Consider the following 57199-nt stretch of genomic DNA (forward strand, 5'->3'; position numbering starts at 1 on the left):
TCGGCTATTACCGTGACGACCTCTATCTGGTGCCCCCGTCCGAGTTGGGCGGCCGCGGCGACGATGGGGACGACTACTACTTCGACCCCATGCCATGAAGAAACTCCTCCTTTCCCTTCTCGCCGCCGCTCTTCTGAGTGGCACCGTGCATGCCCAGCAGGTGCAGCCACTGGACGAGATCGCCGCCGTCGTCGACGAGGACGTGATCCTGCGCAGCGAGCTTGACCGCGCGGTTGGCAACATCCAGATCCAGTTCGCCGATCAGGTCGGGCAGATGCCTCCGCTGCCCATCCTGCAGCGCCAGGTACTGGAGCGGCTGATCCTGATGCGGCTGCAGACCGACCGCGCTGCCGACACCGGCATCCGCGTGGACGATGCGGAAATCGACGCCACCATCGAAGCCATCGCCCAGCAGAACGGCGGCACGGTCGATCAGCTGCGCATGCAGCTGGAAGCCGACGGCATGGCGTTCAGCGAGTTCCGCAGCTCGCTGCGCGAGGAGCTGATGACCCAGCGCCTGCGCCAGCGTTTTGCCCAGACCCGGATCGTGGTCAGCGAAGGCGAAGTTGATGCCGCCCTGCGCTCGCAGGACGGAGGCACCCAGTTCCGCCTGGCCCACATCCTGGTGGCGGTGCCTGACGGTGCCACGCCGGAACAGATCAACGTGGCCCGGGAAAAGGTCGAAGGCATCCAGGACCTGATCGAACGCAACGACATGGACTTCGCAGCCGCAGCGGTGCGCTACTCCGACAGCCCCAACGCCCTGGAAGGCGGCGATCTGGGCTGGCGCCGGATTGATGAGATCCCCGCCGCGTTCGGCACCGCCGTACCTACCATGCAGCCGGGCAGCATGCTCGGCCCGTTCCAGGGTCCCAGCGGTTTCCAGCTGCTGCAGCTCGTGGACGTGCGCGACACCGCCGGCAACAGGGTCACCCAGTACCAGGCCCGCCACATCCTGATCCGGGCCGGCCAGGACCCCGCTGAGGACGCCTCGGCCCGGTCGCGTGCCGAAGCGCTGCGTGCCCGCATCGTTGCTGGCGAGGACTTCGCCGAAGTGGCCACACAGGAATCGGAAGACCCTTCCAGCAGCCCCCGCGGTGGTGACCTGGGCTGGTTCACCGACGACCAGTTCGGCCCCGAATTCGGCAGCCAGGTGGCCCCTCTGGAGGACGGAGGAGTGTCGCAGCCGTTCCGCACCCAGGCCGGCTGGCACGTGGTGCAGCGCCTCGCTTCGCGCCAGGCCGAGGTTGACGATGAAGACCGTCGCAACCTGGTCCGCGAAAGCATTGGCCAGCGCAAGCTGGAAGACGAGTGGAACCGCTTCCAGCGCGAGCTGCGCAGCGAAGCCTACGTCGATATCCGGATCGGCGACGGCGCCGACACCGACACCGACGGCTGAGATGGCCCGTCCCCGCCTTGCGCTGGTACCGGGCGAGCCGGCCGGCGTAGGCCCGGAACTGTGCGTGGCTGCGCTGCAGCGCGACTTCGGTGCTGACATCACCATTTATGGCGACCGGGCCAGCCTGGTCCGCGCGGCCGATGTGCTGGACCTGCCCCTGCCACTGGATGGGACCGGCCCCGGTCGTGCGCAGTTGATCGAAGTCACCCATCCCCTGCTGCCCGCTTTTGGCACACCCGACCCGGCCAACGCCGCCAGCGTCATTGCCGCGCTGCGCGCCGCCACCGATGCCTGCCAGCGTGACGAGATGGATGGGATGGTCACCGGCCCGGTGCACAAAGCCGTCATCAACACGGGAGGCATCGCCTACAGCGGCACCACCGGGTTGCTGGCCGGATGGACGGGGCGCGAAGTGGTGATGATGCTTGCCAACCAGGTGCTCAGGGTTGCCCTGGCGACCACCCACCTCCCGCTGCGCGAGGTGGCCGACGCCATCACCGCGCCCGCGCTGGAACGGACCCTGCGGATCCTGCGTGCCTCGATGCAGGAAGACTTCGGCATATCCCGGCCGCGCATCGCCGTACTCGGGCTCAATCCGCATGCCGGCGAAGATGGCCATCTGGGCCGCGAGGAGATCGAAGTGATCCAGCCGGTGCTCGAACGCTTGCGCGGCGACGGCATGCAGCTGCTGGGCCCGCTGCCGGCGGACACCGCATTCCTGCCTGCAAAGCTGCGCGAGGTGGATGCGGTGCTGGCCATGTATCACGACCAGGGCCTGCCGGTGCTCAAGCACAGCGGCTTCGAGCACGCCGTCAACCTCACCCTCGGCCTGCCGTGGCCGCGGGTCGCAGTGGACCATGGAACGGCGCTGGACCTTGCCGGCAGCGGGCGGGCCACGCCCTCCAGTCTGATGGCCGCACTGGACACCTGCACCCGCCTAGCAGCAACGCGCCGGGCGACGCGGGCCGGGATGCTGGCATGAGCGGAGCGCCTGCACCCGGCTTCGGCCGCGCCAAAAAAGCGCTCGGCCAGCACTTCCTGCACGAATCGGCCTATATCGATCGCATCATCGATGCCGTCGCCCCGCACCCGGGCGACCGGGTGGTGGAAATCGGCCCGGGCCAGGGCGCGCTGACCCTGCCGCTGCTGCGCCGCCACGGCGCGCTGACGGTGATCGAGTTCGACCGCGACCTGATCGCTCCGCTCACCCATGCCGCAAGCAGCGCCGGCGACCTGGAAGTGATCCACCGCGACGTGCTGGAGGTGGACTTCACCGCCCTGGCCGCCGATGGTCCGCCGCTGCGGCTGGTGGGCAACCTGCCCTACAACATCTCCTCGCCGATCCTGTTCCACGCCCTGAAGCACGCTGGCGCGATCACCGACATGCATTTCATGCTGCAGAAGGAGGTCGTGGACCGGATGGCGGCCCCGCCGGGATCCAAGGTCTATGGCCGGCTGAGCGTCATGTTGCAGGCCAGCTGCATCGTGGTGCCGCTGTTTACCGTGCCACCGGGCGCATTCCGCCCGCCGCCCAAGGTCGACTCCGCGGTGGTGCGGTTGGCACCCAGACCCACCGGTGAAACCGGCATCGCGGATCCAGCGCGCTTTTCCGCCGTGGTCCGTGCGGCCTTTGGCCAGCGCCGCAAGACCCTGCGCAACGCACTTTCAGGCCTGTGCAGCGAAGCCACCCTCGCCGCGGCAGGCATTGACCCCAAGGCCCGCGCCGAACAGCTGCCGGTACAGGACTTCATCCGCCTGGCCAACACCCCGCCGGTCGACTAGCCAAAGCGTTCACCCGCTCCCATTACACTGTCGTCATGGAAGAGACCCCCGACTACACACTGGAAATCCAGATCGCAGCCCGGTTCCTGGAAGAGGAATCCGAGCCCGAGCGCGAACATTACGTGTTCGCCTACACCATCCGCATCCGCAACCTGGGGCGCCTGCCGGCGCAGCTGGTGCACCGCCACTGGATCATCACCGATGGCAACGGCAAGGTCGATGAGGTGCACGGCGAAGGCGTAGTGGGCCAGCAGCCCCGGCTCGAGCCTGGCGATGAGTTCGAATACACATCCGGCGCAGTGCTGGAAACCGCGGTTGGCAGCATGCAGGGCAAGTACGACATGGTTGGCGACGACGGAACCCACTTCGACGCGCCGATCCCGCCGTTCACCCTGGCTGCGCCCCGCACCCTGCACTGACCTGACAGAGACGGAAGCAAACCTTGGCCATTTGGGCAATCGGAGACCTGCAGGGATGCTATGGCCCCACGCAGCGACTGCTGGAACGCATCGGCTTCGATCCCGCCAGCGACACCCTGTGGTTGTGCGGGGACCTGGTGAACCGCGGCGGGGAGTCACTTGAAACCCTGCGCCTGGTGCACTCGTTGCGCGCGCATTGCCGGGTGGTCCTGGGCAACCATGACCTGTCGCTGCTGGCGATCGGCGAGCGCGACGAGGCGCAGCAGCGGCGGGTGAACCCGGACCTGCGCCGGGTCCTGTTTGCCGAAGACCGTGACGAGCTGCTGGACTGGCTGCGCGGCCAGCCGCTGGTGCACGCCGATCGCGACCTGGGCTGGATGATGGTGCACGCCGGCCTGGCGCCGAAGTGGACCACGGCAATGGCCCTGGAGCATTCCGCCGAAGTCGAGCGCCGGCTGCGCGGAAAAGGCTATCGCAAGCTGCTGCGCAACCTGTACGGCGATCGTCCCGCCTGGTCTCCGGGGCTCAAGGGCGTGGAGCGCGAACGGGCGATCATCAACATGTTCACCCGGATGCGCTATTGCACGCCGCGCGGGCGGATCGCCTTCGATGAGAAAGGTCCTCCCGGCACCCAGGAGCCGGGCCTCTACCCATGGTATTCAGTGCCGGGCCGGGCCGAGCGCGACCTGAAGATCGTCTGCGGCCACTGGTCGTCGCTGGGACTGTTCATCGGCCACGGAGTGCACGCGCTGGATACCGGCGCGGTCTGGGGCGGCAAGCTCACTGCCCTGCAGCTGGACAGCGAGGAACTGCGGGTAGTGCAGGTGCCGGGGCGCGACGCGAGCGCCGGCTGAGCCCGCGCCGCTACTTCCCGGCCACGCGCAGGTAGTCGACGAACGCGTAGCCGAACGCATGCCGCGCATCGGCCGGGTGCTCCTCCCGCCAGGCCTCGCGCCACTGCCGGGGATCAAACGTCGGAAAGAATGTGTCGGCACCCTCTACCCGAGCGTCGACCAGGGTCAGGTGTAGCACATCGGCCCTGGACAGCAGCAACCCATAGATCTGGGCACCACCAATCACGCACAGTTCCTGCGCGCCATCCGCCGCGTCCAGCGCGGCTTCGACCGATGCCACTGCCTCCATGCCCGCAAACGGCGCCCGGCCGCTGCGGGTCAGCACCAGGTTACGCCGGCCCGGCAGGGCCCGGCCCAGCGACTGCGCGGTCTTGCGGCCCATCAGCATAGGTTTACCCATGGTGAGCGCCTTGAACCGCTTCAGGTCCTCCGGCAACCGCCAGGGCAGATCGTTGTCGCGGCCGATGGCCCGGTCGCAATCCATCGCCGCGATCAGCGAGATCCGCATCTTCGGCCTGCTCAGACCGCAACCGGCGCCTTGATCGCCGGGAGCGGGTCGTAATCTTCGATGGCGATATCGTCGAAGCCAAAGGCGAACAGGTCATCCACCTCCGGATTGAGCTTCAACCCGGGCAGCGCGCGCGGCTTCCGGGCCAGCTGCTCGCGAGCCTGTTCGTAGTGGTTCGAATACAGGTGCGCGTCGCCCAAGGTGTGCACGAAATCCCCCACCCCCAGCCCGGTCACCTGCGCCACCATGTGGGTCAGCAGCGCGTAGCTGGCGATATTGAACGGCACGCCCAGGAAGATGTCGCCGCTGCGCTGGTACAGCTGGCAGCTGAGCTTTCCGTCGACCACGTAGAACTGGAACATGGTGTGGCAGGGCTGCAGCGCCATCTGCGGAAGATCCGCCACGTTCCATGCCGACACCACCAACCGGCGGGAATCCGGGTTGCGGCGGATCTCATCGATCACCCAGCGGATCTGGTCGATCTCGCCGCCCTTGCCATCGGCCCAGCGGCGCCACTGCTTGCCGTACACCGGCCCCAGCTCGCCGTCCGCATCCGCCCACTCATCCCAGATCGAAACCCGGTTTTCCTTCAGGTAGGCGACGTTGGTCTCACCCTTCAGGAACCACAGCAGCTCGTGGATGATTGAGCGCAGATGCAGCTTCTTCGTGGTCACCAGGGGGAAGCCTTCACCGAGGTTGAAGCGCATCTGCCATCCGAACACGCTGCGCGTGCCGGTGCCGGTGCGGTCCGCCTTTTCAGTCCCGTGCTCCAGCACATGACCAAGCAGTTGGAGATATTGGCGCATCAGGACGACTCCTTGGCAGCCGCCGGAACCTGCGGCTGCAGGGTCGGCGCACTGCGTGACTTCCACAGCAGGAACAGGCCCAGCGCAATCAGCGGCAGGCTCAACAGCTGGCCCATGGTCAACCAGTCGAAGGCAAGGTAGCCCAGATGCGCGTCCGGCTCACGCACGAACTCCACCAGGAACCGGAACACGCCGTAGCCCAGCGCAAACAGCCCGGAAATGGCATAGCGCGGCCGCGGACGCCTGGAGTACAGCCACAGCACCGCGAACAGCACCAGCCCCTCCAGCAGCGCCTGGTACAGCTGTGACGGATGACGCGCGAAGGCCTCCAGCGCACCTGACTCATGCAGTCCGCGCAGCGCGGCCGCATCCAGGCCGCGGAACTCCGCGGGCAGCGCATTGGGAAACACCACGCCCCAGGCGCCATCGGTGGGCTTGCCCCACAGCTCGCCGCCGATCCAGTTGCCGATGCGGCCGAAGCCCAGCCCTTGGGGAACCAGCACCGCCGCGAAGTCCGCGGTGTCGAAGAAGTGCAGCTGCTGCCGGCGCGACCAGAACCACATCGCCACCAGCACGCCCAGCAGCCCGCCGTGGAAGCTCATCCCGCCTTCCCAGGGCCGCAACAGCATCAGCGGATCGGCCAGGAAATCGCCGAAGGCGTAGAACAGCACGTAGCCGATGCGGCCGCCGAGGATCACCCCCAGCAGGCCGTAGAACATCAGGTCGCCAAAGGCGTCCTCGTTCACCCCAGGCAGCCGTCCGGCGCGGATGCGGCTGCGGCCCAGCCACCAGGCCACGCCGAAGCCGACGACATACATCAGCCCATACCAGTGCACGCGCAGCGGCCCCAGTGCAAACGCCACCGGGTCGATCTGGTGCAGGTAACTCATCGGCACTGCCCCTGTGTCAAAGCGCCCAGCCTATCAGCGTGGCATCGGCTGGCGGGGTTCGTCCACGGGAGGCGGCTGGATACCCTGGCGGCGCATCTCGTTCCGCTTGGCCCACAGATTGAAGATTTCCACCATGGCCGAGAAACCCATCGCCCCATAGATGTAGCCGCGCGGGATATGCAGCTCGAAGCCCTCGGCCACAAGGAAAGCGCCGATCAGCAGGATGAAGGCCAATGCCAGCATCTTCACTGTCGGATTGCTGTCGATGAACCGGCCCATCGGCTGGGCGGCCAGCAGCATCACGCCAACCGCAATCAGGATCGCGCACACCATCACCGGCACGTAGTCGCCGGCCATGCCGACGGCGGCGATCACCGAGTCCAGCGAAAACACGATGTCGATCACTGCGATCTGCGCGATCACCGACCCGAACGACGCCACGGCCTTGCCCCTGCCGCCGCCTTCCTCGTCATGGCCTCCCAGGACCTGCTCCCGGATCTCCATGCCGCCCTTGACCAGCAGGAACAGGCCGCCAAGGACCAGGATCAGGTCCCGCACCGAAATCCCCTGCCCGAACAGCATGAACAGGTCCGTGGTCAGCCGGGCCAGCCAGGCCAGGGTCAGCAGCAGGCCGATACGGGTGATGCATGCCACGGCGATGCCGAACTTGCGCGCGAACTCGCGCTGTTCCACCGGCAGCCGGCCCACGGCGATCGAGATGAATACCAGGTTGTCGATGCCCAGCACGATCTCGATCGTGCTCAGCGTCACCAGCAGGATCCAGACCTGCGGGTCGGTCAACAATTCCATCATTGGCGGAAGTCCTTGAACATGTTCGTTGGGGATTGATTCACGCCGGTCAGAGCCAGCGGGGAATGAGGACCAGCGCCCAGACTGCGCCAGCATTGATCATGGCCACGCATACGGCCGCCGAACCCATGTCCTTGGCCCGGCCCACCAGTTCGTGGGGCTCGTTGCCAAAGCGTTCGATGACCGCTTCCAGCGCCGAATTGAGCAACTCCACCATCGGCACCAGCAGGCAGCTTCCCAGCAACAGCGCGCGCTCCACGCCGCTGTCACCCAGCCACAGAGCAAGCGGCGCGAGCACCGCCAGAAGATAGATCTCCAGACGGAACGACGACTCATGCAACCAGGCCGCACGCAGGCCCTGCATCGACCAGACCGTCGCCTTGATGATCCGCGCCGGCCGGCGCGGCAGATGCCCGATTTCGTCGGCCATGTCTCCGGCTCACGCGAAACCGCTATTTTGCCATACCCCGGGCTTCCGCCCGCACCCCCGGGGATTTGCATTGCCGGTCGGGCACTGTTTCACTGCCGGTGCGACTGACGGCCTCGAAGCTGCGGCGCCCTCCTCTGGCAGACAGCGAGTCCCGTCCATGACGTCCAATCCCGGTCCAGCCCTGCTATCCCTGCAATCCGATGACTCCGACTGGCAGGCGCTGGTCGACCTGACCCTGGAACAGGCGCGGGCCAGGCTGGGCAAACCGGTGGAGCTGGACCTGCAGGCGGTCGACCGCTGCGGCCACTGGGCGTTCGTGAGGGCCCGCCTGCGGGATACCGGCGGCGGCGCGCTGACGCTCGATGACACGCCTTTTGCCGAAGCGGCAGCGGCCGGCGGCGTTTCCGACCTGGCCGCGGTGCTGTTCAGGCGGCACGAGGATGCCAGCGCCGGCGACAGCGCCTGGCAGGTGGTCGATCAGACCATTCTTCCGACCGATGTGGCCTGGCTGGCCTGGCCGCAGAAGCACGGAGCCCCCAGCCAGTTGCTTGGCCTCGGCGGCTGACCGGCGGCGGGCACCCGGTCACCGGTCAGCGTCAACGGTCAATCGGCAGATCGTCAGCCGGGAGGCGTCAACAGGTAATAGTTGCCGGATGCGCCACCCCAGCTGACGCGCTGGGTCCCGTCGGAATTCACGTTGTTGGAACCTATGAATTTCGGGGTGCCGTTCTCGAAGCCTGCAAACAGCACCACGTGGGACTGGCCGTTGCTCTGCATCAGCACCACATCGCCCGGCTTGGCGTTGGCCAGCGGGGTCTGCTGCCAGCCCGCTCCGCGCAGGTTGTTGGCAAGCTGATCCACCGATGCGCTGGCCTGGCCGGAGTTGATCAGACCGGCCTGCTGCAGGCAGGCCGACACGAAGTTGGCACAGTTGACGTTGTCCGGGACCCAGCTTTCCATCGGAAGCTCATTGCTGTGCTTGAGATCCCCGGCGTTGCGACCGATGAACTGCTCGGCAATGGCAGCCGCGTTCGCTCCCTGCAGCCCGGCCACGGGCCCGTTGACCGCCTGGGTGCCAACCGCGGTTGAGGCGGAACCGCCCTGTGCCGCAGACCCCGCACCACCCGATATCTGCAAAGAATCCCCGGCAAAGATCAGGTCCGGGTTGTTGATATGCGGGTTGACGGCTTGCAGGGCCTGCACGCTGGTTCCCAGACGCTGGGCGATCTGCGACAGGGTGTCACCCGAGACAATGTTGTAAGAACCGATTGCGGTCATGCCGACTCCCTCTCCATACCTGGCCACCATCCTTGGGCCGAGTGTGGCTGGCAGCAGGACGGCCCGCAATTGGGGCCAGCCCCTATAGGGAATACCCGAGGGTGGGATCGGACAGGCACCTGTTTGCCAGGCTCCATCAGTCCTCGCCGCCGAAGATCGCGACGCCACGGCTGCCGTCGGCCGCGATCCAGCCGCGATACATGCCGGCCGTGTTGAACGGCAGCGCGATGTTGCCTTCACCGTCCAGGGCGATCACCCCGCCATCGCCGCCGTGTTCCGGGATCACCTGCATGACCACGGCTTCCGCGGCCGTCTGCAGGCTGTCTCCGCGGTAGGCCATGCGCGCGCAGATGTCGTGGGCCACCGCATTGCGAATAAAGAACTCGCCCCAGCCGGTGGCCGACACGCCGCAGTTGGCGTCAGCCCAGGTGCCGGCCCCGATGATCGGCGCATCACCCACCCGGCCCCAGCGCTTGTTGGTCATGCCGCCGGTGGAGGTTGCCGCCGCAATCCGCCCCTGCGCATCCAGCGCAACCGCGCCCACGGTGCCGAAATACTCTCCGGGCGCTGGACCGGCGGCAGCCTGGCGCTCCGCCTCCTCCCGCTGACGCGCGCGCTCAAGCTGTTCACGCCGGGCAGCGGTATCGAACCAGGCGTTGTCCACCCGGTCCAGGTCCGGGTAATCATCGGCAAAGCGCTCCGCGCCTTCTCCCATCAGCATCACGTGCGGGGACTGCTCCATCACCCGGCGCGCCAGGCGGATCGGGTTGCGCACCGTGGTGACCGCGGCCACCGCCCCGGCCTGCCGGTCCTCGCTGTACATGATCGAAGCGTCCAGCTCATGGCGTCCTTCAGCGTTGAACACGGCGCCCTTGCCTGCGTTGAAGCGCGGCTGTTCCTCCAGAGCCACCACCGTTGCCTCCACCGCGTCCAGCGCGCTGCCACCACGGGCCAGCACAGCGTTGCCGGCGTCGAGCGCCGCATCCAGTGCCGCACGGATTTCGAGCTCGTCGGCCTCGCTGAGCGACCCGCGCTCGATCACCCCGGCGCCGCCGTGGATCACCAGCGCAGTGAGCGGCGCAGCTTCATCCTGTGCGGTTGCGGTGAATGCAATGGCTGCCAGCAGCAGGGATGTCAGTACTCGCACGGGCGTCACCTCGACAGTCAAACCCGAGAGGATACCCCGCGACCCGTGGGGGCCGTCGGGGGTGCCCGCACAGGCTTCGCGCGCGTGGCGCGCTCCTACTGGCGGAGGGCTTCGATGGGATCGAGCTGCGACGCCTTGCGCGCCGGGTAGTACCCGAAGAACAGGCCGGTCGCGATCGAGAACCCGGCCGCAAGGCCGATCACCTGGCCGTTCAGCTGCACCGGCAATGCTCCCATCCGCCCCACCAACAGCGCTCCCACCGCTCCCAGCGCGATGCCGATGATCCCGCCGATCAGCGAGATCAGCATCGCCTCGGCCAGGAACTGGCGACGCACGTCCGAAGGCCCTGCGCCGACCGCCATGCGCAGCCCGATCTCCCGGATCCGCTCGGTCACCGACACCAGCATGATGTTCATGATCCCGATGCCGCCGACGATCAGCGAGATCCCGGCCACCGCGCCCAGCAGCAGCGACATCAACCGCGTCGTTGCCGTGCGCGCCGCCACGATCTCGGAAATATTGCGCACGACGAAATCATCCTCCTCGCCCGGCGCGATCCCGTGCCGCTGGCGCAGCAGCGCTTCCACCTCGCCCTGCACATAGCCAAGGTCGTCGGCATTGGCCACCGTCAGCGCCACCTGCATGACCGCCCGCGGCGGCAGGCCCATGGATCCCAGCAGCCTGCGCCGGCCGGTCTCCAGCGGCACCATCATCACGTCATCCTGGTCCTGTCCCCAGCCGCCCTGGCCCTTCGACTCCAGCACGCCAGCCACGGTAAACAGTGCCCGTCCCAGCCGCACCGTCTCACCGATGCCGGGCTGGTCACCAAACAGTTCCCGACGCACCGTTTCTCCCAGGATCACCACGTTGGCGGCGCTGCTGTAATCCTGCGGCTCGAACAGCGCGCCGTCAGCCAGCCGCCAGGCGTTGATCTCGAAATAATCCGGTTCCACCCCCTGCCACGTGGCTGCCCAGTTGCTCTCGGCGAACACCACCTGGGTATTGCCACGCAGCGAGCCGGACACGTACTGGACCTCCGGGATTTCATTGCGGATCGCGTCCACGTCGCCCTGGCTCAGGGTGTAGCGGCTGCCCGCGCTCATCCGCGCCCCGCCCGGCCCGCGCTGCGCCGACGGCGAGATGTCCAGCCGCTGCGAGCCGAGCCCGGATACGAGGTTGTCGATCTCCGCCTGCGTGCCTTGGCCGACCGATACCATCACGATCACCGCCGCGATGCCGATGATCACTCCCAGCGAAGTCAGCGCACTGCGCATCCAGTTGCCCCGCAGGGCAAAGATCGCGGTCCGCAGCACATCGGTGAACGTCATGACCTGGCCTCGATTTCTCTCTGTTCGTGCTGTTCGTGCAGTTCCCCGTCGTGCATGACGAAAATGCGACTGGCGTGGGCGGCCACCTCTGCATCATGGGTGATCAGCACCACGGTATGCCCCTGGTCGCGCAGGCGCTCAAACAGGGCCAGGATCTCGGCCCCGGTTTTCGAGTCCAGCGCGCCGGTGGGCTCGTCGGCCAACAGGATCGGCGGCCGGTTGATCAGCGCGCGGGCAATGGCCACCCGCTGCTGCTGGCCGCCAGACAGTTCATTGGGACGATGCGACGAACGCTCGCCCAGCCCCACCGCTTCCAGAGCTTGCAGCGCCATTTCCCGGCGTTCATCCACTGGCACCCGCGCATAGCCCAGCGGCATCGCCACATTGTCCAGGGCACTCATGCGCGGCAGCAGGTGGAAGCCCTGGAACACGAAACCGATCTTTTCCCGGCGCAGCATCGCCAGTTCCTCGGGATCCAAAGTGGCCACGTCGACCCCGTCGCACAGGTACTCGCCGCTGCTCGGGGTATCCAAAGCGCCGAGCAGGTTCATCAGGGTTGATTTGCCCGACCCGGACGGCCCCATGATGGCCACGAATTCACCGTGCTCGATGCGCAGATCCACGTCGCGCAGCGCCACCACCTCGGCCTGGGAACCCGGTGAATACACCTTGCCCAGGCCTCGGGTCTCGATGACCGGGACCCCGGTCACTGCCGCGCCCGCGCGCCGGTCACCACGATGTCGCCTTCGGCGATATCGCCCGACACCTCGGTGTTGGATCCGTCACTGGCGCCGATGCGCACCGTCACCATCTGCGGCCCGCCATCCACCAGCCGGTAGAGCGGTGCGAACCGGGCGCTGCCCATTGATGCCAGCTCGCGGTCCCACGCGGCGCGCTGGTCATCGTCCAGGGTGGCACGGAAATCGGCGAAGTCCTGCTGGTAGCGCTGGACCATCCGCTGGCGCATCTGGGCCTGCATGCCGGCCCCGCCGCTGCGGCGCATCCCGCCGCCGAACATTGCCCCGTTCCCGCCCTGTGGCGGCGCGGTGGCCCGACGGGCGTCAGCGCGGGCGCGGATGCCCTCCAGCGCAGCATCAAATGCGGTCCGCTGCTCCGCAGTCAGCGAAAGGCCGGAGGCCGCCCGGTCCAGCTCATCGTTCATGCCGCCCCTCGCGCCGGCGGCGCCCTGCGGCGCGCGCGCGTCCGCTTCGGCCGGCTGATAGCGCAGCGCCGCGTTGGACACCAGCAGCACGTCATCGCGGCGGCTGACCTCGATCTCGGCGTTCACGGTCAAACCCGGCAGCAATGTGCTGTCGCTGTTGTCCACCGCCACCATCACCGGATAGGTGATGACGTTGTTGGTATCGGTAGCGGCCAGGCGCACCTGCAGCACCTCACCGCGGAACTGGCGGCCGGGGAAAGCATCCACGGTAAACGACACCTGCTGGCCTTCCTGCACCTGGCCGATGTCGGCTTCGTCCACGGCCAGCTCGATCTGCATCTTCGACAGATCCTCTGCGATGGTGAACAGTTCCGGCGCCTGCAGGCTGGCCGCCACGGTCTGGCCGGGCTCGATGGTGCGGGTAAGCACCACGCCATCCACCGGCGACCGGATCACGGTGCGGTCGAGGTTGACCTGCACCGTGCGGGTTGAAGCGGTCTGCTGTCGGATCTGCGCCTGCGCCGAGGCTACCTGCGCCCGCGCCTGGTCCAACGCCGCACGGGCGAGATCGATGTCGCTGCGCGCCACCAGCTGCCGCTCGCCGAGCCCGGCCTTGCGCTGGTAATCGGCTTCGGCGTTGGCAAGCGTGGCCTGCGCCTGGGCCAGCGAAGCCCGGGCGCTGGCGATCTGGGCATTGCCCTGTTCGATCTGGGCGTCATAGCTGCTGGGATCAATCCGGGCGATCACCTGGCCCCTGCTCACCGTATCGTTGAAGTCGACGAGCACATCCGTCACCTGGCCCGAAACCTGGCTGCCGACCACCACGGTGGAGGTCGCGCTCAGGGTGCCGGTGGCGGAAATCGCCACGCGGATATTGCCCTGCTCGACCGTGGTGGTGCGCCAATTGCCCTCGTCCTGGGCAGAGCCGCGCTGCTGCCACATCCACAGGGCAGCGATCGCCAGCAGCACGCCGGCGACGATGATCACAACGCGAGAGCGGCCACGCGAACGGCGCGGGCGGACGGGTTTACGGCTGGGTTGGCTCATGGGTGCGGCAGGCCGGACAGTGGATGACACTCAAGGGAACGCCCACGCCGGGCCGCGGTTGACATGGCGCCGCCTGCCCGCTGGCACTCCGGTTATTTCCTGAAGCGGATCTCGGCCACCGTGCCCTGCCCCTGGGCGCTGCGCAGGGACACCGGCCAGCCAAACCGTTCACCCAGCCGGCGCACGATCGACAGCCCCATGCCCTTGCCGGGCCCGTGGAACTGGTCGGCCCGGTAAAACGGGTCGTACACCCGCTGCAGGGTGCCCGGCGACATGCCGATCCCGGTATCGCGCACGGCGATCGTGGCGTCCGTCACTTCCACCTCGATCAAACCGCGTTCGGTGAACACACAGGCGTTGCTGAGCAGGTTGGCCAGCATGACCCCCAGGACCCGCGGCGGCGCGGACAGCACCGGGTCGCCGGAGCCGGTCACCCGCAGCTCGACCGGCTTGCCGGCCAGCAGCGGCAATGCGCGCTCGACTTCCTCGGCCACCACCTCGCGCACCCGGAATTCCTCACCTTGCGGTTCCACTTCGATGTCACGGGCCAGGATCAGGAACGCCTCCACCACCGCTTCCATGTCGCGTCCGGCGGCCTGGATCCGCTGCAGCGACCGGCGCGAGCGCTCGGGTGTTTCCGGATCGGCCAACAGCATGTCGCTGGCCACCCGCACCACGGTCAGGGGGGTACGCAGTTCGTGACTGGCATCGCGGGTGAAGTCACGCTCGCGCTGCACCAGCGCCCGGACCCGGGTGGCCAGGTCACGCAGGGCGTTGCTGAGCTGCCTGACCTCGCTGCCTACGTGTCCGGGACTGCGCCTGACATCAAGCGCCTCCATCGCATTGCTTTCCATATCCCAGCTGGACACCCTCGTCGCCAGCCAGGTGACCGGCATCACCAGCCGGCTGGTGGCGCGATAGGTGAGCCAGCTCAACACGAACAGGCCCAATGAACCGAGGAGCGCAAACAGCATTGCTGCAGCCCACATCACCCGCTTCGCATGCGCGAACGACATCTGCACGTACACCGTGCCTTCCGGGCGTGAATCCACCCACAGGTGGCGGTCGTAGCCCGGCAGCGCGTGCGAGCCGGGCGCCCGCCGCAGCGGCGGCGGCACCGTTTCGATCGCGCTGTCGGCGGGCAGGAAATAAACCTGCACGCTGTCAGTCCGGGGCGGTACATAGCCCGGGTTGGCCGCACGCGCGGCCCAGAACTCCTCGCCCTGTACCTGCAGGCGGGCGTCGATCAGGGTGCGCAGGGTCAAGCCGCAGCCAACCGTCACTGCGATAACCAGCACCAGGCTGGCCACCAGGGCCTGCACCAGAAAGCGGCGACGGAGCTTGCGCGGCAACCCCTGTGGCATCGTCAGGCCCGTCCCACCCGGTCAGGCGGGTGACTGTTCTATATCGGCAATCCTGTAGCCGGCACTCTGCACGGTATGCAGCAGCGGACGTTCGAACGGTTTGTCGATGGTCTTGCGCAGGTTGTACAGGTGACTGCGCAGGGTGTCCGAATCGGGCAGGCTGTTGCCCCAGATCTCACGCTCGATCTCCTGCCGGCTCACCACCCGCGGCGACTCGCGCATGAGGATGGTCAGCAGCTTCAAGCCGATGGGCGAGAGCTGCAGCTCCTGGCCGGCACGGGTGGCGCGCAGGCTGGCCGGATCAAGCACCAGATCCGCGACCTTGAGCACTTCCGAGCCCACCTGGCGGCGCTCGCGCCGGATCAGCGCCCGCAGCCGCGCCTCCAGCTCCTGGATCGCGAACGGCTTGGTCAGGTAGTCATCCGCGCCCGAGCCGAGCCCGGTCAGCTTCTCATCCAGGGTGTCGCGCGCAGTCAGCATCAGCACCGGCGTGGATTTGCGTGCTTCCTCGCGCAATCTCCGGCACACCTCGATCCCGTCCAGGCGCGGCAGCATCAGGTCCAGCACGATCACGTCGTAACTGTTTTCCGCGGCCAGCCGATAGCCATCCAGACCGTCAGCCGCGTAGTCCACCTCGAATCCCCGTCCTTCCAGGTATTCGCCCACCATTTCCGAAATATTGCGGTTGTCTTCGACAATCAAGACCAGCCCGCCCGGCTCCTGCGTTGCGCGCATATCGACTCCGATGTGGCAATGAATGGAGAGAAGCCTTACGGCTCCTTCAGCTTTGTGAAAGATGCCGTTCGGCTGGTGCACGCGCCGTGAAGATCCGCAGTCGGGTCAGAAATTCAGATCAGAGAGTTCTGATCAGAGACGGATACGCCCGGTGAGGATGTCCTTGAACATCACCCAGTCGCCGAGGAAGGAGTACAGCGGATGACGGAAGGTGGCCGGGCGGTTCTTCTCGAAGAAGAAGTGCCCAACCCAGGCAAAGCCGTATCCGCACAGCAGGGCCGCCAGCAGGCACCATCCGCTGCGCTGCCAGACGGCCAACAGCACCAGCAGCAGCGACCCGCAGCTGCCGATGAAGTGCAGCCGGCGCGATGTGCGGTTGGCGTGTTCTTCGAGATAGAACGGATAGAACTCGCGGAAGCTGGAAAACCGGCTCATTGCTGCGACTTTTCCGCCTGCTTGGCCCGGTCCCAGTATGCCTCATGCGCCGCCAGTGGAAGCTCCGGCAAGCTGGTGCCGTCAGCCTTCGCCAGCGCCTCCATGGCCCGGAACCGGCGCTCGAATTTGTGGTTGGCCCGGCGCAACGCCGTACCCACGTCCACCTGCGCATGGCGGGCCAGGTTGGCCGCCACGAACAGCACGTCGCCGATCTCCTCTTCCAGCCGCTCCCGCGCTGCGGCTGCATCATCACCGGGGGCTGTCGATACCGCATCGAACTCCACCCGGACTTCCTCGATCTCTTCTTGCAGTTTGGCGATGACCGGCTCCGGTCCCGGCCAGTCGAAGCCTGCCCGCGCGGCGCGGTTCTGCAGCTTCACCGCCCGCATCCATTCCGGCAGTCCGCGTGAGACCCCGGCCAGTGCCGAGTCATCCACCTCGCCGCGTGCTTCCCGCTCGCGCCGCTTGTGCTCCTCCCACTCGCGGGTCTGTTCCAGGGCATCGGCCACCTGCGTCCCGCCGAACACGTGCGGGTGGCGGCTGACCATCTTGTCGCAGATGGCCTGCACCACATCCCCGAATCCGAACGTCCCCTCCTCCTGCGCCATGCGTGAGTGGAACACCACCTGCAGCAGCAGGTCGCCAAGTTCCTCGCGCAGCCCGTCCATGTCGTTGCGGTCGATGGCATCGGCCACCTCGTAAGCTTCCTCGACCGTGTACGGGGCGATACTGGCGAAATCCTGCTCCAGGTCCCACGGGCAACCGCCCTCGGGGTCGCGCAGGCGGGCCATGATCCCGATCAGGCGGCGGATGTCCTGGGCTTCAGGCATGGCCTACAGCCACTCCTGCCACGGCAGGGAAGGATCACCCAGGGCGATGAAATCGCCATTGAGCAGCGTCTCCCGCTGGTTGTAACGGAACGGGCGCCCGCGCGGATCCACCAGCATCCCCCCGGCCCCCTCGAGGATCGCCTGCCCGGCGGCCGTATCCCACTCGCTGGTGGGTCCGAACCGGGGATACACATCCATCCTTCCTTCCGCGAGCCAGCAAAATTTCAGCGATGAACCGAGCGCCACCGGCTCGATCACGCCGATGCGCTCCATCAGCGCCTCGGTCCGGCCATCACGGTGCGACCGGCTGGCGGCAACGCGCAGTCGCGCGCCCGCCTCGCGTTTTCCCGTGCGCAGCGCATGCTCGATGCCGCCATCGCGCCGCCAGGCGCCACGACCCGGCGCCCCGTACCACAGCTGTCCGGTCACCGGCTGCTGGATCACTCCAAAGCTGGCAATGCCGTCTTCGACCAGCGCGATATTGACGCTGAACTCGCCGTTGCGCTTGATGAATTCGCGCGTGCCGTCCACCGGATCCACCACCCACAGTCGATTCCAGCCCAGCCGCTCCGCCGCCGTGACCTCGTGCGCGGACTCCTCCGACAGCACAGGGATTTCCGGCGTCAATGCCCGCAGCCCGTCGACAATCACATGGTGCGCGGCGAAATCGGCCGCGGTGACCGGCGAGGCGTCGTCCTTGCGCTCCACTTCGAACCGGCCCGCGTACACCTCGAGGATGGCTGCCGCCGCCTGCCGGGCGATATCGATCACACCCTCGCGGATGGATTCAGCGACCGGCATGGTGGCGCAGGTACTCACGCACGATGAACAGCGCGGCGATCGAGCGGCCCTCTGAGAAATTCTCCTGCAGGACCAGCTCATGCAACGCGTCCAGCTTCCACGGCACCACTTCAAGCTCTTCCGGCTCGTCACCGGGCAGGCGCTCGGGGTACAGATCGCGGGCCAATACCAGATGGGTCTGGTGGCTCATATAGGTGGGCGCCAGGGTGAGCATGCGCAGCACCTGCACATCGCGCGCACCGTAGCCGGCTTCTTCCTTCAGCTCGCGGTCGGCGGCCTGCTCCGGGGTTTCACCCGCATCGATGCGGCCCTTCACCAGGCCCAGCTCATAGCGGTGCAGCCCGGCGGCGTACTCACGTACCAGCAGCACGGTGTCCGCATCCAGCATCGGCACCACGGCCACCGCCCCGTAGCCCCGCCCGTGCACGCGCTCGTAGCGGCGCCGCTCCCCGTTGCTGAATTCCAGGTCCAGCCGCTCCATGCGATAGGGCCCGGCCTCGTGCTCACTCACCGAATGGATGATCGGCAGCTTGCGGCTCATACGGGGCGGCCGGCGCCGGCTTCAGGCGCCCGGGTGATAATGGGAGGATGGACAAGATGATTCACGATCAAACCATTCTAGCCGACGCCACCGACTGGTGTACCCGCGATCTCCAGGTGCTCTGGCACCCATGCACCCAGATGCGCGAGCACCCCAATACGCTTCCGCTGCTACCGGTTGAGCGCGGCGAAGGCGTGTGGCTCATCGGCCCCGACGGCCGCCGCACCCTCGACGCCGTCTCCAGTTGGTGGGTGAACCTGTTCGGCCATGCCGAACCACGCATTGCCGCAGCCATCGGTCGCCAGGCGCAGACCCTGGAGCACGTGATCCTGGCCGGCTGCTCGCACCAGCCGGCGGTGGAGCTCGCGGAGCGCCTGCTGGCGATCGCCCCGCGCCAGCCTGGCCGCGACCCGCTGGCCAAGGTGTTCTACGCCGACAACGGCTCGGCCGGGGTCGAGGTGGCGCTGAAGATGGCCTTCCAGTGGTTCCGCAACCGCGGCGATGAGCCACGGCGCACAAAGTTCGTCGCCCTGGAGAACGGTTACCACGGCGAGACCATCGGCGCGCTCTCAGTAGGCGACATCCCCCTGTATCGGCGCGTGTATGCACCGCTGCTGATGGAAGCGATGTTCGCGCCGTCGCCCGACGCCTACCTGGCCGGCAGCGAGCGCGATGCCGTGGCCCGGGCGGAAGACGCCGCGGATGCGCTGGCGCGGCTGTTCGATGAGCATCCGGGCGAAATCTGCGCGCTGGTGCTCGAGCCGCTGGTGCAATGTGCCGGCGGCATGCGCATGTATCACCCCGTGTACCTGAAGCGCGCGCGCGAGCTGTGCGACGTGCACGGGGCGTTCCTGATCGCGGACGAGATCGCGGTCGGTTTCGGCCGTACCGGCACCATGTTCGCCTTCGAACAGGCCGGGGTGATGCCCGACCTGATGTGCCTGTCCAAGGGTCTGACCGGCGGGTTCCTGCCGCTGGCCGCAGTGTTGGCCACGCAGGCGATCTACGACGGGTTCCTGGACGAATCGCGCGAGCGCGCCTTCCTGCATTCGCACAGCTATACCGGCAACCCGCTGGCCTGTGCCGCGGCGCTGGCGACCCTGGACATTTTTGAATCCGACAACGTGCTGGCCCGCAACCGCGTGACCGCCGAAAAGATGGCCCGGCTGGCAGCCCCGCTGGCCGAGCTGCCCCACGTGGCCGATGTGCGCCAGACCGGCATGATCCTGGCGATTGAACTGGCCGAAGGCGGCCGGAACGGTACGCCGTTCGATCCCGCCCGGCGCATCGGCCTGCATGCCTACCGTGCCGCCGTCGAGCGCGGCGTGCTGCTGCGCCCGCTCGGCGACATCCTTTACTGGATGCCGCCCTATTGCATCCAGGATGACGAACTGCAGCTGCTGGCCGACGTCACCCGCAGCGTGATCGAGGAGGCCACCTCGTGACCGTGCCGGGCGCAGGGACCGTCCGCGGCCGGGTGATCCGGGCGTTCGTGGACGCACCGCTGGCTGTCGGAGCACGGGTCGGCCTGTCGGAGACGGCAGCCGCACACCTGCTGCGGGTCCTGCGCCTGCGCGAAGGCGACGAATGCGTGTTGTTCAACGGTGACGGCCAGGATTACGCGGCCCGCATCACCGCCGTGGGCAAGCGGGACGGCGAAGCCGAGGTCATCGCCGCGCGCGCGGTGGACAACGAATCCCCGCTGCGGATCAACCTGCTGCAGGGAATTGCCCGCGGGGAAAAAATGGACCTGATCCTGCAGAAGGCAACCGAGCTGGGGGCCAGTGCATTCGCACCGGTCAGCAGTCAGCGCAGCGAGGTGAAGCTGGATGCCAAGCGCGCGGAAAAGCGCCTGGCCCACTGGCGCAGCGTGGTCACTTCCGCCTGTGAGCAGAGCGGCCGCGCCCGGGTGCCCGAGGTCGCGGCGCCCGTGCCCCTGGCGACAGCCCTGGACAGCCTTCCGGCTCACTCCCTGCGCCTGCTGCTGGACCCGTTCGCCAAACACGGCATTGCCGGGATCGCTGCGCCGGCGGACGGCGCGTTGACCATCGCTATCGGCCCCGAAGGCGGTTGGTCACCGCGCGACCGGGAGATGCTCGAGTCCGCCGGCTTCACCGGCGTGCGCCTGGGACCGCGCGTGCTTCGCACGGAAACCGCCGGCCTGGCCGCGATCGCCGCCCTGCAGGCCCGGCTCGGAGATCTGTGACGGATTTTTTCCGCCGCTAACCGGCCTGCTGCAGCGCGCTGTCAATCTGCCCGGCAATGGCGTCAAGGTCCGGAACCATGGCCCGGTCTTCGTTGAGCATCACGCTGGCCAGCGCGGCCTCGGGCAGGGGCTGGCCTTCGCCCGCATCCGTCAGCAGCGAATCGTGGGACACCGTGACCAGCCGCGGGAAGCCCTGGGCCAGCACCGCGAAGTACGGCAGGCGCGGATTGCCATGCAGCGCCTTGATCACCGCCACCTTGCTGCCGAGGTCGCCAGCTTCGTCTGCCGCGGCACCGGTCAGTCGCCCCCATGCGACCAGGGGCAACTGCCACCCGCGCCAGCGGATGCGGCCCAGGATCCAATCGGGCGCTCCATCCAGGGGCTCGGGATCGGCATAGGACAGCACTTCGGAAACGCTGGCGTTGGGCAGCAGCAGGCTGCCGCCCTTGATCTGGATCAGCACCCCGCGGATATCACGGGAGACGCTGCCGGCATCCTGTTGGTTCATGGTTGCTGCTCCTCCATACCGGCGTCTGCCTGGTCAATCTGCGGCGGCCAACGCTCCTGCAGCCGAGCTGCGATCGCTGCCGCGTCAATGGCGGAACCACCATGCTCCATCAGCCGCTGCGCGGCCGCTGCATCAAAACTGGCCTCAGCGGACTGCCCCAGCACCAGCGCACCCGCCTCGCCCAGTTGCAGTGCTTGACCCACCAATGCGGCATCGGCACCACTCATGAACAGCACCGCGCTGTCATCGGCAGCCAGCCCGGACGGCAGGCGCTGCAACGCCGATTCGTCGCGTACAAACTTCAGCCGCGAATCGTCCGCAACCACATCCATCCCTTCAGGAAGGAAGTACACGCGCCCGGTCTCGATCGCAACGCCTTCATCGGCCAGGATCACAGACAGCGGGGTAGCCCGATCCATTTGCCGCACCAGCCGCTCATAGCGCCCGCCCTCCAGTCGCAACCGCACCAGCAGCGGACGCGGGAACCGCTCACCCAGGGCCCCCAGCAGCTGGCGCACTGCGTCAGGCCCGCCCAGACCGGCTTCCACCAGTACCGCGCCAGGGCCGGATTGCCGGCTGTAGTTGTCGCCATCGGCAAGGCTGAGGCCGGCGATGCGCTCCTCCAGAGCCGCAAGGCGCGTATCAGCGTCATCCTCGCCTGGGGAAGCATCGGTGACCGGCACCTCGGGATCGACCAGCTCAAGGTTGGAGAACATTCCCGATGCGGCCACAACCGCGGGCGGGTCCGCCGCGCGGGCGTCTTCGGAGTCCGGCCCCGCCGCGCTGTCCAGGTTGGCGTCCGCGGCGGCGCGCGACATCCGTTCCAGCCAGGCCTCCAGGCCTTCATCGGCAGGCACTTCGGCAGCATGCTGCAAAGCACCCGGCTCAGGCTGCCACTCTCCCTCCGGTTCGGCGCCGGGCGGCAACACATCGTCATGGCGCAGCAGCTTTGCGCGCAGATGACGGATCCAGCGCGCTGCATCCCAGCCGGACCGCGAAGCCGCCAGCTCCGCCTCGTCGAAGATCACTATCAACGAAGGATCCGACAAAAGGGCGTCCCAGGCCTCCAGCGCGTCCTCGATGGCCGGTTCCAGCGCCACCAGCACGCCCTGCGGTTCTTTGGACGCCACTTCCCCGGGATCCGCGGTCAGCGGATCGACCACGGCCACCAGCTGCGCGCCGGCTTCGCGCAGAGCTTCCTGCAGCCGCTCGCGCGCCTGGCCGTCCCGCGCCAGCAATGCCACCCGCACCCCGTGCTCAGCCATCGGGCTGCTCCATGCCCAGCAGGTCGAACACGTTGTGAATCAATTCGTTCTCCTGGTACGGCTTGCCGAGGTAGCGCTCGACGCCGATCTCGAACGCACGCTGGCGATGCTTCTCGCCGGTACGCGAGGTAATCATCACGATCGGCACGTCGCGCAGGCGGGCATCAGCCTTCATGTGCGTGGCCAGCTCGTACCCGTCCATGCGCGGCATTTCGATATCCAGCAGCATCAGGTCGGGTACGCGTTCGTCCATCCTCTCGATCGCGTCGATGCCGTCGCGTGCAGTCACCACCTCCAGGTGGTTGCGTTCCAGCACGCGCCCGGTGACCTTGCGCATGGTGACGGAGTCGTCGACCACCATGACCAGCGGCACCGGCCGCGCTTCCACCGCCGGCGCGGGCCGCACGTCGTGCGGCTGCGTTGCCAGGCGGCGGACCAGCGGCGCCACGTCCAGGATCACGCGCACGCTGCCATCACCCATGATGGTCGCGCCGAAGATGCCCGGGACCGACGCAACCTGCGGGCCCACCGGCTTCACCACGATCTCGCGGTTGCCCTGGATCTGGTCGACCGCCACCGCTGCGCGCAGACCACCGGCGCCGATCAGCAGCAGCGGCATCTGCAGGTGGCCCTCGGCGCGTGCCGGGGCCTGGCCAACCAGCCGACCCAGGTCATGCAGCACGTATTCCTCACCGCCGTACTCGTAGGCGGCATCCGGCTCGGCCATCGCCTCGCGGGAAATCCGGCCAACGCCGCGCACCGAAGCAATCGGCACTGCGAAACTGGTGTCACCGATCTGCACGAACACCGCCTGGGTCACCGCAAGGGTCTGCGGCAGACGCAGGGCAAAGGTGGTGCCCTCACCCTTGCCGGTGTTGATTTCCAGCGTGCCGCCCAGCTGGCGGACCTCGCTGGTGACCACGTCCATGCCCACGCCGCGACCTGCCAGACGGCTGACCTCGTCGGCGGTGGAGAAGCCCGGCTCGAAAATGAGCGTGTCCAGCGCCTCGTTGGTCAGCACCGCGCCCGCGGCCACCAGGCCGCGCTCTTCGGCCCGCCGCCGGATGCTGGCCCGATCCAGGCCACGGCCATCGTCGGACACCAGCAGCACCACTTCGGAACCTTCACGGCGCACCGTGATGCCGATCCGGCCTTCCTCGGACTTGTCGGCCTTGCGCCGCGCCCTGGAATCCTCCAACCCATGGACCACCGCGTTGCGCAGCATGTGCTCCAGCGGTGCGGTCATGCGCTCAAGGACGTTGCGGTCCAGCTCGCCCTGGGCACCTTCCACATGCAGCTGCACCTGCTTGCCGGTCTCGCCGGCGGCCTGGCGCACCACCCGCCGCAGGCGCGGCAGCACGGACTCGAATGGCACCATGCGGGTGCGCATGAGGCCTTCCTGCAGCTCCGAACTGACCCGCGACTGCTGGGTCAGCAGGGTTTCGTACTGGCTGGTCAGGTCATCCAGCGTGCCCTGCAGGCTGTTCATGTCCGCGGCTGACTCGGCCAACGCGCGCGACAGCTGCTGCAGGGTGGAGAAACGGTCGAGCTCCAGCGGATCGAATGTTGCCTCGGTCGTTTCCGTCTCGCGCTGGTAGCGGGCGATGATCTGGGCTTCAGTTTCGATGTCCAGGCGACGGAGTTGGTCGCGCAGACGCATGTTGGTCTGCTCCATCTCCACCATTGCGCCGCGGAACGCTCCCAGCTGCTGCTCCAGGCGTGCGCGGTAGATCGCAACCTCACCGGCGGAGTTGACCAGGCGGTCAAGCAGGTCGGCGCGCACGCGCACCTGTTCCTGCGGCGCCCGCGTCTCGCCATCGTCGCCAGTTGCGGCAGCGGCATCGGCCATCGGTGCAGACAGCGGGTCCAGCACCTTTTTCGGCGCGCGCGGCTCTGTTGGAGCGGGGGTCGGGACACTCGCTTCCGGGCGGTCGGCGCTGGCGGCGTCGCCCGGGGCTTCGAAAGCGGAAACGAGCTCATGCGCGCTGGAGATCGCACGCCGGTCGCGCACGCGGGTCACCATGACGTGCAGCCGGTCATAGCCGCGCTGGAGCAGTTCCATCCCGTCGCGGCCCAGTTCACTGCGACCCTCGACGACGGACTCCAGCACCGTCTCCATCGCGTGGCCCAGCTCGCCGATCGGCAGCAGCCCGGCCATGCCCGCACCGCCCTTCAGGGTATGCAGATCCCGCTGCAACCCGACTATGCTCTCGCGATCGCCCAGCTGGTCGGCGAGCTGCGCCAACAGGCCGTCGGAGTGATCAAGCAGATCGCCGGCCTCTTCGATGAAGATGTCGACCAGCTCGACGTCCAGGGCGGACAGATTCAGAGGTTCGTCCGGATCGTCGGTCTGCCCGGCTGGCACTGGTTGCGTGGTGGCCTCGAGGCGTTCGGCTTCGAGACGCTCGGCTTCGACACGTTCGGCTTCGAGACGTTCGGCTTCAAGGCGCTCGGCTTCGAGACGTTCGGCTTCGAGGCGCTCGGCTTCAAGGCGCTCGGCTTCGAGACGTTCGGCTTCAAGGCGCTCGGCTTCGAGACGTTCGGCCTCGAGACGTTCGGCCTCGAGACGTTCGGCCTCGAGACGTTCGGCCTCGAGACGTTCGGCCTCGATACGTTCGGCCTCGATACGTTCGGCTTCGATGCGATCGGCTTCGAGACGCTCGGCTTCGAGACGTTCGGCTTCGACACGTTCGGCCTCGAGACGTTCGGCTTCGACACGTTCGGCTTCGACACGCTCGGCTTCGGTGCGCTCGGCTTCGGTGCGCTCGGCTTCGGTGCGCTCGGCTTCGAGACGTTCGGCTTCAAGGCGTTCGGCTTCAAGGCGTTCGGCCTCGACACGTTCGGCTTCGACACGTTCGGCTTCGATGCGCTCGGCCTCGAAACGCTCCGCTTCTATGCGTTCGGCCTCAAGCAGCTCCGCCTCCAGTTCAGGATCGGAGGGATCCGGGATATCAAAATCTGCGAACCGCATGGAAGCGGGTTCGGGCAGCGAGTCACGCAGGGCGGTCCAGCGTGCAGCCAGATCCTTGCAGACCGGCACGCCCGGCGTATCCGACTTCAGCCCGGCAATCGAACTGCGAACCAGCGTGGCCAGCTCCTGCATGGCGGCCACGGCCTCCTCGCTGGCAGTATTTCCAGTGCCAAGCAGGCGCCGGACCCAGGATTCCGCCGGCGACAGGGCGGTTGGCACCATGGGCACCTCGGCCATCGCGAACGCGCCATTCATGGTGTGCACTGCGCGCAGCAGTGAATCATCCACCGTCGTCGGACCCGAGGCGGCGGCTTGCAGCCAGCCATCTACCACCGCCAGGTGGCCATCCACCTCGGCGTCGAGGATTTCAAGCAGCAGCTCATCCACCTGGGCCGGCACCAACTCCGGGGCACCGGCGGCTGCGGGCTCTTCCATGGCTGGTGGAGATGCTGACAGCACTTCGACTGCGCCCTCCCCTTCACCGGCCGGGCTGCTGCGCAGCGGTGCTCGCGGCATGGTTTCATCACCGTCGGCAATGCGCTCGGCATCTTCTTTCAGCGCGGCCAGATCCACATCCAGGCTGCGCTCGCCCTTCAACGCTGCCTGCAACACCGGCAGTACGTGAAACGCATGATCGACGACAGCAAACACCGCGGGGCTGGCCGGACGACCGCCTTCCAGAACCCGGTTGAGCAGGCTTTCGATTTTCCAGCTGAACTCGCCCAGGGTGCGTGCGCCCACCAGCCGGCCGCTGCCCTTCAGGGTGTGGAAAACGCGGCGGATCGGCCGCAGCCGCTCCATGTCCTCGGGACTGTCGCGCCACGGCGGCAACAGGCCATCGAGGTTGTCGATTTCTTCGGCGAACTCTTCCAGGAAGACTTCACGGATCTCGTCGTCGATTTCGTCGCCGGTGGCTTCGAAGCCGCCTTCGACCTGCGCCGGGGGCGACATCGGCGCCGGGACCTGTTCCGGTTCCAGACCGGCAGCCGTGACGCCAGCGCCTTCTCCATCACGCGTCCCGGCCTCTTCGCCAGCGCCAGCCTCTGGCCCTTGGCGGTCAATAAACGCGGCAACGGTTGCCGCCGTATCCTCCAGCCCGGCCTCCGCCAACCCGATGGGATCTTGCGGGGCTTGGTGTCCTACCGGCTCGGCGTGCCCGGCCTCAACCGGCAGCGGCCAATAGCCCAGGGTTTCCAGACTGCTGCGGGCAATATCCAGGATGTCCTGGCGGCCGCCCCGGTGTTCACCCAGTGCCTCCAGGTAGTACTCCAGGCTGGCCAGGGTATCGGCCAGGGTGTCCAGCTGACGACCGTTTGGTACCCGGCGGCGAGCGAGCAGTTCGGTTTCGGTAAAGCGACTCACCCCGGCCAGGAAATCCGCAGGCTGTTGCAGCTGGAGCATGCGCATCGCGCCGCCCACCTCGTCCAGCAGCCGCGGCACTTCAACGAGCTCATCGTGGTCCCAGCTGGTTTCCACGAAAGCAACAAACGCCTGCCGCGCATCGGCGAAGTTGGCAATCGCCTCACGGGCGATGACTTCCACCGCCTTGCGCGACTCATTCGCCAGGGGATCCTGCTCCTGATCGCTATCGCTGACCCCGAGGCGCGCCACCTGCTCATCAAGCGAGGCGTCCACGTAGAGCAGCGAACCGGCGATATCGAGCAGCGCGTCTTCGTCGGCAGCGCGGTCCCCACGCACGATCGCGTCCACGGCATCGCGCTGTTGCAGCACCACGGTGCGCGCCACGCCCAATCCAAGCATCCCGAGCGTGTCGCCGACACGGTCCAGGATATCCACCTGCGATTCGAGCCCTGCGATCCCGGCCTCGCCGGTACGCAGGTGCAGGTCCAGCGCGTCCTTGACCCGCAGCAGGTCTTCTTTCACCGCGGCTGCCACGGTGTCGAGCAGCGCGCGATTGCGCCCGCTCAGGCTGCCATGGGCATGATCCAGTTCGGCTTCGCTGGGGGCTGCCTGCTCCAGGTCGAATGTGCTGCGCAATTCCTTCAGCGCCGGATGCCCGACATCGCCGGCAGCAACGTGGAACAGCAGCTGACGGGTGGCTTCGAGCGCGGCGTCAACGCCGGCGAAACCATCCTTTTCCACCAGATGCCGTCGGGCCTCACGGACCACGCTTGAGAACGCCTGGCGCAAACCAGGCGACGACGCCACGGCACCTCCCCCAAGGGCGTGCATTGCACGCTGCGCAACCCAGAGCATCCGCCGTACGGGCTCGTCGGCCGCCTGCGGAAGCAAAGCCTCCAGGGCGACGCTGAATGCAGCGGCATCCGCGGGTAACCCGCCTTCAGGCCAACCGTCCATGGCTGCCGCCAGGGATTGGACCGGAGCGGCGGCGCCCGGACTGTCCTCGCCAGCATCTGCAGCAGGCGCCGACAGGGCCGCCGGCATCGGCCGGTCCAAGTCCGGGGCAAACAGTACGCTTTCGCTCAGACCAGTCGCGCCACGCGCGGCGCGCAGCTCGTTGAGCAGCGGAAGCAATACGATCGGTATGTCCCGGTGCCCACCCTGCAGGCGCTCCAGGTAGTCGGGCAGCAGCACGGTGCCACGCATCAGGGCGGCGCAGGCCGCGTCCCGCTCGAGCGCTTGATCCGCCTGCAGTGCGCCCGCCAGCTGCTCCATTTCCTCGGCCACCATCGCCAGGGCATACAGCTCGACCATGCGCAGGGTGCCCTGCACCTGATGCAGATAGCCTGCACAGAAGCGCATCCGGCTGCTGTCGGTCGGATCTTCGACGAACGCCTCCACCTCGAGCCGCGCCTGGCGCAGGGTTTCATCCAGCTCCGGCTTGACCCAGCCCAGCGCCGTGTAGTCGATTGCGTCACGCAACGCCATCGTCATGGTGCATCCCTCCACGGGAGCGCCCGTTCCGTGCTGCATTCGTTGCCGTTGCCGATCATTTCAGTCCCTGCGCCCGCTCAGACCGGCAGCTTGAAGTCGGCGACCGAACGACGCAGGTCGGCGGCCAGCTGCGCCAGGTTGCCGATCGACTCAGCAGTCTGGTTGGCACCTTGCGAGGTCTGGGCGGTGATGGACTGGATGGTGTCCATCGTCTGGGTGATGCTGGAGGCGGCGTCGGACTGCTGCCGCGCGGCATTGGAGATGCCCTGAATCAGGTCCGCCAGGCTGGTCGAAACGCTTTCGATCTCGCCCAGCGCGGTCCCCGCATCCTCGGCCAGGCGCGCACCGGAAACCACCTCGGAGGTGGTCTGTTCCATCGAGCTGACCGCCTCGTTGGTATCGGTCTGAATCGTTTCCACCAGGGCCTCGATACGCTTGGTGGCGCTGGATGCACGCTCGGCCAGCCGCTGCACTTCGTCCGCCACCACCGCGAACCCGCGGCCTGCCTCGCCCGCAGAGGCGGCCTGGATGGCCGCGTTCAGCGCCAGGATATTGGTCTGCTCGGAGATGTCGTTGATCAGCTCGACGATCGAGCCGATTTCCTGGGAGCTCTCGCCCAGCCGCTTGATGCGCTTGGAGGTCTCCTGGATCTGGTCACGGATCGAGTCCATGCCGGCGATCGTCTCGCGCACCACGCCCGCGCCCTTGGTCGCGATCTGCACCGAGCGCTGGGCCACGTCGGCCGATTCGGCGGAGTTCTTCGACACCTGGCCGATGTTGGCCGCGATCTCGGTGATGCGGTTGGAGGCGGAAGTGATTTCCCGCGCCTGGTGCTCAGCGGCCTCGGCCAGGTGCATGGCGGTGGCCTGGGTCTCCTGGGCGCTGGAGGACACCTGCACCGAAGTGTCGTTGATGGTCTGCACCAGGTTGCGCAGCTGCTCGACGGCGAAGTTGATCGAGTCGGCAATGGCGCCGGTCATGTCTTCGGTGACCGTCGCCTTCACCGTGAGATCGCCTTCGGCCAGCGAGCCCATTTCGTCCAGCAGGCGCATGATCGCCTCCTGGTTGCGGTTGTTGAGCTCCATCGTGGTTTCGTAGCGCTCACGCTGGGCCCGGTTGAGGCTGAACACCAGGCCGACAATCGCAGCCAGGGTCGCCAGACCCGACAGGATGCTGATCCACACGTTGCCGAGGATGCTGGTATCGGACAGCGAGCCGAACGCGGTGAAGGCCTGGAACAGGCTCTCGCTGTCGGCCAGCAGCTGGTCCGAGCCGGCGGTGATCGAAGTGGCTGCGCCCTGGGCGCCGGCGAGGCTGTCAGCCGCGGCCAGGATCGCGTCCAGCGCCGGGCGGATCTCTTCCCACAGCTCATCCACGCTGGTCAGCGCGGCCAGCGCGCTGGCGTTGGTGAGAGGCTGCACGTTGAGGTTCTCATCGCCCTCGCGCAGGCCCACGCGCACCTGTTCAAACAGGCTCGCCCGCCGCTGCAGCGTGTCGGCCGCTCCGACGGCGCCTTCGCCACCCGCCTGGATCTGGGTCACGAAGCGCACCATGTCGCCGGTCAGCACCACTTCGCGCAGCGCCATGTACACCTGCGAGGCCGGCGATCCGGTGTTGGACATGGCCCGCACCAATTCGTCAAGCTGGGCCTGCAGCCCCGGCACGCCCCGGTTGAAGCGCTCGGCGTTGCCGGCCAGTCCCAACACAACTTCCTGGCTGTCGATCACCTGCTGGGCGTTCTGCTGGATCGGCTCCCAGGTGCGACTGACGGTCTGGATCGGGCCGGACACGCCGGTGGTGTCGCCGAAGTTGCTTTGCAGGCTGGCGATATCCCGGTCGATTTCCGCCTTGGTGGCACGGAACGCGCCGTACGCCGCGGTATCGCCGGCCACCGCCTCGTTGCCCTGGATCGCCAACCGCTGCGAGTTCACCTGCAGGCTGGAAGCGGCGCTACTGGCCCCGCCCAGCTGCGCAGCTTTCCAGATGGCGTAGCCGGTGTTGGCGCCAAAGATCAGCAGGGCCACTGCCAGCACGGTCAGCCAGGCGTTCGTGCCCAGGTTGCGGCCCTTGCCGGCGACGTTATCCACTTCAGTGCTCATGAGCTTGTCCCAGTTGCTATGCGATGCGGCTTACGCCGCGGCCTGTCTGAATTCGGGTGTGCGCGAGAGCCGGTCAAGACTGAAGATCCCCCACGCGTGCGCTTCCAAGCGGTAGGCCCGCTCGATGAAATGCGCGTACCGCCCTTGTGCCAGCTCGTCGGCCGGCGTGTCCTGTTCGTCCTGGAAGCTGCGCTGGCCGTACATTTCATCGATGGTCACGGCCACGTTCCCGCCCGGCTGGCGCACGATCAGCACGCGCTGGTCCTCGTGCAGCACCGTGCGCTCGCCTTCCAGGAACTGTTTGAGGTCAACGATCGGCAGCAGGTTGCCGCGGATGTTGCCCACGCCCAGCATCCACGGCTGCGAACCAGGCACCGGCGTGACCTGCGGCATCGGCAGCACTTCCAGCACTTCATGGAAGCCTGATGCGAGGCGACGGCTGCCAATCCGGTAGCCCACGCCACGCCACAGCCCGGGCGCGTCCAGCTGCTCCGGAAGACCGGGCTCATGCGCCAGCGACCGCCGCTCGTAATCGAGCAGGATCGCGAACGGATCAATGGCGCCGGCGCCCGTGTTGGCGCGCTGCTTGTTCACTTGGCGCCGCCAAGCAGCCCGTTGATGGTCTCGACCAGCTCGGCTTCGGCCGGCGGCTTGACGAGGTAGCCGCGGGCGCCCTGGCGCATGCCCCAGGCGCGGTCTGTTTCCATGCCCTTGGTGCTGACGATCACCACCGGGATATGGTCGGTCTCGGTATCGCGCGACAGCGCGCGCGTGGCCTGGAAGCCGTTCATGCCCGGCAGCACGATATCCATGATCACCAGGTCGGGCTGCTCGCGCTTGCACAGGACGATGCCGTCCTCGGCGCTGCTGGAGGCAAGCACCTGGTGGCCGTTGCGCTCAAGCAGCTGGGTCAACACCGCCGTGTCGGTCGGCGAGTCTTCGATCAACAGGATTCGTGCCATGGATGTGCCTGCCCCCCGGTCAGGCGTGGACGTGCTTGCGGATGGCGTCGAGGAGTTCCTCGCGCGTGAATGGTTTGGTGACGTACTGCTCCGAGCCCACGATCCGTCCACGGGCCTTGTCGAACAGGCCGTCCTTGGACGAAAGCATGATCACCGGCGTGGACTTGAACAGCTGGTTGTTCTTGATCAACGCGCAGGTCTGGTAGCCATCCAGGCGCGGCATCATGATGTCCACGAAGATGATCTGCGGCTGCTGGTCGGCAATCTTGGCCAATGCCTCGAAGCCATCCACCGCGGTGGTTACTTCCGCCCCCTCCCTGCGGAGCAGCGTCTCGGCGGTGCGACGGATCGTCTTCGAGTCGTCGATCACCATGACCCGCAAGCCCTGGAGGCTGCCGGGCGGTGTGTCTTCTACGGTCATCTAAGTCTTCCCCTGGCGCGGCGCCCCCGGTTTCCCCGTGTGCCGCTGCAACCCGACCATATATCCCAATCGGCGACCGGACTGTCAAGCACGCGGAGCACTTTACCCCCGATCCGTGAACCCCGTCAGCCTCTGGCCGGACACCTGCTGCTGGTAACATCACGACCTCCCATCGCCACCGGTAGCGCAGCCCATGACGCTTGATGTCATCGTCATCATGGATCCGATCAGCGCGATCAACGCTGCCAAGGATTCCACCTTCGCAATGCTGCTCGCTGCCCAGCGCCGCGGCCACCGCCTGCATTACGTGCTGCCCGGTGGGCTGTCGCTGAATGGAGGGATTGCGCAGGCACGCATGGCTGCGCTGTCCGTGCAGGACGATCCGGAAGACTGGTTTGAACTGGGCCCGGAGTCCAGCCGCGCGTTCGGCCCCGGCGATGTTGTCCTGATGCGTCGCGACCCGCCGGTGGATGCCGAGTATGTCTACGACACCCAGATCCTGGGACTTGCCCAGGCCGCCGGTGCGCGCGTGGTCAACGATCCACAGGGCCTGCGCGACCTCAATGAAAAACTGGCGGCACTGGAATTTCCCCAGTGCTGCCCGCCAACGCTGGTATCGCGCAGTTCCAAGGAACTGAAAGCATTCGTTGCCGAGCATGGCGATGCCATCCTCAAGCCGCTGGACGGCATGGGCGGGCGTTCGATATTCCGCACCAGCCCCTCGGACCCGAACATCAACGTGATCCTGGAGACGCTCACCGACGGCAACCGCCGCACGGCAATGGCGCAGCGCTACCTGCCGGAGATCGTGGACGGGGACAAACGCATCCTGCTGGTCAACGGCGAGCCAGTGCCCTACAGCCTGGCGCGCATTCCCCAGGGCGACGACTTCCGCGGCAACCTCGCAGTGGGCGGACGCGGCGAAGGCCGGCCTTTGACTGACCGCGATCGCTGGATCGCAGCCCAGGTGGGGCCGGAAATGAAGCGTCGCGGCATGATCTTCGTCGGCTTGGACGTGATTGGTGACTGGCTGACCGAGGTCAACGTGACCAGTCCTACCTGCATCCGCGAGCTGGACGCCGAGTTCGGCCTGGATATCGCTGGCGACCTGTTCGCGGCGATCGAGGCCGGAGCGTGACGCTGCAGGCATGAGTCTGGCGATCGCTCCACCCGGCCCTCAGGTGGGCGACCAGCAACGGCTGGGGGCCACCCTGGTGCTGTCGCTGCTGCTGCACGGCCTGCTGGTGCTGGGGATCGGCTTCACCCTGGACGATGCCGCCCCGGTGGCACCAACGCTGGATGTGATCCTGACCGAGACCACCAGTCCGCTGACCCAGGCCCAGGCGGACTTCCTGGCCCAGGCCAGCAACCAGGGCGGCGGCGAGCACGAGGAAAGCCTGCGACCGCGTGAATCACAGCTCGGCCTGGCACCGCAGGACCAGCCGGGCATCGCCCCCGAGCCGCTGCGCGCGCAGTCGCCTGAGGCGCAGCCCCCGCCGCAGGCCAGGGTGATCACCAGCCACCGCGGCGAACACACCGTGGCCACGCCGGACCCCTCCCAACAAGCCGATCCCAGCGCGCTGCCACCTGGCGACGAGCGGATCGAGCGCGACATGGAAATGGCCCGGCTGGCCGCCGAGATCCACCTGCGCTCCGAACGGTACGCCAAGCGCCCGAAGCGCAAGTTCGTCTCCGCCAGCACCCAGGAATATGCCTATGCCGCCTACCTGCGCCAGTGGGTGGACCGGGTGGAGCGGATCGGCAACCTCAATTACCCCGACGAAGCCCGGCGCCGGCAGCTGGCGGGTGAGCTGGTGATCAGCGTGGCAATCCGCCGCGACGGATCGGTGGAAAGCGCGCAGGTGATCCGCTCAAGCGGCATCCACCTGCTGGACGAGGCAGCCTTGCGCATCGCCCAGCTGGCCGAGCCCTACCCGGCCCTGCCGCAGACGGAGGAAAACATCGACGTCCTCCACGTCACCCGCACCTGGCAGTTCCTGCCGGCAGGAACCCTGGTCGACAGCTGATCGGCCACGCGTTTTCGCAATCGCGTCAACGTGCGGCGCGCAAGGCCCGCTGTTCTTCCAGGGTCAGGGCCACGTTGTCGCGCAGGTAAGCGGGTTCGACCAGTTCCGGCGCAACCAGCTCGCCGCGCGAAAATGCCTGGACCGCAAGCCGGGCGACATCACCCGCCCCGGGCAGCGCGGTGGCATCCACGCTGCCCAGCCACGACCCCAGGGTTGCCTGCAGGGCGCCCTCGACCGCAGCAAAGCCGGTACCCACGCCGTGCCACCCACGGTCATCGCTTGCGGGCAGCTGCACTGCATCAGGGGCGCACACGGTTTCCGGCCCCAGCGCGACCAGATCGGTACCGGCACGTTCGAACGTGCCTGCGTAGACCTCACCCATGCGCGCATCGATCGCCGCGAGCACTTTCCCCGGCCCCTCGGCGCGCAGGGCCAAAGCGGCCAGGGTCGAGACGGGCAGCATCGGCAGATCCAGCGCCAGGGCGATGCCCTGGGACAGTGCGATGCCAAGGCGCACACCGGTGAACGCGCCAGGCCCTCGCCCGACGGCCACCGCGTCCAATTGCGAACGGGCCATGCCGGCTTCGGCCAGCAGGTCCTGTGCCCACGGCAGCGCCAGTTCGGCGTGGCGGCGCGGCGCGATTTCAAAGCGCTCCAGGACATCGCCATCGCACCACAGGGCGACCGAGCACGCTTCGGTGGAAGTTTCGAATGCGATCAGCTTCATTGGAGCAGGTTCATTGGGACAGTTTCATTCAAAGAAGGCCTGTACCTGCGCCACATCGCGGGTCACCGCGAACGGTGGCATGGAGTCCATGAACACCCGGCCGTAGCCCTTGCCGGTCAGGCGCGGATCGCACAGCACCAGCACGCCGCGGTCGCGCTCGCTGCGGATCAGCCGGCCGACGCCCTGCTTGAGCGCGATCACCGCCTGGGGCAGCTGCTCATCGGTGAACGGGTTGCCCCCGGCACGGCGGATCGCATCCAGGCGCGCTTCGAACACCGGGTCGTCCGGCGCGGCGAAGGGCAGCTTGTCGATCACCACCACGCTCAGCGCATCGCCGGCCACGTCCACGCCCTCGCGGAAGCTGGCCGCTCCGAGCAGCACGCCATTACCGGAATCGCGAAAGCGCTGCAGCAGCACGTTGCGCGGCGCTTCGCCCTGTACGAACAGCGGCCAGGGCGCGTCGGAAGCGCGCAGCAACGAGGCGGTTTCACGCAGCGCCCGATGCGAGGCGAACAGAAGAAATGCGCGCCCCTTGGAAGCGTGCAGCACCGGCAGCACGGCGTCGAGCATCGCCCGGCTGAACTCGCGCGCTCCGGGCGGCGGCAGGCGCTGGGGCAGGTAACACAGCGCCTGGGTGGGCCAGTCGAACGGGCTGGGTGCCAGCAAAGTGCGCGGCTCGTCCAGCCCGAGCCGGGCGGCAATGTGGTCAAAGCGGCCGTCGACGGCCAGCGTGGCCGAGGTGAACACCCAGGACGCGCGTGAGGCTTCACGATGGGCACGCAGCGGTCCGGCCACGTCCAGCGGGGTGCGCTGCAGGCGGAAGCCGCGCGGCGACAGTTCGTACCAGCGCACGGTATCGGCGTCGGCGGGGAGCTGTGCCGACGCCATTCCGGCGGTTTCGGCCTCGGGCAGGCCCATGTCGCCGCTGTCGATCTCGCCGTCGGAAGTCTTTTCACCGCGCCAACGCCCAAGCCGGCCGATGGCCTCGACGGCGCGTGCGTGGCAGGCATCCATGCCCGGCGATGCCTCACGCAGCGGGCCCAACGCCTGCGCCAGTTCGCGCAGCCGGAGATCCAGGCCATCCAGCCCTTCGCCCACCGCCGCCTCACCGTCCAGGCGCCGCTGGGTACCCCGCGGCGGCAGCGGCTCCATCTGCGCCCGCAGGGCGCGTACGGCCTGCTCCAGCGCCTGCGCCGGTCCCTGCAGGATCGCCAGCGCGGTTGGCACCTCCTTGCACTCCAGCAGCGCCTCGCGGGCCAGCTCCACCAGCGGCCGCGCGCTCAGCGATTCGCCGAAGAACTGGGCGGCGAGCTCCGGCAACTGGTGGGCCTCGTCGACCACGAATGCTTCCGCGCCTGGGAGGATCTCGCCAAACCCCTCCTGCTTGAGCGCCAGATCAGCCAGCAGCAGGTGATGGTTGACCACCACCAGATCGGCGGCCTGGGCCCGCTGCCGGGCCTGGACAACGAAGCATTCGTTGTAGAACGGGCATTCCGTACCCAGGCAATTGTCGACGGTGGAAGTGACCATCGGGATCACCGGCGAGCCTTCGGGCAGCGCCTCCAGTTCGGCCAGGTCCCCCATGCGGGTACGCCCGGCCCACGCCACAACCCGCTGGAACAGCGCCGCCTGTGCACCGGTGGCCATGCGCGGCTCGGTTTTGGCCAGCTCAAGCCGGTGATGGCACAGATAGTTGGAGCGGCCTTTGAGCAAAGCGGTCCGCAGCCCGGTGCCCAGCGCGTCACGCACCGCCGGCAGGTCGCGGTGGTACAGCTGGTCCTGCAGCGCGCGGGTTCCGGTGGAAACGATGGTCTTCAGCCCGGACAGCAGCGCAGGGACCAGATAGGCATAGGTCTTGCCGGTACCGGTGCCCGCCTCGGCCAGCAGGCTGTCGCGGCGGCCGAAGGCTTCGGCCACCGCTACCGACAGTTCCTGCTGGGCCGGCCGCGGTACGAAACCAGGCAGCGCCGTGGCCAGCGCCCCGTCCACGCCCAGCGCGTCGCGGACCGAATCCGGCAGCACAGGCGCCTCGAGTTCGATCACAGTCATGCCCCCATCCCGGCGCGGCCCACTCGTCCCATGGCGTCCGACATCTTCAATAGCGCTCCGGGCCAGTCACGCGGCAGTCCTCGATCTGCGCGCGCGCCGATGTCGCGCCCGCGGCGTCACCCTCGCGCAGGCGCAGCTGCTCGAGCGTCGCCCAGTGGCGCCTGCACAGCGGGCCCACCTGGCTTCCCAGCGCATAGGCGCGCTCTGCCAACGTGCCGGCCAAGGCGAAGTCCTGCTGCAACAGGGCAAGTTCGGCCCGCTCCTGCAGCAGCGCCGGATCCCCTTCCACTTCTTCCAGCGCGAGGTCCAGGGCGCGCACAGCGCTCGCGATGTCGCCGGCCGCTTCCAGTCGTTCGGCATCGGTGCGCAGATCCTCGATGCGCGGGTCGCGCCACGGCTGCACGGCCAGCTCGGCCTCATCCGCGGCGCCTGCGGCCCGCACCGCGGCCACCATTGCAGCGGCCCCGATTGCTGACGGCGTTCCAGCCTGCGTTCGGCGCGAATCGGGCGAACCCGTGCAGCCGGCCACCAACACGAAGGCGATCACGGCTGCGGAAAAACGGAGATTACGAATCATGGTTACAGGGGTACGGGCTCGGGGGAAGGAGTGTCCTGGCGGGCAGGTGCGTCGGCCTCCGGCTCATCCAGGCCGAACCAACTGCGCCAGCCGCGTCGGGCTGGCCGTGGCTCGGCACCTGCGCGCGCCGGGTCTGCGTGGTCCTGTGCGGAATCGGCCGAATCGGACAGCCCATGATCGCAGGGCTGGTAAGCCGGCGCGAATCCGGGCACGAAGGCGTAGCGGCGCACCTGCGGACAATCCGCGTCGGTGCTGTAGCCGTGCGCCACCCAGCGCCAGTCCAGCCCGCCTTCACCCACTTCCAGCGGCGCGCTGGGCAGACGCGCGAACATGTCCGACCACACCCGCATGGCGCCGGTAGCGCCATACAGCCCGGTGGCCTGGTTCTGGTCGTTACCCATCCACGCCACGGCCAGGTGGTCACCCGTCCAGCCGGCAAACCAGCTGTCGCGGCCATCGTTGCTGGTACCGGTCTTGCCGGCCGCCTGCAGGTGGCCGAGGCCATCGTTGACCAGCTGCCTCGCCGTGCCCGAGGTGACGGCGCGCTGCAGAGCCAGGGTGACAAGCCGCACTGCCACTGCGTCGCCGGCCTGGGCCTCGGTCACGCTCTCGTCGTAGCGGCTGACCGTGCGGCCGTCCTCGTCGATCACCCCCCGCACCATTCGCAGCGTCTGGAACTCGCCGCCCGAGGCCAGGAACTGGTACAGCTGCGCCATGGCATAGGGGCTCTGGTCGAGCGACCCAAGGATCAGCGCTGGGTTGGGCTCGGCGCGGACCCCGGCCAGGGTGCTGATCAGCTCGGCCAGTCGCCGCGGGTGGATCTGCATGCCCAGCCGCACCGTGGCCTGGTTATAGGAGTTGGCCAGCGCATCCATCAGCGACACCACGCCATGGCTGCGGTTGTTGGCGTTGGCCGGGGTCCAGCGTTGGCCGTTGGGCAGGACCACGGTCACCGGGGCGTCATCGATCGGACTTGCCAGCGACCAGTCGCCAGGCAGGGCCAGCGCCAGCAGGTAGACGAATGGTTTGAGCAGCGATCCCACGGGTCGATGGGCATCGATCGCGCGGTTGAACCCGTGCTCGGAAGGGTCGCGGCTGCCGATCACGGCCAGCACATCGCCGTTGTGCACATCGGTAAGCACCATGCCTGCCTGCAGTTCCGGGCGGCTTTCGGTGCTGAGTGATTCGATGGTCCGCCGGACGGCCCCCTCTGCGTAGCCCTGCGCGGAAGGCGACATCGCCGTCATGACCCGCAGGCCCGCGCCCTGCAGTCTGTTGGTGGGGTATTCGGACGCCAGTTGCCGCCGCACCAGATCCACGTAGGCGGGGAAGCGGTTGGCGGCCAGGCTGCCGGGCCGATCGCTCACCCCCAGCGGGGCGGCCAGCGCGCGGCGATATTCCTCTTCCACGATCAGTCCGGTGGCGTGCATCTGGGCCAAGGCGAAATCACGCCGTTCGCGGGCGCGCTCCGGATGGCGGCGCGGATCATAGTACGAAGGCCCCCGGATCATCCCGACCAGCAGCGCAACGTGCTCGGTATCGAGTTCCTCCAGCCAGCGCCCGAACCAGAACTCGGCGCCAGCGGCCACGCCGCGGATCTCCTGCGCGCCGCGCTGGCCCAGGTAAACCTGGTTCAGGTAGGCCTCCATGATCTGGCTCTTGTCATAACGCGACTCGAGCAACAGCGCATAGATGATCTCGTTGAACTTGCGCGACCAGGTCTGTTCGCGGCCGATCCCGAGCACGCCCGAACGCGCCAACTGCTGGGTGAGCGTGCTGCCCCCCTGGCGGGTGGAGCGGCTGCGCAGGTTGACCCATGCGGCGCGCATCATCCCGCTCAGGTCGATGCCGTGATGGCGGGCAAAGTCGCGGTCTTCCACCGCTTGGAGCGCGTCGGTCAGCAGCAGCGGCACATCTTCAACCCGCACCAGCCGGCGCTCTTCCTGGTTGGCGCCGTACAGCGTGGCGATCCGGGCCGGATCCAGCCGGGCCTGCTCTAGTGGCGCTCCATCATCTGGACCGCGCAGGCGCGATACGCGACCCCCAGACACCCTGACCTGCAGCTGCGACGCGGCCACCGGGCCGGCCACGTCGAGGAAGCCGCGGCTGGAAATGCGCCAATCCCCGTCGTTTTCGAGCCAGGTCCCGGCACGGACCCCGTCGCCTTCGCGGTAACCGGCCGCCTGCAGCTCATGGCGCAGGGTCTGCGCATCCAGTGCCAAACCGGCCTCAAGCTGCAGCGGGCGTGCGTACACCCTGGTCGGTTCCTGCCAGCTCCAGGCGCCGAACTGCTGCTCCAGCTGCTTGTTCAGGTACAGCGCGTAGGGAACCAGGAAACCCAGCCCCAGGCCAACCGACGCCAGCGCTGCAATCAGCAGCCTGCGCCGCCAACGGCTGAGCGGGCTGCGCGGCGTTTCATCGTCTTCGTCGTACTGGATTCGGGCCATGGAACCTCTTTCCCGCCATGGCAGGAGCCGGCTAATGCAACAATATTGATCGCGCGCAGTCTAGCCTAGCGCTCTGGCAGGCTGTTTCGCACGTACCCTTTCAGTCAGCTGGAGTTCCAGACCCATGCCGTTTTCCCTGGCCGATGCGCGATTCGCGCTCGACCGCGCCGTCGGCCTGCTTCGCCGCGGCGTCGCCAGCCTGCGCACCCGCGGCTGGCGCCCCACCTGGCAGCGGGTCACCGCCCAGCTCGGGCTGCTGGCGCCGCCGCAAAGGCACGCGCTGCTGGAGGCCGATTACAGCCCGTTCCAGGCGCTGCGCGTCCCTCGCGACCAGCAGCCCCGGGCCAGCATCGTGATCCCGGTGTACAACGAGTTCGAACACACCCTGGCGTGCCTGCGCGCGATCGCCGCGGCACCGCCAGCCGCCGGCATCGAGATCCTGGTGGTTGATGACGGATCCACGGACCAGACCGCGGCAGCCCTGCCCCAGGTCGAGGGCCTGCGCTACCACCGCCGGGCTGCAAACGGCGGCTTCATTGCCGCCTGCAACGACGGTGCCGCCCAGGCTTCGGGCGAGTACCTGGTGTTCCTGAACAATGACACCGTGCCCCAGCCGGGCTGGCTGGACGCGCTGCTGCGCAGCTTCACCGAGCATCCCGGTGCCGGCCTGGTGGGCGCCCAGCTGCTGTACCCGGACGGGCGGCTGCAGGAATCCGGCGGCCGGGTGCTGCGCGACGGGCGTGCCGAGAGCCGCGGCCGGTTCGCCGATCCCGATCATCCCCTGCTGCGTTTCGCCCGCCCGGTGGACTACTGCTCGGGCGCCGCTCTGGCGATCCGGCGGTCGCTGTTCGAAACGCTGGGCGGCTTTGATCCACGCTATGCCCCGGCCTACTACGAAGACACCGACCTGGCTTTCCGCGTGCGTGCGGCCGGACACCATGTGCTGTGCCAGCCGGACGCGCGGGTGGTGCACGTGGAAGGCGTCAGCGCCGGCACGGACCTGTCCAGCGGCATGAAATCCTCGCAGCTGCGCAACCAGCCGGTCTTTGCAGAGCGCTGGGCCGCGGAACTGCAAGCGCACCCGCAGACCGCCCCCGATCCGCTGCAAGCCGATGATGACGGCCGACCCGTGATCCTGGTGATCGACGCGCTCACCCCCACGCCGGACCGCGATTCCGGCTCGCTGCGGATGGTGAACCTGATGCGCCTGCTGCGCGACGAAGGCGCGCACATGGTGTTCGTGCCTGCCGACCGGCGTCACGTCGGGGAAGATACCGAGCGCCTGCAGCGGCTGGGGATCGAAACCTGGTATGCGCCACATATGGGCCGCCTGGCGGCCTGGCTGCGGACCCATGGCCCGCGCTTTTCCAGCGTGATCGCCAGCCGCCACTATGTGGCCGGCAGCCTGCTGCCGCTGCTGCGCAGGTATGCGCCGCAGGCCCAGGTGGTGTTTGACAGCGTGGACCTGCACTACCTGCGCGAGCAGCGTGCGGCCGATCTGGCCGGCGATGAAGCGCTGCAGCGAGCCGCAGCCCGCACCCGCACCCTGGAACTGGGGGTGATGGCGCGAAGCGACGTGACCCTGGTGGTCAGCCCGGCCGAGCAGGAGCTGCTGGCCCGCGATGCACCCGAGGTGCGGGTGGAGCTGGTGTCCAACCTGCATCGCATCGCCGGCGCGGGGCTGCCGTTCGAACAGCGCCGTGACCTGGTGTTCGTGGGTGGCTTCCGCCATCCGCCCAACGTGGACGCGGTGTGCTGGTTCGTGGATTCGATCTTCCCCACCATCCGCGCGGCCCTGCCGGAGGTGCGCTTCCACTGCATCGGCGGCGACCTGGTGCCCGAGATCCAGGCCCTGGCCGATCGCGACGGGGTCATCGTGCACGGCTACGTGCCTGATATCAGTCCGTACATGGACGGCTGCCGCATCGCGATCGCGCCGCTGCGCTACGGCGCCGGGGTCAAGGGCAAGGTCAACCTCAGCATGGCCCACGGGCAGCCGGTGGTGGCCACCCGTACGGCGGTGGAAGGCATGCAGCTGCGCGATGGGCACGACGTGCTGGTGGCGGAGAGCGAGCAGGCGTTCGCCGCTGCGGTGCTGCACCTGTACCGGGACGCCACCCTGTGGATGGAGCTGAGCATCCACGGGCATGAAAACATCGAACGGCATTTTTCACCCGAGGCGGCCCGCGACACCGTTCGCGCGGTGTTTTTCAAGCCGACCGCGGATTAGCGCGAGGGCGAGGCGGAAGCCGTACGCAGGCGCTGGGCGAACTCGGCCAGGCCGGATACCGATGGGTCGATGGTCCGGGCCGATTCCAGCGCCGCGCGTGCGCCCGGCAGGTCGCCCGCTCCCAGACGCTCGTCGCCGATGGCCAGCCAGCGCTGTGCCAACCGGCGTCGCGCCGCAATCAGCTCACCGCTGTCATCGGCAAGGGCCACCCTGACATCGAGGCAGGCATTGGCCCGCCCCAGACTGTTGGCGCGCAGCTCCCGCTCGAAGCATCCAGTGGCCGCGGCCAGCAACTGTTCGCTGGCTTCCCGCACCTGCGGATCATCCGGCGCCAGGCTGCGCGCCGCGCGAAGCTTGTCGAAAGCATTCTCGCCGGGCGGGCTGAGCAGGTCGCCGCGGCTCTGGGCGGCGGCCGCCTCCGCCAGCAGCGACGCCACCAGCTCCCGGCGCTCGGCAGGAGAGTGCACCGGATCAAGCTGCGCCTGGCGCGTGCGCGCCGCGTCCACCCGCTCGGCCAGGCTCCGCACCTGGGCATCGATCGGCGCCAGCTCCCGCGCCTGGGTCAGGGCGGCATCGGCATCGGCGAAGCGGAAGTCCGCCGCCAGCCGCACCGCACGGCGCGCATGCGCCACGCCCGTCTGCACCAGACCATCGCTGGCCTGTTCGTCGCTGGGATCCATCTCAAGCAGCGCGCGGTAACGCTGCGCCGCCCGCTCCAGCTGGCCGGCGTCCAGATCCGCAGCGGCTTGGGCCAGGGTGGCATCACGCTCTTCGGTCAGGCGCGCCCGGGTATCGGGCAGGTCGACGTGACCGGGGTCGAATTCCGCGGCCACCGCGATCATGGCTGCGGCCTCGGCGAGTTCGCCGCTGCGCAGCGCGGCCCGGGCCTGTTGCAACAGCTCCGCCACCCCATCATCCCGACCTCGCAGCGCCCCCAGGTGCTCCGAGTCCAGGCGCAGGATCCGGCTGTACAGCGGCAGCGCGGAGTCCTCATCGCCGTACAGCCTGCCGGCCTCATGGGCGCGTTCGGCATTGGCCCACAGCTGCTCCAATCCGGCGCCCGCGGCCTCGCGCTTGCGCAGCGCCTCGGCAGCGGACTGCACTGCCTCGCGCGGTGCAGACAATTCCCGCGCCAGCTTGAGGGCGGCGTGCGCCTCGGGGTAGCGGCCCGCAGCGGTTTCTCGCTGGGCCTGCTCCACCGCGGCATGAGCCACGGCGGCCAGACCCTGGCGCGGCTCCGGGCGGTCCGGATCCATCGCCAACGCGGCCTCATACAGTTCGCGCGCGCCGCTGCCTTCGGGATCGCTCAGGTGCCCCCGCTGCAGCGCGGCGCCCGCCTGACGCAGGGCATCCTGGGCCGAGTTCTGGGGCCACAGTCGCTCAGCCAATGGCTGGCGCAGCACCAGCAGTGCCACCAGCAACAGCGCCGCACCCCCGGCGATCCAGCGCCAATGCTCCTGTAAGCCGCTTTGTCGCGGCGGCTTGCCGGGGTCGACCTGGGATGAATGCTGATCACGCGGGTTGCTCACGCGCAAAGCATAAGAGACTGCGCTCAATCGTGGCGTGATCGGCCGGGGCTGATGGGCGGGACCGATGGAGCGGGACCGTCAGGGCCGATAGGCCCGTTCAACCCCCGGCACCGCTTCCATCTTGCCCAGCAGCCGCGACAGCTGGCCGAAATCCTGCACCCGCACCTGCAGCCGCAGACGCACCTGGCCCGATCCCCCCAGGCGCTCGCTGTTGATTTCCTGCACGTGCGCGTTTTCCTGCGCAATCAGGTTGGACACATCCTTGAGCAGGTATCGGCGGTCCATACCCTCGACCACGATCGCTGCCTCGTGCGCACCGTCCGCATTGCCCCAGTCCACCGGCAGCGCCCGGCGTGGCTCGCGTGCGACCAGGCGCAGGTACGCCGCACAGTCGGACCTGTGCACGCTCACTCCGCGCCCGCGGGTGAGGTAGCCGCCGATCTGCTCGCCCGGCAGTGGCCGGCAGCAACCAGCCACCTGCACCAGCAGGTTGTCCACGCCCACCACGCTGAATTCTGCACTTGAGCGGGGTTTGCGCCGGGGCTGTCTGGCCACGGGGGCCGCCGGCTCGTCGCCCCGCCTGGCTTCGGCCTCGTGTTCAAGCAGCGCGCGCGCCACCTGGTGCGGGCCCACGTCACCCAGCGCCACCTGCACATACAGGTCTTCGATGCTGGCCGCGCGGAACTTGCGCAGGGCGGGCGCCGGGTCGGCCTGCTGCAGGCTCATGCGCTTGAGTTCCCGGTCCAGCAGCTCGCGTCCGTCCTGCTCGTTGCGGGCGCGGTCCAGCTTGTGGAACCAGTGGCGCACCTTTTCCCGCGAACGGCCGCTGGCCAGATATCCATTGGTCACCTGCAGCCAGTCGCGCCGCGGCTCGGCGGTCTTGCCGGTGAGGATTTCAACCCGGTCACCGCTGGCCAGCGCATGGGTGAGCGGCACGATGCGGCCGTTGACCTTGGCCCCGCGACAGCGGTGCCCGACCATGGTGTGCACGTGGTAGGCGAAATCCAGCGGCGTGGCCCCGAGCGGCAGGTCGATCACCTCACCCATCGGGGTCAGCGTGTAGATGCGGTCTTCGACCAGTTCGGTGTCCAGGGCGCTGGCCAGCGACGCATCGCCGCCTTCCTGGTGCGTGTCCAGCAGCCGCCGCATCCACTCGATCTTGCGCTCCAGCGCCGCATCGCCCGAGCCGCCCTCCTTGTAACGCCAGTGCGCGGCCACGCCGAGCTCGGCCTGCTCGTGCATCTCATGGGTGCGAATCTGCACTTCAAGGGTTTTGCCTTCCGGACCGACCACCGCGGTGTGCAGCGAGCGGTAGTCGTTGCGCTTGGGCCGCGCGATGTAGTCGTCAAACTCGCTGGGGATCGGCGCCCACAGCGCATGCACCACGCCCAGCGCGGCGTAGCAGGCTGGAACGTCGTCAACCAGAACCCGCACCGCGCGCAGGTCGTACAGCTCGCCGAACGGGATGTCCTTGGCCCGCATCTTCTTCCAGATGCTGTAGATGTGTTTGGGGCGGCCCGCGATTTCACTGCGCACGCCCTGTGCGGCCAGGGCTTCGGCCAGATCCTGCTGCACCTGCTCGATGAATCGTTCGCGGGCGCTGCGCTTGTCGGCCAGCAGCCTGGCGATGCGGCGGTAGGTCTCTGGTTCCAGATGGCGGAAGGCGAGGTCCTCCAGCTCCCACTTGAGCTGCCAGATTCCCAGCCGGTTGGCCAGCGGCGCATGGATATCCCGGGTCAGCTTCGCCAGCGCAATGCGCTCCGCATCGGGTGCCTCCGCGGCAACGCGCATCCGTGCAAGCTGCTGGGCAAGCAGGATCGGCACCACCCGCAGATCACGCACAATGGCCAGCAACAGCCGGCGCAATCCTTCCTGGTTGCCACTGCCGCCGCGTTCGGCATGCAGGTCCCAGACCTGACCGCTGGCCTGCAGGCCATCCACCAGCGCATGAACGCGCGGATGGTCCTTTTCCAGCCGGGGCATCAGCGGCGCGGCCCACTCCCTGATGGCAAAAACCACCGCGGCGCCGACCATGTCCGCATCCGCGTCCAGGCGCGCGAGCGATCCCAGCGTGTCCGCCAGCAGCGGCAGCGGCTCGTGCATCCGGATCGCGGTATGCCCCGCGTCGGCGTGCGAGCCAAGCAGGGCGCGAAGGCCGGGATCCAGCGCGGCCGTTTCCGGCAGCTCGAAAAGGGCCTGCAGCGATATGCTGGCGTGTGACACCGCCTGACCTGCCTCGGGAGTGGGGGATACGCTTACACTACTGCCGACCGTCGAAGAGGAACAGTCCATGCCCCGCCTCCGTTTAATGATCGTCGCCGTCGCGCTGGCCTGCGCCACGCCGGCCATGGCCCAGCAGGGCCTCCAGCAGCAGATGAGCGCTGAAGAGTTCCGTGCCTCCGGCCTGGACAAGCTCAGCGCCGCGGAGCTGGCGAACCTGGATCGCTGGCTGCAGCGCCAGCAGGAAGAAACCACGGTGGCGGTCGAGAGGGCGGTGGAGCAGGGTCGCGGGGAAGGGCGGGAACAGGCATTGCAGGAGGTCCAGCAAGGAGCACCGGTCCCGCCTGCGGGCCCGGTGCGCGGCATCCTCAGCGGCCAGTTCAATGGCTTTGGTCGCGGCCAGCGCTACACCCTGGACAACGGCCAGGTCTGGGAGCAGACCGATGGCACCCGCATGGACGGCGTGCGCGTGAGCAGCCCCGCGGTCACCATCAGCCCAGGTGTCCTGGGAGTGTGGTGGCTGCGGATCGATGGCTACAACACCCGCACCAAGGTGCGCCGCGTCCAGTAACCGTCAGCTGGCCTGCTGCTCCGCGCGGATCGCCTGCAGCCGCCGGGCCAGCTTTTTTGCCGACACCCCGCCGCGCACGCCCAGTTCCTGGGCGTGGATGGAGACCCGCAGCTCCTCCAGGTCGCGGCGGAACTCCAGCCATTCCGGCTCATGGCCCTGCCCCTGCAGCCCGGCTTCTTCCAGTGCCTGGACGAACGGGACCAGCTCCAGCATGCGCTGCTGGTCACGTAGCGGATCGCGCAGGGCGCGTTCGGCCCGCAGCTCCAGCGCCTGCAGGTAACGCGGGTACTCGGCCAACAGCGATTCGGGCACTTCACGCAGGAAACCGGGCGGCGCCAGCGCGGCCAGATGCGCATGCATGTCGTCCAGGTTGGCGCGCGCCCAGCCCATCAGGGTTGACTCCAGGCCGGCGCGGATCGCGGCGATCCGCTCCAGGATCTCTTCTGCCAGCTGCAACCGACGCATCGATTCGGCAGACACCCCCCGGCCGATCCGGTCCCTCACGGCGGCGAATGCATCCGCGTCGCGCACTTCGAGCAGGCCTTCGCTGGACAGGGCGGCAAAGGCGCCGTCCACCAGATCCTGGCGCAGCAGGTCGCCCGCGCGTCCGCCACCGCCCGCCTCGATCGCCGCGTACAGCAGCGCGGTCCGCGGATTGACCGGCAGCTGCTTGCGCACCTGGCGCAGCTTCACTTCCAGGGCAATGCGCAGCAGGCGCCGCACACCCTGTGGATGCAGGCGGCGGGCCTGCGCTGGATCGGCATATACCGCCAAGGCGGCAGTTTCCCCGTCGTCGGACAGCGCCGGATACGCCGCCACGCCGCCCGCCCCGGGTACGGACATGGGCACCGGCTCTTCCGGGAACGAGGTCAGTCCCTGCCTGGCCATGCCCCGGGCCGCGCGGGCGGAAAACGCTTCGGCGGCACGCTTGCCGAACCGGGCACGCAGCTCTTCAAGGCTGCGCGATTCGGCCAAGACATTCCGACCGTCGGCATCCAGCAGCCGCAGATTCATGCGCAGGTGCGGATCCAGCGCGGATTCATCGAATTCGGTGCCCTGTATCGCCACCCCGGTCATCCGCTGCAGGAACCTGGCCAGCGTGCCGGCAAAATCGTCCGCCTCAGGCCGCTCATGTGCATGGGCGAAGGCATTGGCGAAGTCCGGCGCCGGCACGAAATTGCGGCGCAGCGCCTTGGGCAGGGAGCGGATCATCGCCGTGGCCTTGTCCAGATAGAAGCCCGGCGCCAACCAGCTCAGGCGCGCCGGGTCCAGCGCGTTGAGCAGGTGCAGCGGCACCACCAGGGTCATGCCATCGTCGGGCGCACCCGGCTCAAAGCGGTAAAGAACGTCCAGACGCGCATCACCCAGGGCGATGACGGGCGGGAAGCGGGACGCGTCGCTTTCCTCGGCCACCAGCAGGTCGTCGCGGCTCCATTCCAGCGCCCGCCGCTCGGCCTTGGAAGCCTTGCGATACCAGGCGTCCAGCGAACGTGCATCGACGATCTCACCCGGAATGCGCTGGGCATACCACTGCGTCATCCAGTCTTCGTCCACCACCAGGCCGACGCGGCGCTGCTTGGCTTCCTCTTCCAGCGCACTCTCCAGCGTGGCCATGTTGCGCGCCAGGAACGGGCTGCGCAGGTTGACCTCGCCGCGCGCAAGGCCATCGCGCAGAAAAATGTCCCGCGCCTGGTCCGGATACAGACGGCCGTAATCCACCGGCTTCTTCGGCGCCAGCACCAGGCCGAACAGGCTGATCTGCTCGCTGCCGATCACCCGCCCCTGCGACCGGGCCCAGCGCGGGTCGTGGTGCCGGCGGGCCAGCAGGTGCGGCAGTTCGGCAATCACCCACTCGGGTTCGATCGCAGCGTTGGTCAGCGCCCACACCCGCTCGGTGTCCAGCAGCGTTGCCGACAGCACCCACGGCGGCGGACGGCGCGCCAGCACCGAGCCGGGAAAGAGCTGAAACTTGCGCCCACGCGGACCGTCATACAGGCCGCGATCCACGCGCTGGCCTACCTGCGTCGGCAGACCGGCAATCACGGCGCGATGCAGGGTGGCGTAGCGGGCAGCGGCTTCCTTGCTCTCGGGACCATCCGGCGCACCATCCTTGTCCGGCCCGGCCGCTTCCCATCCCAGTTCGGTGCACTGCAGCTTGAGCTGCCGATGCAGCTCGCGCCATTCGCGCATGCGCAGGAACCCGAGGAAATTGCGCTCGCACCAGCGCCTGAGCTGCGACTGGGTCGAATCCGCATGGGCCTGGCGATAGGCTTCCCACAGCTTGAGGATGCCGACGAATTCGGACTTCGGATCGGCAAACTCCGCGTGGGCGTTGTCGGCCGCGGTGCGCTGATCGGCAGGACGCTCGCGCGGATCCTGGATGCCCAGGAACGAGGCCACCACCAGCATCTCGCGCAGGCACCCGTGGGCGTGGGCGGCCACCAGCATCCGCGCCAGCTTCACGTCCAGGGGAAGCCGCGCCATGGAGCGGCCGATCGCCGTGAGGCGGCGTGATTCATCCACCGCGCCCAGCTCGGTCAGCTGCTGCCAGCCGTCGGCCACGGCCCGCGGATCGGGCGGATCGATGAAGGGGAAATCCTCGATCAGCCGGGGACTCGCCTTTGCCTCGGCCTGTCCACGCCTGCGCCGGCCACCGCCCCTGGTTTCGCCCAGACCCAGCGAGAGCATGCGCAGGATCACCCCGGCCAGGGCGGCGCGGCGGATTTCCGGGTCGGTGTATTGCGGCCGGGCGAGGAAGTCCGCCTCGCTATAAAGGCGGATGCAGGTGCCCGGTGCCACGCGGCCGCAGCGTCCCTTGCGCTGGTCGGCGCTGGCCTGGGAGATCGGCTCCACATGCAGCCGGTCCAGCTTCAGCCGCGGGCTGTAGCGCTTGACCCGTGCCAGGCCGGGATCGACCACGTAATGGATCCGCGGCACGGTCAACGAGGTTTCGGCCACGTTGGTAGCCAGCACGATGCGCCGCTTCGGGCCGGGATTGAACACCCGGTCCTGGTCGCGCACCGACAGCCGCGCGTACAGCGGCAGCACCTCGGTGTGGCGGTACTTGCGCTTCTCCAGCGCCCGATGGGCATCGCGGATTTCGCGCTCGCCAGGCAGGAATATCAGGGTGTCGCCGGTGCCGCGCTCGCGCATGATTTCATCGCAGGCCGCGACCACGCCGTCGACCACCGTGCGTTGGCCTTCCTCTTCGCCCTCGCCCTCCAGCGGGCGCCACCGCACCTCGACCGGGTAGCCGCGTCCTTCCACATCCACTACCGGCGCGTCAGAGAAATGTTCGGCGAACCGCCCGGTATCGATGGTTGCCGAGGTGACGATCAGGCGGAGGTCGGAGCGCCGCTGCAGCAGCTGCTTCAGGTAACCCAGCAGGAAATCGATGTTGAGACTGCGCTCGTGCGCCTCGTCGATGATCAGCGTGTCGTAGGCCGAGAGCCAGGGATCGGAAGTAATTTCCGCCAGCAGGATGCCGTCGGTCATGAATTTGATCGCGGTGCGATCGCTGACCCGGTCATTGAAACGCACCTGGAAGCCGACTTCCTCGCCCAATGGCACGTCGAGCTCTTCGGCCACGCGACGCGCCACTGCCCGGGCCGCGATCCGGCGCGGCTGGGTGCAGCCGATCATCCCCGCCGCCCCCCGGCCCGCGGCCAGGCACAGCTTGGGAAGCTGGGTGGTCTTGCCGGAACCCGTTTCGCCAGCCACCACCACCACCTGGTGGTCGCGAATCAGCTCCACGATGCGCTCGGCTTCCGCGGCGATGGGCAGCCCGGTATCCACGCTGGGCCTGGGCAACCGGGCGGCCCGCTGCTCCCGCTCCTGCACGGAGGCCTGCAACGCCTGCTCGAACCGCTCGCGGGCATCATCCCCGGCAGAATCCGCGTTCCACCGGTTCCACAGACCCATCAACCGCCCACGGTCACGCGCCAGCGCGCCGTCGATCGCGCGCCGAGCCTGTCTTGACGCGCCGGTCGCAGGACGGGAGCTAGGATTCATCGATGTGTTTGAAAATGATGATTTGGAACCGGACAAACCAGAACACATATATAGCTGTAGCAAGAGAAGAGTATTGTCGCCTTTCCAGCATGTCAGGGAGATCAAGCCATGGCCAAGACCCAGTCAAGCAAGACCACCAAATCCAGCAAGGGCAAGAAAACTTCCCTTCCCGCCGCCTCGCCCGGGCCCGGCAGTTCCGGCCCGGCGGTGGATATCGGCATTGACGACAAGGACCGCCAGAAGATCTCCCAGGGGCTGTCCCGCCTGCTGGCCGACAGTTTCAGCCTGTACCTGAAGACCCACAACTTCCACTGGAACGTGACAGGCCCGATGTTCAACTCGCTGCACGCCATGTTCGAGGAGCAGTACACCGAGCAGTGGCAGGCCCTGGATGAAATTGCCGAACGCATCCGCGCGCTGGGCTTCAATGCGCCGGGCTCGTATACGGAATTCACCCAGCTGAGCACGATCGCCGAGGCGCCCGGCGCCACCAAGGCCCAATCCTGGGAGGAGATGGTCCGCCAGCTGGTGGAGGGCAACGAAGCGGTGTGCCGCACGGCCCGCAAGGTGCTGGATGAGGCCGATGACGCCGACGACGCGCCGACCGAAGACCTGGTGACCCAGCGCCTGCAGACCCACGAAAAGTACGCCTGGATGCTGCGCTCGCTCCTGCAATAGCGTAACGCCGGGATTCCCGACGCTTTCCGACACGCGTGGAGGGAATTGTCCGATAGGCCGGCGGGGGGCGCGCCGGTATCCTTGTGGGCATGTCATCCCCACAAGAGCAATCTGCGCTGGAAGTCCTGCAGCGCGTCTTTGGCCATTCCGCGTTCCGCGGCGAGCAGGCCGCCATTGTCGACCACGTCGCGTCCGGCAACGACGCCCTGGTGCTGATGCCCACGGGCGGCGGCAAGTCGCTGTGTTACCAGCTGCCCGCCCTGCTGCGCGAAGGCACGGCGATCGTGGTGTCGCCGCTGATTGCGCTGATGCAGGACCAGGTCGAGGCCCTGAACCAGCTGGGCGTGCGCGCCGCGTATCTCAACTCCACCCTGGAGGCCGATGCCGCCCAGGCAATCGAACGCCAGTTGCTGGACGGGAAAATTGACCTGCTTTACGTGGCCCCGGAGCGGCTGCTGACCCCGCGTTTCCTGTCGCTGATGGACCGGGCGCCGCTGGCGCTGTTCGCGATCGACGAAGCGCACTGCGTTTCCCAGTGGGGGCACGACTTCCGCCGTGAATACCGCGAGCTCACCGTGCTCCACGAGCGCTGGCCGCAGGTGCCGCGGGTGGCGCTTACCGCCACCGCCGATCCGCCCACCCAGCGGGAGATCGCCGAGCGCCTGCAACTGGAAGATGCGCGCCGCTTCGTCAGCTCGTTCGACCGTGCCAACATTCGCTACACCGTGGTGCAGAAGGACAGCGCCAAGCGCCAGCTGCTGGATTTCCTGCAGGCCCACCAGGGCGAGGCCGGCATCGTCTACTGCCTGTCGCGACGCAAGGTGGAGGAGTTCGCGGAGTATCTGGCGGAACACGGGATTGACGCCGTGCCCTACCACGCGGGCATCGATGCCCGCATCCGCGCCGCCAACCAGCGCAGGTTCCTGCACGAAGATGGCGTGGTGGTGGTGGCCACCATCGCTTTCGGCATGGGAATCGACAAGCCGGACGTGCGCTTCGTGGCCCACGTCGACCTGCCCAAGTCGATCGAGGGTTACTACCAGGAGACCGGCCGCGCCGGCCGCGACGGCGAGCCCGCAGAGGCCTGGATGTGCTACGGCCTTGGCGACCTGGTGCTGCTGCGGCAGATGATCGAACAGTCCGAGTCAGGCGAGGAGCGCAAACGGCTGGAACACCGCAAGCTCGACGCCCTGGTGGGCTTTTGCGAATCCATGCGCTGCCGGCGCCAGGTGCTGCTGGCCAACTTCGGCGAGGAGTATCCGGAGGTCTGCGGCAACTGCGACAACTGCCTGCACCCGCCCGAAGCCTGGGACGCCACCGAGGCTGCGCAGAAAGCGCTCAGCTGCGTCTATCGCAGCGGTCAGCGTTTCGGCGCGGCGCACGTGATCGACGTCCTGCGCGGCTCAGACAACGAAAAGGTCCGCCAGTTCGGCCACGATCGGCTCAGCACCCATGGTATTGGCGCCGACATGGACGCCCGCAGCTGGCGCGGCGTGTTCCGCCAGCTGGTTGCCCACGGCCTGCTGGAAGTGGATGGCGAAGGCTATGGCGGTCTGCGCCTGACGGCCGCCAGCCGGCCGGTGCTCACCGGCGGCGAACGGGTGATGCTGCGCAGGATCACTCCGCCCCGGCGTGAGCGGGACCGCAGCGGCGCCTCGCGGGCATCAGCTCCCCAGGTGGAGCTGGCCTCGGCCGACCTTTTGCTGTTCGAGGCACTGCGCGAGATGCGCGCCCGCCTGGCACGGGAACAAAACGTACCCGCCTACGTGATCTTCCACGACGCCACCCTGCGCGGCATTGCCGCCGAGCGTCCCACGACCGAGGCCGAACTGGCCGGAATCGGCGGCATCGGTGCGGGCAAGCTGGCACGGTACGGGGACATGGTGCTGGAGACCGTGCGGGAGATGGAATAAAAAACCCCGCACCCGGATCCGCGGTGCACAGCGGTCGGGAAGCGGGGTCGTCAGGCGGAGCCCTTGCCGGTCAGCGCTGGCCGCTGACCTCGATCTCCACGCGGCGATCGGGCCGCAGGCACGCGACCAGCGCGTCACGCCCCAGTCCGGCATCGCAGCTCGTCACCGGCTGAGTCGAACCGCGACCGGAAGCGGTGATGCTGCCGGTGGGAATGCCGTCCTGGACCAGCAGATCGCGGACCGTATTGGCGCGCTGTTCGGACAGCCGCTGGTTGTAATCGGCATTGCCGAGCCGGTCGGCGTGGCCCACCACGCTGATGCGGACCTGGTCGTCGCCGCTGAGGCTGGCGGCCAGCTCGGCCACTTCCTTTTGCCCCTCGGGCAGGATGTCCCGCACGCCGGAGCGGTCGAAGGCGAACAGCGCATCGGCCGACAGGGTATGGACCACCGGCTCCGGCGCCACGGCCACGGGCGCGGGTGCCGCGTTCAGCACGTCCAGGCAGGCGGGGCCGTCCCAGTGGATCGACTCGACCAGGTAGCGTCGCTCGGGGCGCTCGTAGTTGAGCTGGTACTGGCAGGTCACGTGCGTATCCACGCCGGTGCGGAAGTTGAACACGTAGTCCCAGCGCGATACGCCGCCGATCCCCTCGCTGAAGTGCGGATTGCCCAGCAGCGAGCGGATCTGGTTCTTGCTCATTCCGCGCCCGATCTGGCGCAGGTTCTCCACGTTGACGAAATCACCGCCGCGCAGCCACGCCCGGTCAATGTCCGGAAATTCGGTGTCGCCCACCACGCCCTGGATGGGCACATCGGCGCCGGCGGGGACCACCAGGTCCGTTGCGTGCAGCGCCGCGGCGCACAACGGCAGCAAGGCAAGGGCCAGCGACCGGCGGATCATGTTCCTGTGTGACATGTATGTCATTCCTCTAGATTCGAATCCTGCGGGTTGCCGCCGCCCCCGGCCTGGCCGGAGGCGGCGGCGCCTGGTCACTTGCTGCCGAGCACGCCGCTCACGCCGACGTAACCGCCGGCACCGTCACGGTTGGCGGAGAACCCGCCTTCCAGGCTCCAGCGGCCGTTGTCTGCGGTCCGCCGCAGGCTCACGCCCAGCGCGCCCTGGTCCTTGTAGGCACCAAAACCGGCGAAGTACGTCGTCGCCCCGGCCACGTACGGCGCCTGGCGCATGGCCATCGCGGTCGCCACGCCCGAGTTGATGCTCTTCTCCAGGTCGTCAACGCGCCCGTGCAGGTGCCACACATCGCCCTGCACCTGGTTGATGCGCTGGTCGGTGTAGTCGTTGGCCGTGACCACTGCATGGTTGACGCCGGCGTTGAGCTGGTTGACGTTGACCGCGTCGTTGCCCGCCACGCCCGGCGCAACGCCGGAGATGGTGCGGTTGCCAACGTTGACCTCGCCCGACGAACTGCTGCTGCCCACGTAGGCCGCGTCGTAGCCGGACTGGGCGCCCACGGTCGTCGCCGACCCCTGGCCCAGCGCCACGCTGTTGTCGTGCGTGGCCTGCGCGCCCTGGCCGACCGCGGTGCTGTTGGCACCGCTGGCCACGGCCTGGTTGCCCAGGGCAGTGGAATTGTCACCGCTGGCGTCCGCACCGCTGCCGCCCGCCGCCGAGTTCGCGCCGGTTGGAGTTGGAGCCACGATCGGGGCTTCCTGGCTGACCTGGAACGGACCGGTCGCGCCGGCCTGCAGGTCGCTGACATCGCCTTCCACCACATCCATGCGGTCGCCGAGGTCGTTCACGTCACCTGCAACCTGGTTGAGCTGGCCCACGTTGGCGGCGTCGGTGTCGTTCACGCCGGCCGCAACGTTGGTGATCACGCTGCCACCGGCATCGATGCCGTCGGTGGTCACGCTCGGGCCGCCCTCGATCACCAGGCCGGTATCGCCCAGGTGCACGTCATCGCCCACCCGCACGCCATCGGTATCGATCACGGTGTTGCCGGCGGTGATGCTGTCCACGTCGAGGTCGCGGTTGAGGGTGATTTCGATCTCACCGCTGTTGTCGTCGCCCGTCTGGGCCACGCTGATGTTGCCGTCGCCGGTGAAGTTCACCGAGCCGTTCGGGCCGATGTTGGCGGCATTGCCGTCTGCATCGGTCGCCGTCCAGCCGGCGTTGGCCGCATCGTTGGCGGAGCGGATCGCATCGTCGATGTTGTCATGCCCGGTGCCACCGATGTCGCTGGTGGTGATGGTGCCGTCCGGGTTGAGCTCGGCGTTGCCGCCGATGATCGTGGTGATCGAGTCGCCCATGCCATGCAGCTGGCTGCCGTTGATGGCATCGGTGCTGGTGGCGCTGATCTCACCGGGGGCCACGTTGGTGATCACCATGTTGCCGGCGTTGATGCCGGTAATGGTGACGCTCGGCCCGCCGGTGATCACCAGGCCGGTATTGCCCAGATGCACGTCGGTGCCGACCGCCACACCGGTGGTGTCGATGAAGGTGTCGCCGGCAGTGACGCTGTCGACCGTGATGTCGTCAGCCAGGTCGAACACCAGGTCGGTGCCATCGCGGCCGATATCGATGTTGCCATCGGTGTTGCTGAAGTCGACCGTGCCGCCGGGGCCGACGTTGTTGTCGGCCACCGCACCCTCTCCCTCGACCGACACGTTCCAGCCGGCATTGGCCACATCGCTGACCTGCTTGAGCTGGTCCTCGGTAGCCGCCTGTCCGCTGGTGTAGCTGTCAGGGTCGAAGGTGGTGTTGGTCAGGCCGCCGATGGTGCCGGTGTTGCCGTCAATCATGATCGTACCGCCGGCGCCCTCAACGCTTACGAAGCCTGCGCCCACCGTCGTGCTGCCGGTGGCGACTGCCACCGTCAGGCCGGCGTTGTTGACCGTCGTATTACCGATCGCGACGCTGCCGTCCGCGCCCAGGTCGATGTCCTTGTTGAGCTTGATCTCCAGGGTATCGCTGCCATCAGCAACCACGCCGATGTTGCCCTCGGTCAGCGCTGCCTCATCGGCCGCACCGCCCACCAGGTTTACCGTCTCACCCAGCCTGCGCTCCACGTCCGTACCGGCATCGCCGGCAAACGTCAGCGGAGTATTGGCCAGATCGTCCACCGCGCCGTCCACGTACGTCTTGTTGACGATGTGGTCACCCTCGGTGATCGGGCCCTCGTAGTACACGCCGTTATCATTGACCGTGAAGTGGTCACCCAGCTGAGTGACGCCGTCGACTGTGAGGTTGGTGGTGGTGATGCTGTCACCGTCGATGAAGGTGTCGCCAACTGTGATGCTGGTACCGATTTCCAGCTCGTCGGACAGGTCGAACGTGACGTCGTTGCTGTCGTCGGCCTTGGTGACCACGATGTTGCCGTCGGCATTGTTCAGGTCAACCGTGTTGCCGGTCGGGCTGTTGACGCCCACGTTGGTGGCGTTGCCGCCCTGCGCGCTGACATCCCAGCCCGCGTTGGCCACGTCGTAGACGTTCCCAAGCTGGTCTTCGGTGGCGGCCTGGCCGCTCACGATGTTGTCCGGGTCGAAGGTGAGGTTGGTCAGGCCGCCGATCGTGCCGGTGTCGCCACTGATCAGGATCGGGTTGTCACCGCCAACGGAGACCTGGTTGCTGCCGATCACGGTCTCCGCAGTGCCATCGGTCACGGAGATCGTGCCCGCCTCAACAACGGTGCTGTTGTCGCCATCAACCACCGTCAGGCCGTCCGCATCCAGCGTGCTGCCGTCGGTGCCGTCGCCGATCGCGAGGCTGCCGTCTTCCGTCAGCTCGATGTTGTCGGCCAGCTCGATCACCAGGCCGTCTTCATCCACGTTGCGGGTCACGCCGATGTTGCCTTCGGCAAGCGCGTTCAGATCCGCACCGCCGGTGATCGACAGCTCATCGCCCAGGTCCCGATGCACGACTTGGCCATCGTCACCCACGAAGTTCAGGCCCGCCGAGGTCAGGTCGGTGTTGACCTGACTCAGCTGCTCCTGGGTCGCCGCCACGCCACCCGTGTAGGTTGCGTTCGGATCGAACGTGGTGTTGGTCAGCCCGCCGATCATGCCGGCGTCGCCGTCGATCGTGATCGTGCTGCTCGTTCCGGCCACCGTCACCACGCCCGCACCAATGCTGGTGCTGCCGTCTCCGTCGGTGACCGTCACGTTTCCGGCCGCAACCGTGGTCACGTTGCCGGCGTCGTCCTCCACCGTCGTACCGTCGGCCGCAACCATAGTCACGTTGCCATCGTCATCCGTCACCGCCAGGCCATCGGTGTCGACCAGCGTGTCGCCGATCGCCAGGCTGCCGTCCTCACCCAGGTCGATGTCCTTGTTGAGCTTGATCTCCAGGGTGTCGTCGCCGTTGGCGACCACGCCGATGTTGCCCTCGGTCAGCGCAACCTCATCGGTC

47 protein-coding genes and 2 pseudogenes (2 of these 49 cut by a window edge) are annotated in these 57199 nt (G+C 67.8%); 16 read left to right on the forward strand and 33 right to left on the reverse strand.

From position 1 onward, the window contains the following. The 6 genes and pseudogenes from lptD to ACW7G2_RS05245 all read left to right on the forward strand — a co-directional run. On the forward strand, positions 1–98 hold the end of the coding sequence (gene lptD / locus ACW7G2_RS05220) for an LPS assembly protein LptD (RefSeq protein WP_456973440.1). The gene continues 2281 nt to the left of window position 1, outside the view; only the last 98 of its 2379 coding nucleotides appear in the window; the start codon falls outside the window, past its left edge; its stop codon occupies positions 96–98. After that, positions 95–1399: a peptidylprolyl isomerase gene (locus ACW7G2_RS05225; RefSeq protein ID WP_456973442.1), complete on the forward strand. Its 1305-nt coding sequence runs from the start codon at positions 95–97 to the stop codon at positions 1397–1399. Before lptD ends, ACW7G2_RS05225 begins: the two co-directional genes overlap by 4 nt. A gap of 1 nt (position 1400) precedes the next feature. Beyond that, the gene (gene pdxA, locus ACW7G2_RS05230; RefSeq protein ID WP_456973444.1) at positions 1401–2381 is read left to right on the forward strand and encodes a 4-hydroxythreonine-4-phosphate dehydrogenase PdxA; all 981 of its coding nucleotides are present in this window, start codon (positions 1401–1403) and stop codon (positions 2379–2381) included. Next, complete coding sequence (gene rsmA / locus ACW7G2_RS05235) at positions 2378–3181, forward strand: 16S rRNA (adenine(1518)-N(6)/adenine(1519)-N(6))-dimethyltransferase RsmA (protein ID WP_456973446.1); 804 nt, start codon at positions 2378–2380, stop codon at positions 3179–3181. Before pdxA ends, rsmA begins: the two co-directional genes overlap by 4 nt. 35 nt (positions 3182–3216) lie before the next feature. Continuing rightward, on the forward strand, positions 3217–3600 hold the full coding sequence (gene apaG, locus ACW7G2_RS05240; protein WP_456973448.1) for a Co2+/Mg2+ efflux protein ApaG: 384 nt from the start codon (positions 3217–3219) through the stop codon (positions 3598–3600). A 23-nt stretch (positions 3601–3623) separates the two neighbouring features. Continuing rightward, positions 3624–4550: pseudogene (locus tag ACW7G2_RS05245) on the forward strand (symmetrical bis(5'-nucleosyl)-tetraphosphatase); the annotation flags it as partial. Here ACW7G2_RS05245 and ACW7G2_RS05250 read toward each other — a convergent pair. From ACW7G2_RS05250 to ACW7G2_RS05270, 5 genes are read right to left on the reverse strand one after another with little or no spacing between them, the layout of a single operon-like run. Next, positions 4465–4962, reverse strand: a complete 498-nt coding sequence (locus ACW7G2_RS05250; protein WP_456973450.1) for a dihydrofolate reductase — start codon at positions 4960–4962, stop codon at positions 4465–4467. The pseudogene ACW7G2_RS05245 and the gene ACW7G2_RS05250 overlap by 86 nt on opposite strands. Before the next feature lie 11 nt (positions 4963–4973). After that, complete coding sequence (locus ACW7G2_RS05255; RefSeq protein WP_456973452.1) at positions 4974–5768, reverse strand: thymidylate synthase; 795 nt, start codon at positions 5766–5768, stop codon at positions 4974–4976. Further along, complete coding sequence (gene lgt, locus ACW7G2_RS05260; protein WP_456973454.1) at positions 5768–6658, reverse strand: prolipoprotein diacylglyceryl transferase; 891 nt, start codon at positions 6656–6658, stop codon at positions 5768–5770. Before lgt ends, ACW7G2_RS05255 begins: the two co-directional genes overlap by 1 nt. 33 nt (positions 6659–6691) lie before the next feature. Then, the gene (locus ACW7G2_RS05265) at positions 6692–7471 is read right to left on the reverse strand and encodes a TerC family protein (protein WP_456973456.1); all 780 of its coding nucleotides are present in this window, start codon (positions 7469–7471) and stop codon (positions 6692–6694) included. A 46-nt stretch (positions 7472–7517) separates the two neighbouring features. Next, a complete protein-coding gene (locus ACW7G2_RS05270) occupies positions 7518–7898 on the reverse strand; it encodes a diacylglycerol kinase (RefSeq protein WP_456973458.1) in 381 nt (126 codons plus the stop codon). A 157-nt stretch (positions 7899–8055) separates the two neighbouring features. Between ACW7G2_RS05270 and ACW7G2_RS05275 the strand changes: the two genes are divergently transcribed. Further along, positions 8056–8463: a hypothetical protein gene (locus ACW7G2_RS05275; protein ID WP_456973460.1), complete on the forward strand. Its 408-nt coding sequence runs from the start codon at positions 8056–8058 to the stop codon at positions 8461–8463. A 53-nt stretch (positions 8464–8516) separates the two neighbouring features. On the opposite strand, the gene ACW7G2_RS05280 is transcribed toward ACW7G2_RS05275, so the two are convergent. From ACW7G2_RS05280 to nudE, 11 genes are all read right to left on the reverse strand, one after another. Then, positions 8517–9176, reverse strand: coding sequence for a LysM peptidoglycan-binding domain-containing protein (locus ACW7G2_RS05280; RefSeq protein WP_456973462.1), 660 nt, complete (start codon positions 9174–9176; stop codon positions 8517–8519). A 136-nt stretch (positions 9177–9312) separates the two neighbouring features. After that, positions 9313–10314: an isoaspartyl peptidase/L-asparaginase family protein gene (locus tag ACW7G2_RS05285; RefSeq protein ID WP_456973735.1), complete on the reverse strand. Its 1002-nt coding sequence runs from the start codon at positions 10312–10314 to the stop codon at positions 9313–9315. 104 nt (positions 10315–10418) lie between these two features. Next, the gene (locus tag ACW7G2_RS05290; protein ID WP_456973464.1) at positions 10419–11651 is read right to left on the reverse strand and encodes an ABC transporter permease; all 1233 of its coding nucleotides are present in this window, start codon (positions 11649–11651) and stop codon (positions 10419–10421) included. Then, entirely contained in the window at positions 11648–12361 is a 714-nt protein-coding gene (locus tag ACW7G2_RS05295; RefSeq protein WP_456973466.1) for an ABC transporter ATP-binding protein, read from the reverse strand. Before ACW7G2_RS05295 ends, ACW7G2_RS05290 begins: the two co-directional genes overlap by 4 nt. Next, a complete protein-coding gene (locus ACW7G2_RS05300) occupies positions 12358–13860 on the reverse strand; it encodes an efflux RND transporter periplasmic adaptor subunit (protein ID WP_456973468.1) in 1503 nt (500 codons plus the stop codon). The genes ACW7G2_RS05295 and ACW7G2_RS05300 overlap by 4 nt, the downstream gene beginning before the upstream one ends. A gap of 92 nt (positions 13861–13952) precedes the next feature. Further along, positions 13953–15224 (reverse strand): sensor histidine kinase, encoded by a 1272-nt coding sequence (locus ACW7G2_RS05305; RefSeq protein ID WP_456973470.1) that lies wholly within the window; start codon positions 15222–15224, stop codon positions 13953–13955. A 21-nt stretch (positions 15225–15245) separates the two neighbouring features. Further along, on the reverse strand, positions 15246–15959 hold the full coding sequence (locus ACW7G2_RS05310; protein WP_456973472.1) for a response regulator transcription factor: 714 nt from the start codon (positions 15957–15959) through the stop codon (positions 15246–15248). 132 nt (positions 15960–16091) lie between these two features. After that, the gene (locus ACW7G2_RS05315; protein WP_456973474.1) at positions 16092–16394 is read right to left on the reverse strand and encodes an Mpo1-like protein; all 303 of its coding nucleotides are present in this window, start codon (positions 16392–16394) and stop codon (positions 16092–16094) included. Beyond that, the gene (gene mazG / locus ACW7G2_RS05320) at positions 16391–17224 is read right to left on the reverse strand and encodes a nucleoside triphosphate pyrophosphohydrolase (protein WP_456973476.1); all 834 of its coding nucleotides are present in this window, start codon (positions 17222–17224) and stop codon (positions 16391–16393) included. The genes ACW7G2_RS05315 and mazG overlap by 4 nt, the downstream gene beginning before the upstream one ends. 3 nt (positions 17225–17227) lie before the next feature. Then, positions 17228–18025, reverse strand: coding sequence for a 3'(2'),5'-bisphosphate nucleotidase CysQ (cysQ, locus tag ACW7G2_RS05325; protein WP_456973478.1), 798 nt, complete (start codon positions 18023–18025; stop codon positions 17228–17230). Then, positions 18012–18566 carry an ADP compounds hydrolase NudE gene (nudE, locus tag ACW7G2_RS05330; protein WP_456973480.1) on the reverse strand — a complete coding sequence of 185 codons (555 nt, stop codon included), beginning with the start codon at positions 18564–18566 and terminating at the stop codon, positions 18012–18014. Before nudE ends, cysQ begins: the two co-directional genes overlap by 14 nt. Before the next feature lie 56 nt (positions 18567–18622). Here nudE and bioA point away from each other — a divergent pair, with 56 nt between their 5' ends. Together bioA and ACW7G2_RS05340 are read left to right on the forward strand one after the other, a co-directional pair. Next, the gene (bioA, locus tag ACW7G2_RS05335) at positions 18623–20011 is read left to right on the forward strand and encodes an adenosylmethionine--8-amino-7-oxononanoate transaminase (RefSeq protein WP_456973482.1); all 1389 of its coding nucleotides are present in this window, start codon (positions 18623–18625) and stop codon (positions 20009–20011) included. A gap of 2 nt (positions 20012–20013) precedes the next feature. Continuing rightward, positions 20014–20772, forward strand: coding sequence for a 16S rRNA (uracil(1498)-N(3))-methyltransferase (locus tag ACW7G2_RS05340; protein ID WP_456973737.1), 759 nt, complete (start codon positions 20014–20016; stop codon positions 20770–20772). A gap of 16 nt (positions 20773–20788) precedes the next feature. Here the strand turns inward: ACW7G2_RS05340 and ACW7G2_RS05345 are convergent, their stop codons facing one another. Genes ACW7G2_RS05345 through ACW7G2_RS05355 form a run of 3 tightly spaced genes read right to left on the reverse strand, consistent with a single transcriptional unit; the run spans position 20789 to position 24910 of the window. Further along, positions 20789–21280 (reverse strand): chemotaxis protein CheW, encoded by a 492-nt coding sequence (locus ACW7G2_RS05345; RefSeq protein WP_456973484.1) that lies wholly within the window; start codon positions 21278–21280, stop codon positions 20789–20791. Beyond that, entirely contained in the window at positions 21277–22545 is a 1269-nt protein-coding gene (locus ACW7G2_RS05350) for a chemotaxis protein CheB (protein WP_456973486.1), read from the reverse strand. Before ACW7G2_RS05350 ends, ACW7G2_RS05345 begins: the two co-directional genes overlap by 4 nt. After that, positions 22538–24910: a response regulator gene (locus tag ACW7G2_RS05355; protein WP_456973739.1), complete on the reverse strand. Its 2373-nt coding sequence runs from the start codon at positions 24908–24910 to the stop codon at positions 22538–22540. Before ACW7G2_RS05355 ends, ACW7G2_RS05350 begins: the two co-directional genes overlap by 8 nt. Between ACW7G2_RS05355 and ACW7G2_RS05360 the strand changes: the two genes are divergently transcribed. After that, entirely contained in the window at positions 24910–26208 is a 1299-nt protein-coding gene (locus tag ACW7G2_RS05360; protein ID WP_456973741.1) for a pentapeptide repeat-containing protein, read from the forward strand. The two genes, ACW7G2_RS05355 and ACW7G2_RS05360, sit on opposite strands and share 1 nt — an antisense overlap. Here ACW7G2_RS05360 and ACW7G2_RS05365 read toward each other — a convergent pair. The 5 genes and pseudogenes from ACW7G2_RS05365 to pilG form a co-directional block, all read right to left on the reverse strand. Beyond that, positions 26156–28411 (reverse strand): annotated as a pseudogene (locus tag ACW7G2_RS05365) (Hpt domain-containing protein); the annotation flags it as partial. The gene ACW7G2_RS05360 and the pseudogene ACW7G2_RS05365 sit on opposite strands and share 53 nt — an antisense overlap. Before the next feature lie 38 nt (positions 28412–28449). Next, the gene (locus ACW7G2_RS05370; RefSeq protein WP_456973488.1) at positions 28450–30471 is read right to left on the reverse strand and encodes a methyl-accepting chemotaxis protein; all 2022 of its coding nucleotides are present in this window, start codon (positions 30469–30471) and stop codon (positions 28450–28452) included. Between the two features lie 30 nt (positions 30472–30501). Continuing rightward, positions 30502–31029: a chemotaxis protein CheW gene (locus ACW7G2_RS05375; RefSeq protein WP_456973743.1), complete on the reverse strand. Its 528-nt coding sequence runs from the start codon at positions 31027–31029 to the stop codon at positions 30502–30504. A gap of 32 nt (positions 31030–31061) precedes the next feature. Then, positions 31062–31433, reverse strand: coding sequence for a response regulator (locus ACW7G2_RS05380; RefSeq protein ID WP_456973490.1), 372 nt, complete (start codon positions 31431–31433; stop codon positions 31062–31064). Positions 31434–31452: 19 nt separating this feature from the next. Then, complete coding sequence (gene pilG, locus ACW7G2_RS05385; RefSeq protein ID WP_456973492.1) at positions 31453–31854, reverse strand: twitching motility response regulator PilG; 402 nt, start codon at positions 31852–31854, stop codon at positions 31453–31455. A gap of 193 nt (positions 31855–32047) precedes the next feature. On the opposite strand from pilG, the gene gshB reads away from it, so the two are divergent. Together gshB and ACW7G2_RS05395 are read left to right on the forward strand one after the other, a co-directional pair. Continuing rightward, the gene (gshB, locus tag ACW7G2_RS05390) at positions 32048–32992 is read left to right on the forward strand and encodes a glutathione synthase (protein WP_456973494.1); all 945 of its coding nucleotides are present in this window, start codon (positions 32048–32050) and stop codon (positions 32990–32992) included. Between the two features lie 10 nt (positions 32993–33002). Continuing rightward, positions 33003–33881, forward strand: coding sequence for an energy transducer TonB (locus ACW7G2_RS05395; protein ID WP_456973496.1), 879 nt, complete (start codon positions 33003–33005; stop codon positions 33879–33881). 25 nt (positions 33882–33906) lie between these two features. Here ACW7G2_RS05395 and tsaB read toward each other — a convergent pair whose 3' ends face one another. From tsaB to mrcB, 4 genes are read right to left on the reverse strand one after another with little or no spacing between them, the layout of a single operon-like run. Next, positions 33907–34608, reverse strand: coding sequence for a tRNA (adenosine(37)-N6)-threonylcarbamoyltransferase complex dimerization subunit type 1 TsaB (gene tsaB, locus ACW7G2_RS05400; protein WP_456973498.1), 702 nt, complete (start codon positions 34606–34608; stop codon positions 33907–33909). Positions 34609–34632: 24 nt separating this feature from the next. Further along, positions 34633–36657, reverse strand: a complete 2025-nt coding sequence (locus tag ACW7G2_RS05405; protein ID WP_456973500.1) for an ATP-dependent DNA helicase — start codon at positions 36655–36657, stop codon at positions 34633–34635. A gap of 46 nt (positions 36658–36703) precedes the next feature. Then, on the reverse strand, positions 36704–37234 hold the full coding sequence (locus ACW7G2_RS05410) for a hypothetical protein (protein WP_456973502.1): 531 nt from the start codon (positions 37232–37234) through the stop codon (positions 36704–36706). 2 nt (positions 37235–37236) lie between these two features. Further along, positions 37237–39681 carry a penicillin-binding protein 1B gene (gene mrcB, locus ACW7G2_RS05415; RefSeq protein WP_456973504.1) on the reverse strand — a complete coding sequence of 815 codons (2445 nt, stop codon included), beginning with the start codon at positions 39679–39681 and terminating at the stop codon, positions 37237–37239. Between the two features lie 124 nt (positions 39682–39805). Here mrcB and ACW7G2_RS05420 point away from each other — a divergent pair, with 124 nt between their 5' ends. Then, positions 39806–41911: a glycosyltransferase gene (locus tag ACW7G2_RS05420; protein ID WP_456973506.1), complete on the forward strand. Its 2106-nt coding sequence runs from the start codon at positions 39806–39808 to the stop codon at positions 41909–41911. Here the strand turns inward: ACW7G2_RS05420 and ACW7G2_RS05425 are convergent. Both ACW7G2_RS05425 and ACW7G2_RS05430 read right to left on the reverse strand, forming a co-directional pair. After that, a complete protein-coding gene (locus ACW7G2_RS05425) occupies positions 41908–43440 on the reverse strand; it encodes a hypothetical protein (protein WP_456973508.1) in 1533 nt (510 codons plus the stop codon). The two genes, ACW7G2_RS05420 and ACW7G2_RS05425, sit on opposite strands and share 4 nt — an antisense overlap. A 78-nt stretch (positions 43441–43518) precedes the next feature. After that, the gene (locus ACW7G2_RS05430; protein WP_456973510.1) at positions 43519–45732 is read right to left on the reverse strand and encodes a RelA/SpoT family protein; all 2214 of its coding nucleotides are present in this window, start codon (positions 45730–45732) and stop codon (positions 43519–43521) included. Here ACW7G2_RS05430 and ACW7G2_RS05435 point away from each other — a divergent pair. Beyond that, positions 45731–46231: a hypothetical protein gene (locus ACW7G2_RS05435; protein ID WP_456973512.1), complete on the forward strand. Its 501-nt coding sequence runs from the start codon at positions 45731–45733 to the stop codon at positions 46229–46231. The two genes, ACW7G2_RS05430 and ACW7G2_RS05435, sit on opposite strands and share 2 nt — an antisense overlap. A gap of 3 nt (positions 46232–46234) precedes the next feature. On the opposite strand, the gene hrpA is transcribed toward ACW7G2_RS05435, so the two are convergent. After that, a complete protein-coding gene (gene hrpA / locus ACW7G2_RS05440; RefSeq protein ID WP_456973514.1) occupies positions 46235–50242 on the reverse strand; it encodes an ATP-dependent RNA helicase HrpA in 4008 nt (1335 codons plus the stop codon). Positions 50243–50350: 108 nt separating this feature from the next. Between hrpA and ACW7G2_RS05445 the strand changes: the two genes are divergently transcribed. Together ACW7G2_RS05445 and recQ are read left to right on the forward strand one after the other, a co-directional pair. After that, positions 50351–50920, forward strand: a complete 570-nt coding sequence (locus ACW7G2_RS05445; protein WP_456973516.1) for a Dps family protein — start codon at positions 50351–50353, stop codon at positions 50918–50920. A gap of 89 nt (positions 50921–51009) precedes the next feature. Beyond that, complete coding sequence (gene recQ, locus ACW7G2_RS05450; RefSeq protein WP_456973518.1) at positions 51010–52833, forward strand: DNA helicase RecQ; 1824 nt, start codon at positions 51010–51012, stop codon at positions 52831–52833. 70 nt (positions 52834–52903) lie between these two features. Here the strand turns inward: recQ and ACW7G2_RS05455 are convergent, their stop codons facing one another. Beyond that, positions 52904–53746, reverse strand: coding sequence for an OmpA family protein (locus tag ACW7G2_RS05455; RefSeq protein ID WP_456973520.1), 843 nt, complete (start codon positions 53744–53746; stop codon positions 52904–52906). A gap of 74 nt (positions 53747–53820) precedes the next feature. Then, on the reverse strand, positions 53821–57199 hold the 3' end of the coding sequence (locus ACW7G2_RS05460) for an ESPR-type extended signal peptide-containing protein (protein WP_456973522.1). Its footprint extends 5789 nt past the window's final position; the window shows 3379 of its 9168 coding nt (coding positions 5790–9168); its start codon lies off the right edge, out of view; its stop codon occupies positions 53821–53823.

Source organism: Luteimonas sp. A277, assembly GCF_054052045.1.

What these genes read in the sequence shown, in the direction of transcription:
- ACW7G2_RS05370 (WP_456973488.1), bottom strand. Translation starts at nt 30,471, where the DNA reads ATGAGCACTGAAGTGGATAACGTCGCCGGCAAGGGCCGCAACCTGGGC.
- ACW7G2_RS05420 (WP_456973506.1), top strand. Translation starts at nt 39,806, where the DNA reads ATGCCGTTTTCCCTGGCCGATGCGCGATTCGCGCTCGACCGCGCCGTC.
- ACW7G2_RS05265 (WP_456973456.1), bottom strand. Translation starts at nt 7,471, where the DNA reads ATGATGGAATTGTTGACCGACCCGCAGGTCTGGATCCTGCTGGTGACG.
- ACW7G2_RS05300 (WP_456973468.1), bottom strand. Translation starts at nt 13,860, where the DNA reads ATGAGCCAACCCAGCCGTAAACCCGTCCGCCCGCGCCGTTCGCGTGGC.
- ACW7G2_RS05345 (WP_456973484.1), bottom strand. Translation starts at nt 21,280, where the DNA reads ATGAACCAACAGGATGCCGGCAGCGTCTCCCGTGATATCCGCGGGGTG.
- bioA (WP_456973482.1), top strand. Translation starts at nt 18,623, where the DNA reads ATGATTCACGATCAAACCATTCTAGCCGACGCCACCGACTGGTGTACC.
- ACW7G2_RS05280 (WP_456973462.1), bottom strand. Translation starts at nt 9,176, where the DNA reads ATGACCGCAATCGGTTCTTACAACATTGTCTCGGGTGACACCCTGTCG.
- pilG (WP_456973492.1), bottom strand. Translation starts at nt 31,854, where the DNA reads ATGACCGTAGAAGACACACCGCCCGGCAGCCTCCAGGGCTTGCGGGTC.
- ACW7G2_RS05275 (WP_456973460.1), top strand. Translation starts at nt 8,056, where the DNA reads ATGACGTCCAATCCCGGTCCAGCCCTGCTATCCCTGCAATCCGATGAC.
- ACW7G2_RS05380 (WP_456973490.1), bottom strand. Translation starts at nt 31,433, where the DNA reads ATGGCACGAATCCTGTTGATCGAAGACTCGCCGACCGACACGGCGGTG.
- hrpA (WP_456973514.1), bottom strand. Translation starts at nt 50,242, where the DNA reads ATGAATCCTAGCTCCCGTCCTGCGACCGGCGCGTCAAGACAGGCTCGG.
- ACW7G2_RS05250 (WP_456973450.1), bottom strand. Translation starts at nt 4,962, where the DNA reads ATGCGGATCTCGCTGATCGCGGCGATGGATTGCGACCGGGCCATCGGC.
- ACW7G2_RS05225 (WP_456973442.1), top strand. Translation starts at nt 95, where the DNA reads ATGAAGAAACTCCTCCTTTCCCTTCTCGCCGCCGCTCTTCTGAGTGGC.
- ACW7G2_RS05445 (WP_456973516.1), top strand. Translation starts at nt 50,351, where the DNA reads ATGGCCAAGACCCAGTCAAGCAAGACCACCAAATCCAGCAAGGGCAAG.
- ACW7G2_RS05255 (WP_456973452.1), bottom strand. Translation starts at nt 5,768, where the DNA reads ATGCGCCAATATCTCCAACTGCTTGGTCATGTGCTGGAGCACGGGACT.
- ACW7G2_RS05405 (WP_456973500.1), bottom strand. Translation starts at nt 36,657, where the DNA reads ATGACTGTGATCGAACTCGAGGCGCCTGTGCTGCCGGATTCGGTCCGC.
- gshB (WP_456973494.1), top strand. Translation starts at nt 32,048, where the DNA reads ATGACGCTTGATGTCATCGTCATCATGGATCCGATCAGCGCGATCAAC.
- ACW7G2_RS05455 (WP_456973520.1), bottom strand. Translation starts at nt 53,746, where the DNA reads ATGTCACACAGGAACATGATCCGCCGGTCGCTGGCCCTTGCCTTGCTG.
- lgt (WP_456973454.1), bottom strand. Translation starts at nt 6,658, where the DNA reads ATGAGTTACCTGCACCAGATCGACCCGGTGGCGTTTGCACTGGGGCCG.
- ACW7G2_RS05435 (WP_456973512.1), top strand. Translation starts at nt 45,731, where the DNA reads ATGCCCCGCCTCCGTTTAATGATCGTCGCCGTCGCGCTGGCCTGCGCC.
- ACW7G2_RS05410 (WP_456973502.1), bottom strand. Translation starts at nt 37,234, where the DNA reads ATGATTCGTAATCTCCGTTTTTCCGCAGCCGTGATCGCCTTCGTGTTG.
- tsaB (WP_456973498.1), bottom strand. Translation starts at nt 34,608, where the DNA reads ATGAAGCTGATCGCATTCGAAACTTCCACCGAAGCGTGCTCGGTCGCC.
- recQ (WP_456973518.1), top strand. Translation starts at nt 51,010, where the DNA reads ATGTCATCCCCACAAGAGCAATCTGCGCTGGAAGTCCTGCAGCGCGTC.
- mazG (WP_456973476.1), bottom strand. Translation starts at nt 17,224, where the DNA reads ATGCCTGAAGCCCAGGACATCCGCCGCCTGATCGGGATCATGGCCCGC.
- apaG (WP_456973448.1), top strand. Translation starts at nt 3,217, where the DNA reads ATGGAAGAGACCCCCGACTACACACTGGAAATCCAGATCGCAGCCCGG.
- ACW7G2_RS05310 (WP_456973472.1), bottom strand. Translation starts at nt 15,959, where the DNA reads ATGCGCGCAACGCAGGAGCCGGGCGGGCTGGTCTTGATTGTCGAAGAC.
- rsmA (WP_456973446.1), top strand. Translation starts at nt 2,378, where the DNA reads ATGAGCGGAGCGCCTGCACCCGGCTTCGGCCGCGCCAAAAAAGCGCTC.
- ACW7G2_RS05305 (WP_456973470.1), bottom strand. Translation starts at nt 15,224, where the DNA reads ATGCCACAGGGGTTGCCGCGCAAGCTCCGTCGCCGCTTTCTGGTGCAG.
- ACW7G2_RS05290 (WP_456973464.1), bottom strand. Translation starts at nt 11,651, where the DNA reads ATGACGTTCACCGATGTGCTGCGGACCGCGATCTTTGCCCTGCGGGGC.
- cysQ (WP_456973478.1), bottom strand. Translation starts at nt 18,025, where the DNA reads ATGCCGGTCGCTGAATCCATCCGCGAGGGTGTGATCGATATCGCCCGG.
- ACW7G2_RS05270 (WP_456973458.1), bottom strand. Translation starts at nt 7,898, where the DNA reads ATGGCCGACGAAATCGGGCATCTGCCGCGCCGGCCGGCGCGGATCATC.
- ACW7G2_RS05350 (WP_456973486.1), bottom strand. Translation starts at nt 22,545, where the DNA reads ATGGCTGAGCACGGGGTGCGGGTGGCATTGCTGGCGCGGGACGGCCAG.
- ACW7G2_RS05315 (WP_456973474.1), bottom strand. Translation starts at nt 16,394, where the DNA reads ATGAGCCGGTTTTCCAGCTTCCGCGAGTTCTATCCGTTCTATCTCGAA.
- mrcB (WP_456973504.1), bottom strand. Translation starts at nt 39,681, where the DNA reads ATGGCCCGAATCCAGTACGACGAAGACGATGAAACGCCGCGCAGCCCG.
- ACW7G2_RS05430 (WP_456973510.1), bottom strand. Translation starts at nt 45,732, where the DNA reads ATGGACTGTTCCTCTTCGACGGTCGGCAGTAGTGTAAGCGTATCCCCC.
- ACW7G2_RS05395 (WP_456973496.1), top strand. Translation starts at nt 33,003, where the DNA reads ATGAGTCTGGCGATCGCTCCACCCGGCCCTCAGGTGGGCGACCAGCAA.
- nudE (WP_456973480.1), bottom strand. Translation starts at nt 18,566, where the DNA reads ATGAGCCGCAAGCTGCCGATCATCCATTCGGTGAGTGAGCACGAGGCC.
- pdxA (WP_456973444.1), top strand. Translation starts at nt 1,401, where the DNA reads ATGGCCCGTCCCCGCCTTGCGCTGGTACCGGGCGAGCCGGCCGGCGTA.